The sequence below is a fragment of the Leclercia sp. LSNIH8 genome (genome assembly GCF_002920195.1).
GTDB lineage: Bacteria > Pseudomonadota > Gammaproteobacteria > Enterobacterales > Enterobacteriaceae > Enterobacter.
Window position 1 is genome coordinate 115344 of record NZ_PQJY01000009.1, and the last position, 57671, is coordinate 173014.

Consider the following 57671-nt stretch of genomic DNA (forward strand, 5'->3'; position numbering starts at 1 on the left):
CGGCGCGGCGCTGCCCTCCAGTTCGGTCAACACCCCCTGGCACGACCGCAAGGCGACGCAGACCTCGGAAAAGGAGCGTATCGCCCGTAAGGTCGCCAGTCAGATCCCCAACGGCGCGACGCTGTTTATCGACATCGGCACCACGCCGGAGGCGGTGGCACATGCCCTGCTCGGCCATGAAAATCTGCGTATCGTGACCAACAACCTCAACGTCGCCACCACCCTGATGCAGAAAGAGGACTTTCGCATCATTCTGGCGGGCGGCGAGCTGCGCAGCCGTGACGGCGGCATTATTGGCGAGGCGACCCTCGACTTCATCTCCCAGTTCCGCCTCGACTTTGGCATTCTCGGCATCAGCGGCATTGATACGGACGGTTCACTGCTGGAGTTTGACTACCACGAAGTGCGCACCAAGCGGGCGATCATTGAGAACTCGCGCCATGTGATGCTGGTGGTGGATCACTCCAAGTTTGGCCGTAACGCGATGGTGAACATGGGCAGCATCAGTATGGTGAATGCGGTTTACACCGACGTGATGCCGCCAGCGGGTGTGTTGAAGGTCATTAAAGATAATAACTTGCAGTTAGAGCTGTGCTGAATTCATGTCGGGTGGCGCTGCGCTTACCCGACCTACAAAACCGTAGGCCCGGCAAGCGTAGCGCCGCCGGGCAAATGTCGCCGGGTGGCGGCTTCGCCTTACCCGGCCTACAAAACTACAAAACCGTAGGCCCGCGCAAGCGCAGCGCCGCCGGGCAATGCCCTACACGCCGTACCCCATCATCTTCAACAGCTGCTGCGCATGCTGCACCGCGTCCTGACGATGCGCGACGCCCAGCTTCTGATACAGGTTCCGGATATGTGTTTTGATGGTGGTGGCCGCCACGGCCAGCTCACCGGCAATCTGCTCGTTGCTGTAGCCTGAGTAAATCAGCCCCAGAACCTGCCATTCGCGCTGGGTCAGCGGGCTGGTGCGGATCAGCTCCGGCACTTCCGGGTGATTCAGCAGACGCTCCACAAAGGTCTCGTCGAAGTGGGCAAACTTGTGGCGATGATGCTGGTTAATCTCACGCAGAATGCGCTGGGCACGGTGCTGATCCAGCTCCGGCAGCGTGTTCAGCTGAATAAGCTGGCGCAGCTGCTGCGCCATGGTCTCGCCTTCAATCACAAAGTGGCTGATAAAGCCGGTGCGGTTCGCCAGCTGCAATGCTTCCAGCAGCACACGCTGGGCGTCATTCTTACGGCCTGACTGCCAGTAAAGCTGGTTTTGCAACAGCAGGTTGCGGTTGAGATCGCTCATCAGACGCAGGCTGCGGGCATTTTCGTTCAGCTCTTCCAGCACCATCTCGGCCGGTTCAAATTCGCCTAACAGGATCTGCGCCCGGGCAATATTGCGCCACTGGCTCTGCAGGAAGTGGTTATTGGCGAACGCCGGCTTCGGCGTCTGGCGCAGCCAGTTGGCCGCCGATTTCTTGTCGCCGGTCATCTGCCAGTAAATCACCCGCACCTTATCGGCGTTGGATACCCAGTCGCTGTGGTACTGACCGTTGCCGAGCAGGTTTTCCAGGCGGTTGAGGTGGTTACGGGCGTTGTCGAGATCGCCGCGCGCCAGCGAGCACTGCACCAGCAGGCCCAGACACTGCAACTGCTGCTGCGGCTGATAGGTGGAGAGCACATTGACCCCGTGACGGGCGGTGCTTTCGGCTTCGTCCAGACGCGCCCACGCCCACAGAAGCTGGGCGCGAATGCGCAGCAGGAACTCGTGCATTGGCAGCTGTTCCAGATGCTGATCGCGGATCAGATTGAACGCTTTTTCCTGCGTCTCCCAGGCGGCCTGCAGGAAGCCCTGGGCAAACAAAATTTCGCTCTGCTGGATCAGGCTCCACAGCGCGTAGTGCCAGACATCGTGACGGCGTGCCATCTGTTCGGTCTGCTGCATCAGCGACAGGGAGCGGGTGAGATCGCCTTTACAGTGCAGCACTTCCCCATGCACCGAGGTGGCAACGATACGGCTGTAGAAGTTCGCCAGGGGCAGCTCTTCCAGCGCGACCATCGACAGGCGCTGAGCCTCTTCCTGGTCGCCGTCATTGATCGCCACCTGCGCGCGCAGGGCGTTAAACTCGCCGTGCAGGGCGGCATCCATCTCGCCCTTCATCTCCTGCTCGGCGCGGGCCAGCAGGGTGTTCACTTCGCTGTAGCGATGCTGGCTTTGCATCAGCCAGGCCTGGAGCAGCACCAGGCGTGGATTTTCCAGCAGGCTCTCCCACGGCAGGGCGCGCAGCGACTCTTCCAGCAGGGCCAGCTCGCTGTGATTAAACAGGCTCCAGGCGTGGTTGAGCAGGATATCGCGCAGCATATGGGCATCGCCCGCAGCCAGTGCGTGATGTATCGCCTCGCTCGGGAAGCCCTGCGCCATCCAGCTTTCTGCCGCGGCGCGGTGGATTTCCGGCAGTTCGGTTGCCAGCTCCCACTGACAGCGCTGGCGCAGGAAGCTGCCAAACAGCGGGTGGTAGCTGAACCACTCCCCGGAGTCGTCCATACGCTGCAGGAACAACCCCTGACGCTCAATCTCTTCCAGGCGCATCTGGCCGTTGTCTTCGCCGGTGACGCGCACAATCAGCGCATCGTTCATTGAGCGCAGCAGGGAGCTTTTCAGCAGGAACTGACGGGTGGATTGATCGACGCTGTTGAGCACCTCATCCACCAGGTAATCGGAGAGGTGGCTGGCATTGATCCCCGACAGGCGACGGGCGGACTGCTGCGTCGGGCTGTTATTATGCCGCGCCGACAGGGCAATCAGCTGCAGGGCGGTCGCCCAGCCAGCCACGTCGTCGCACAGGCGGCTGCTTTCCGCCACCTCGATAGGGGATTTCAGGCGGCAGTCAAAGAACTGCTTCGCCTCCTGATGGGTAAAGGAGAGCTGCTGGCTGCCGATTTCCAGCAGCTGATCGCGCACGCGCAGGTTGGCAATGCCCAGCTGCGGCAGGTTGCGCGACAGCACCACCAGGGTCAGGTTTTCCGGCTGATGACGCAGGAAAAAGCGCATCGACTCATGGATCACCGGGTTGGTGATCAGATGATAATCGTCAATGACCAGATAGAGCGGGCGATGCCATTCGGCCAGCTCGATAAAGAGTTGGGAAAACAGTGAAGAGAGGCTGGCGTACTGTCGCTTTTGCACCATGCTTTCGCTGGTTACGCAGTGTCCGTTGGTCGCCTGCTGAATGGCGGCGATAAGATAACTGGCGAAACGCTCCTGCTGGTTATCGCCCTCATCAAGGGAGTACCAGCCAAGATCGGTCTTGCCGGATGCCCACTGCGAAATGAGCGTGGTTTTGCCGTACCCGGCAGGGCTCGTTACCAGCGCCAGTCGAAAATTGTTCGCGCCGGAAAGTTTCGCCAGCAAGCGTTCGCGGACCACAGTATGGTCAAGACGAACCGGGCGACTTAATTTTGACGGAATCAACATAGTTTTCACTTCACTGTGTGGAAATCGAGATTTTTGATTTTTTTTGCGCTTCGTAATTAATGCATATAAGGTCGGTCAGAAACCTCTTTATTGCAAGTTATGTCCGGGTTTTATATCCCTTAATTTGCACTCGGTCACAAAAATATATGCTGGGGTGCGGGAACTTTTCCGATGGGCCTCGAAAGCGCATGGATATTGGTTTGGCGCGTATGCGGAACGTTAAGCATAAAAAGGAATATAGAATCGTAAAGGCTGTGAAAAGTTAATAAAGTCCTGGGATGGTTACCCTGGTAAAATAACCCTCTGCGATGCAGTAAAATCCTACAGTTATTATTTCAGGTAAGTAATTATTACTGCGCTCATATATTCCTTCTGAAAACCTGTTTCATTTTTTGACGCTCTTCCCGGTAATCTCGTCTGCAATGCCCCACACTCTGGCTGCGGAAAGTGGCCGCGATCACACTTTATCGCTCATCCCCGCTACTCCTCCCCGTCTAATCCCTGGCAGGAGGAGGAAGAGCCATAAGTAGCCAGGCACACTAGCGCCAACGTTTTATTTTCTCTCTACAGGATGCAGATTCCCTATGTCACAGCCTACTTTCAACAAAGCTCAATTCCAGGCTGCCCTGACGCGTCAGTGGCAGCGTTTTGGTTTACATGCCGCTGAAGAGATGACCTCCCGCCAGTGGTGGCAGGCCGTCAGTGGAGCGCTCGCCGAGTTACTGAGCGCCCAACCCGCAGTAGAACCGGCGAAAGATCAGCGCCACGTTAACTACATCTCAATGGAATTTCTGATTGGCCGTCTGACCGGCAACAATCTGCTTAACCTGGGCTGGTATCAGGAGGTGAGCGATGTGCTGAACGCGCACAACGTTAATCTGACCGACCTGCTGGAAGAGGAGATCGATCCGGCGCTCGGCAACGGCGGTCTGGGTCGCCTGGCGGCCTGTTTCCTGGACTCCATGGCGACGGTAGGCCAGTCAGCGATCGGCTATGGTCTGAACTATCAGTACGGCCTGTTCCGTCAGTCCTTTGCCGACGGCCAGCAGATGGAAGCCCCGGATGACTGGCATCGTGGCAGCTACCCGTGGTTCCGCCACAACGAAGCGCTGGATGTGCAGGTGGGCATTGGCGGTAAAGTGACGAAAGCGGGTCAGTGGGAGCCGGGCTTCACCATCACCGGCCAGGCCTGGGATCTGCCGGTGCTGGGCTACCGTAACGGCGTGGCGCAGCCGCTGCGTCTGTGGCAGGCGACCCATGCCCATCCGTTCAACCTGACCAAATTCAACGACGGTGATTTCCTGCGTGCTGAGCAGCAGGGGATCGACGCCGACAAGCTGACCAAGGTTCTCTACCCGAACGACAACCATCTGGCGGGCAAAAAGCTGCGCCTGATGCAGCAGTACTTCCAGTGCGCCTGCTCCGTGGCCGACATTCTGCGTCGTCATCACCTGGCGGGCCGCAAACTGGCGGAGCTGGCAGATTACGAAGTGATCCAACTGAACGACACCCACCCAACCATTGCTATTCCGGAACTGCTGCGCGTGCTGATCGACGAGCATCAGCTGAGCTGGGACGACGCCTGGGCGATTACCAGCAAGACCTTCGCCTACACCAACCACACCCTGATGCCAGAGGCGCTGGAGTGCTGGGACGAGAAGCTGATTAAAACTCTGCTGCCTCGCCATATGCAGATCATCAACGAAATCAACAACCGCTTCAAAAAGCAGGTCGATAAAACCTGGCCGGGCGATAAAGCAGTATGGGCGAAGCTGGCGGTGGTGTTCGACAAGCAGGTGCGCATGGCTAACCTCTGCGTGGTGAGCGGTTTTGCGGTAAACGGCGTGGCTGCGCTGCACTCCGACCTGGTGGTGAAAGATCTGTTCCCGGAATATCACCAGCTGTGGCCGAACAAGTTCCACAACGTGACCAACGGCATCACCCCGCGTCGCTGGATCAAGCAGTGCAACCCGGCACTCTCCGCGCTGCTGGATTCATCGCTGGATAAAGAGTGGGCCAACGATCTCGACCAGCTGATTAACCTCGAGAAGTATGCCGACGATGCGGCGTTCCGCGAGACTTACCGCACCATCAAGCAGGACAACAAAGTGCGCCTGGCGGCGTACGTCAAAGCCCGTACCGGGATTGAGATCAACCCGAACGCGCTGTTTGATATCCAGATTAAGCGTCTGCACGAGTACAAGCGTCAGCACCTGAACCTGCTGCACATTCTGGCGCTGTACAAAGAGATCCGTGAGAACCCGCAGGCCGACCGCGTGCCACGCGTGTTCCTGTTTGGCGCGAAAGCGGCGCCGGGCTACTACCTGGCAAAAAACATCATCTTCGCTATCAATAAAGTGGCCGACGCGGTGAACAACGATCCGAAAGTGGGCGACAAGCTGAAGGTGGTCTTCCTGCCGGATTACTGCGTCTCTGCGGCCGAGCTGTTAATCCCGGCGGCAGACGTTTCTGAGCAGATTTCTACCGCCGGTAAAGAGGCCTCCGGCACCGGCAACATGAAGCTGGCTCTGAACGGCGCGCTGACTGTGGGTACTCTGGACGGGGCGAACGTTGAGATTGCCGAGCAGGTGGGCGACGAGAACATCTTTATCTTCGGCCATACTGTGGAAGAGGTGAAAGCCATTAAAGCCAAAGGTTACGACCCGGTGAAATGGCGTAAAAAAGACAAGCTGCTGGATGCGGTACTGAAAGAGCTGGAGAGCGGCAAATACAGCGACGGCGACAAGCACGCGTTCGACCAGATGCTGCACAGCATTGGCAAAGAGGGCGGCGACCCGTATCTGCTGATGGCGGACTTTGCCGGCTACGTTGAGGCGCAGAAACAGGTCGATGTTCTGTATCGCGACCAGGAAGCCTGGACCCGGGCGTGCATTCTGAACACCGCGCGCTGTGGCATGTTCAGCTCTGACCGTTCAATCCGCGACTACCAGACCCGTATCTGGCAGGCAAAACGCTAAGGAAGCGCGATGGAAAGTAAACGTCTCGATAATGCCGCACTGGCGGCGGGCATCAGCCCCAGCTACATCAATGCTCATGGTAAACCGCAGTCTATTGGTGCTGAAACCAAGAGGCGTTTGCTGGATGCCATGCATAAAGCCAAACCCGTCGCGAAAGCGGCGGTCACCCCCGTCCCGAACGTGATGGTCTACACTGCCGGGAAAAAGATGCCGCTGACGATCGAAGGCAGCGGCGACTTTAGCTGGCTGCTGACCACCGAAGAGGGACATCAGCACAAGGGCCACGCCACGGGCGGCAAAAACCTCAACCTTCCGGCAAAACTGCCGGAGGGCTATCACACCCTGACGCTCACCCAGGACGGCCAACGCTGGCACTGCCGGGTGATTGTGGCGCCAAAACGCTGCTACGAGCCGCAGGCGCTGAAAGAGGGCAAAAAGCTGTGGGGTGCCTGTGTGCAGCTCTACACGCTGCGCTCGGAGAATAACTGGGGGATCGGCGATTTCGGCGATCTGAAAAAGATGCTGGCGGATGTCGGTAAGCGCGGCGGGGCCTTTATCGGCCTTAACCCGATCCATGCGCTCTATCCGGCTAACCCGGAGAGCGCCAGCCCGTACAGCCCGTCATCCCGCCGCTGGCTGAACGTGATTTATATCGACGTGAACGCTGTGGAGGATTTCCGCAACAGCGACGAGGCGCAGGCCTGGTGGACGATGGAGACTACCCGCCAGTCGCTGCAACGCGCCCGCGATGCCGAGTGGGTCGATTATGCTTCCGTCACCGCGCTGAAGATGGCCGCGCTGCGTATGGCGTGGAAAGGCTTTGCGCAGCGTGACGACGAACAGATGGCGGCCTTCCGGGCGTTTGTTGCCCGTGAAGGGGAGAGCCTCTACTGGCAGGCGGCGTTCGACGCGCTGCATGCGCATCAGGTGAAAGAGGATGAAATGCGCTGGGGCTGGCCGGTCTGGCCTGAGCAGTATCAGTCCGTCGACTCCCCGGCAGTGAAAGCGTTTTGCGACGAACATGCCGACGAGGTCGATTTTTACCTCTGGCTGCAGTGGCTGGCCTACAGCCAGTTCGCAGCCTGCTGGCAGGAGAGCCAGGGTTACGACATGCCGATTGGTCTCTACCGTGACCTGGCGGTGGGCGTGGCCGAAGGCGGGGCGGAGACCTGGTGCGATCGCGAGCTTTACTGCCTGAAAGCCTCGGTCGGTGCGCCACCGGATATTCTTGGCCCGCTGGGTCAGAACTGGGGCCTGCCGCCGATGGACCCGCATGTGATCGCGGCCCGCGCCTATGAGCCCTTTATCGAGCTGCTGCGCGCTAACATGCAGAACTGTGGCGCGCTGCGTATCGACCATGTAATGTCGGTGTTGCGTCTGTGGTGGATCCCCTACGGCGAAACCGCCGACCATGGCGCCTATGTTCATTATCCGGTGGACGATCTGCTCTCGATTCTTGCGCTGGAGAGTAAGCGCCATAACTGTATGGTAATCGGTGAAGATCTCGGTACCGTACCGGTAGAAATTGTCAGCAAGCTGCGTGACAGCGGCGTGTACTCCTACAAGGTGCTCTATTTTGAAAACGACCTTGAAAAGAACTTCCGCGCGCCGGAGGCGTATCCAGAACAATCAATGGCAGTCGCGACGACGCATGACCTTCCTACGCTTCGGGGCTGGTGGGACAGCGGCGACCTTACCCTGGGCAAGACGCTGGGCCTCTACCCTGACGAAGTGATGCTCCGCGGTCTTTATCAGGATCGCGAGCTGTCGAAGCAGGGGCTGCTGGATGCGTTGCATGAGCACGGCTGCCTGCCAAAACGCACCGGGCATAAGGCGTCGTTGATGTCGATGACCCCGACGCTCAACCGCGGGTTGCAGCGCTACATTGCCGACAGCAACAGTGCGCTGCTGGGGTTGCAGCCGGAAGACTGGCTGGGTATGGCGGAGCCGGTTAACATTCCGGGCACCAGCTACCAGTACAAGAACTGGCGTCGCAAGCTCTCCACCTCCCTTGAGGCGATGTTTGCTGACGAGGGGGTGAATAAGCTGATTAAGGATCTCGATAAGCGGCGAAAAGCGGCTGCGAAGAAGTGATAAAAAAAACCCGCCGGATGGCGGGTTTTTTATTGCCCGGTGACGCGTAGCGATCCGGGCCTACGGAATGTGCATGCTCTGGTTTTGTAGGCCGGGTAAGGCGCAGCCGCCACCCGGCGCTGTCACATCAAACAACCATACCCAGCAGCAGACACCCAATCAGGCCGCAGACGGAGATGATGGTTTCCAGCATTGACCAGGACTTGATGGTCTCACCGATGGTCAGGTTGAAGTACTCCTTGAACAGCCAGAAGCCCGGATCGTTGACGTGAGAGAAGATCACGCTACCGGAACCGACCGCGATAACCATCAGCTCAGGGCTGACGCCGGTGGTGGCAATCAGTGGCGCCACGATACCGCCCGCAGTGATAGCGGCCACGGTGGCAGAACCCAGCGCGATACGCAGGACTGCGGCGATAGACCAGGCCATCAGGATAGGGGAGATGTTGGTTTCATGCATCATAGAGGCGATGTATTTGTCCACGCCGCTATCCACCAGAACCTGTTTGAACGCACCGCCACCACCGATGATCAGCAGCATCATGGCGATGATTTTGATTGAGGAGCCCAGGGTATCGTTAATCTGATCCATAGAGCGGCCACGGTTCAGACCAAAGGTGAAAAGCGCAATCAGAACCGCGATCAGCGTCGCCATTACCGGGTCGCCCAAGAACTCAGCCACGCCGAGAACCGGATGGCCTTTCGGCAGCACCATTTCACAGACGGCGCGCATGGCCATCAGCACAACCGGTACCAGAGAGGTCCAGACGCTGACAGCAAAGCTTGGCATCTCGGCTTCAGTAAAGGTTTTGGCGTTGTAGAGCCCTTCCGGGATCGGCTTGTCGATACCTTTCAGGCAACGGGCAAATACCGGGCCTGCCAGGATAACGGTCGGGATCGCAAGGATGGTACCGAACAGCAGGGTTTTACCCATGTCCGCATGGAAAATAGTGGCGATAGCGGTCGGGCCCGGGTGTGGCGGCAGGAAGCCGTGTGTCACTGACAATGCAGCAGCCATCGGCACACCGACATAGAGCAGCGGGATGCTGGCAGAGGCGGCGATGGTGAACACCAGCGGCAGCATCAGCACGAAGCCCACTTCGTAGAACAGCGCGAAACCAACGGTAAAGCCGGTTAAGACCACCGCCCACTGAATGTTGTTTTTGCCGAATTTTGCAATCAGCGTGGTTGCGATGCGCTGTGCGCCACCGCAGTCAGCCAGCATTTTACCGAGCATGGCGCCGAAGCCCATGATCAGCGCGAGGCTACCGAGCGTACCGCCCACGCCAGCTTTAATGGAGCTGATAACTTTTACCAGCGGCATACCCTGCATCAGGCCGACAGCAAGTGCCACCAGAACAAGGGCGATAAAACCGTTCATTTTGAAACGGATCATCAAGAGCAGTAACAGGATTACACCGATAGCGACAATGACTAATGGCATGATTATCTGGCCTTAAAAATTGTTATGGGTAACGTCATCATTTCAACGACATACTAATGTTGCCCCAACTGGGAACGGCTAACTGATGGCACACAGAGAGGCTGCCTTCTAAATCTTTAGTTTAGTCGGTCGGCGTAAAGCTGTTTTAGTGCCCGTGAGAATGATACGGGTAACATGTGTGGCTTGAGAATGACCCCCGCGGTCAAAATGTGAATTCTGAGACGCAGGTCATGTTATGAGGCAAGAGAAAAGGGGATGTGTGTTTGTAGGCCCGGTAAGCGTAGCGCCACCGGGCAAGCAAACGGGCAATCAGTAGTAAGAGTGTTCGCCGCGCTGGTGTTCGGTAAGATCGCGCACGCCTTTCAGCTCCGGGAACTCGTTCAGCAGCTGCTTCTCGATCCCCTCTTTCAGGGTGACGTCGACCATGGAACAGCCGTTACAGCCGCCGCCAAACTGCAGAATCGCCAGACCGTCTTCGGTGATCTCCATCAGGGAGACGCGACCACCGTGACCCGCCAGCTGCGGGTTGATCTGGGACTGCAGCAGATACTCAACGCGCTCCATCAGCGGAGCATCATCGCCCACTTTACGCATTTTGGCGTTTGGTGCTTTCAGGGTTAACTGCGAGCCCAGCTGGTCGGTGACAAAATCAATTTCCGCATCTTCCAGATACGGGGCGCTCAGCTCATCGACATAGGCAGTGAGCTGCTCAAATTTCAGGGCGGTGTCAGTTGCTTCCACAGCATCCGGTGGGCAATAAGAGACGCCGCATTCTGCATTCGGGGTGCCCGGGTTGATCACGAATACGCGGATCTGGGTCCCTTCTTCCTGATTTGCCAGCAGTTTGGCAAAGTGCGCTTGTGCAGCATCGGAAATACGGATCATAGAATTGGCCTAATAGTTGACTAAATTACCTGGGTATAATACGCCCAACCTGAGGGCGCTACAAGGTTCGACACAGACACCATACCTGAACCGACGCCGCGCCGCTTCGCAAAAGCAGGCGGGAGAGCTCCGCGACGGTAGCGCCTGTTGTCACGACATCATCCACCAGAGCGATATGGCGTCCTGCCACCGGGAATTCAAGCGCAAAGGCGTGCTGCAGGTTGCGTTTACGCAGTCGTGCGCTGAGCCGATGCTGGGCCGGGGTCGCGCGGGTGCGGCGAAGGGCGTCGGGAACATAGCGGCAGTTTAACCAGCGGGCCAGCGGGCGACAGAGCAGGTCACTCTGGTTAAAACCGCGCCGCCAGTGCCGCCGGGACCAGAGCGGCACGCTGACCATCATATCGACACGCGGTAAACCGTGGCTGCGCCTGGCCCGCAACAGCGCCAACAGTAACAGCCTCGCCAGCGGCTGGGCCAGCTGGCTGCGGCGAGAAAATTTTAGCTGATGGACAAGCAGACTTACCGGCGGCCTGTAACCGCACACCGCCACCAGCGCCTGCCACGGCGGGGGTTTACGCAGGCAGCGCCCACAGGGCAGGTGAGGGTGGATGGCCGGCAAGCCGCACCGGGGGCAACGGCTCCCCCGCGGGGCAATTCCCCTTTCACATACGGAACAGACTCCCCAATGGCCGAGGGTCAGCGGCATCCGGCATAGCCAGCACAAGCCGGGCACTGTTAGCATAGACAACCTCCTTGTGAAAAAAGAGAACAGTAATCGATGAACAACCTTTGGTGGCAGACCGTCGGGACAGGAAATTGTCATCTTGTGCTGCTGCACGGATGGGGGCTGAATGCCGAAGTATGGCGTTGCGTCAGTGAGGAACTGGCCTCGCATTTTACGCTGCACCTGGTGGATCTGCCGGGCTTTGGCCGTAGCCGTGATTTTGGCGCGATGACGCTTGAGGAGATGGCGGAGCAGGTGCTGGCTCAGGCCCCGGATCGGGCGATCTGGCTCGGCTGGAGCCTGGGCGGACTGGTGGCGAGCCAGATTGCCCTGACGCACCCGGAGCGGGTGCAGGCCCTGGTCACCGTGGCGTCATCCCCTTGTTTTAGCGCCCAGGGAGAGTGGCCGGGGATCAAACCTGAAGTGCTGGCCGGTTTCCAGCAGCAGCTGAGCAATGATTTCCAGCGGACGGTAGAGCGTTTTCTTGCCCTGCAAACCATGGGCACAGAAACGGCGCGCCAGGATGCCCGCACGCTGAAAACCACGGTGCTGTCATTGCCGATGCCGGAGGTGGAGGTGCTGAATGGCGGGCTGGAGATCCTGAAAACGGCCGATCTGCGCGCGCCGCTGGCGTCGCTTTCGCTGCCGCACCTGCGTATTTATGGCTATCTGGACGGGCTGGTGCCGCGCAAGATCGTGCCGCTGCTGGATGAGCAATGGCCGCAGAGCGAAGCCCTGATCATCACCAAAGCCGCGCATGCGCCCTTTATCTCTCACTCCGACGAGTTTTGCGCGGCGCTGATGGCCTTAAGTCGCCGTTTAAACTGATTATTTTCTGTTACCGCTGGAAAAAGTGACGTACCGCAACAATACTCAATATATCGTTGCGGTTGTCCCGCCTTCGATAATCAAAATTACAATCATCTTTGGGAGTTATGGCTATGAAACTTGTCACAGGTATTGTTGCTTCTCTGGTTATTGGATCACTCTCTTTTGGCGTTATGGCGGCGGAAGAGATCCAGAAGGACAAAGTTAAAGAGATGAATTTGACGAAAGTTGGCGATATTTCTACGTCTGATACCACCGCGCCAATGGATGCGCGAAAAGAGCTTTCACAGAAAGCGGATGAGCTGGGCGGTAAATACTATGTCGTCACCAGCGCCAACAAAGATTCCAAAGACATCCGCGCGACCGCAGAAGTCTACAAATAAAAAAATGAAGCCGGGCACATTCGCCCGGCTTTATTCACGCTTAACGCAGCGCCCACCACTCCCTGAGGCAGGCTTTTCCTTCAGGACAGCTTTTGCAGCTGCCAGATAAGCAGCCGTCGGCATCTTCCTGAATCCGCTTCGCTTTGCCCATCGCCTCAAGACGTTGCAGCATGGCCTCGATCATCGCCTGCGGGGTATGCAGCATCTGGCTAAGCTGGGTGGCCTCCATTCTTCCCTGTAACGCCAGTAAATCACGTACTTCAATTAACGATGCCATGCCGCCTCCTAATGACAGTCGCTTACCGGACTTTCACAGCAGGCCGCCGCGGTTTTGCCTTTCGCCAGCAGATTAACGTCCACACGGCTGCGGGCCCGGCGTAACAGCCCGATTACCACCACGTTAAACAGCACCACTGCCAGGATGCATACCAGGCTGTACTGCGGATGCTGATTGAAATTGACCGTCTGGTAGTAGACTGTCGCCAGCGAGTAGGCGATGTTCAGCCCCCACAGCACCGAAAAGCCCATCCAGCCGCGGCTCGATTCACGGGCGATGGCTCCCATGACCGAGATGCACGGAATGTAGAGCAGAACGAAGATCAGGTAGCTGTAGGCCGCCGAGGCGCTGCCAAACTTCTCGCTCATCACGCCCATGGCGCCGCTCGCCATTTCGCCGTCGCCTTTGCTGGCTTCAATCGGGTTCGCCAGAACGCTCAGGCTGAAGGTCTCTTTCAGGCTCTGCCAGGTTTCATCCACGGCGCTGACCAGTTCGTCGCCGAGGTGGAAATCGGCCGGGTTAAATGCGGCTTCCTGAATATTTTCAGCGGTGTAGAGGGTGTTAAGCGTACCCACCACCACCTCTTTCGCCATTGCGCCAGTGAACAGCCCGACGGTAGCCTGCCAGTTGTCCTCGTGTACGCCAATCGGCTTGAACAGCGGGGTGATAACGCGGCTGACGGAGGCCAGGGCGGAGTCGTCAATGTTGTCTACCGCCTTGCCGTTCAGAGAGAAGCTGTTGAACGCGCTGAGGAAGATACTGACCACCACAATCACTTTACCCGCCCGCAGCACAAAGCCCTTCAGCCGCTGCCAGGTCTGGATCAGCAGGCTTTTCAGGTGCGGAACGTGGTAGACCGGCAGCTCCATCACGAACGGGGTCGCCTCACCACGCATGATGGTGTGCTTGAGCATCAGGCCGGTGAGGATCGCCATCACAATGCCCAGCACGTAGAGCGAGAAGACCGCCAGCGCCCCCTCCTGACCGAAGAAGGCGGCGGCAAACACCGCGAAGATCGCCAGACGTGCGCCGCAGGACATAAACGGCGCCATCATGATGGTCATCAGCCGTTCGCGAGGCGCATCCAGCGTGCGCGCCCCCATTACCGATGGCACGTTGCAGCCGAAGCCGACAATCAGCGGCACGAACGATTTGCCCGGCAGGCCGAGGGCCTGCATCAGACGATCCATCACGAAGGCCGCGCGGGCCATGTAGCCGGAGTCCTCCAGGAAAGATAGGAACAGATACATCATGCCGATCTGCGGCACCAGCGGCAGGACGGTGTTGATCCCGCCCCCCAGCCCCTGGGCGAGGAAGATAGTCAGCCATTCCGGCAGATGCAGCGTATAGCCCAGCCACTGAATGCCGTGAATAAAGATGGCGACGGAGCCGACGTCAAACAGCGGCTGCAGCGCGCCGCCAATGTTGATGGCCAGCAGGAACATCACGTACATCACCAGCAGGAAGACCGGCAGACCGAGGAAGCGGTTGAGGATCACCGTATCCATCGCCCGGGTAAAGCGGCTCGGCTCGGCGGTGAGGGCATTGCTGACCACGTCGCAAATGGCGGCAATGCTCTGATAGCGGGCATCGGCAATGTGCAGGGCAGGGTCGTCCAGCTCGTCATTCAACCGTGCCAGAGAGGCATCCAGCTGGTGGGCGGCATCACCGGCATAGGCGCGGCTGTAGATATCGCCTTCCAGCATTTGCAGGCCGAGCCAGTGGCGCAGCCTGAGCGGCATGCTGTGCGCCATTGCCTTTGCGAGGATCCCGGCTTCGCGCAGCAGGGGCTGGGCGTAGTGCACCAGCTCCACCTCAGCGTTACGGCTGTGGCGGTCAATGGCGATCTTCAGGGCGTCGATTCCGCGGGCACGGGTTGAGATCAGCGGCACCACCGGGCAACCCAGACGGGCGGAAAGCGCGTCGACAACGATACGGATCTGCTGTTTCTCCGCAATGTCGAGCATGTTCAGCGCCACCACGCAGGGGATGCCCAGCTCCAGCAGTTGCAGCGTCAGGTAGAGGTTTCGCTCGAGGTTCGAGGCGTCCACCACGTTGATCAGCAGGTCGGCGTCGCCGCTCAAAATATAGTGGCAGGCGATCTGCTCATCGAGCGAGGTTTGGGAGGAGATAGTGGTTAACGAGTAGGTGCCGGGCAGATCGACGAGGGTGACCTGATTGTCGATGGTCGTAAACTGACCCTCTTTACGCTCGACCGTGACGCCCGCCCAGTTACCGACGCGCTGACGAGCGCCGGTAAGCTGGTTAAATAACGTTGTCTTGCCGGAATTGGGATTGCCAATTAAGCCAATGGTTAATTTTTTCATTTTTTCAGACTCGCTACGAGAGCTGGCGTTTTATTGAGACAGAGCTTCAACTTCTATTAATGCGAGATCTTTCTTACGCAGAACCAGATTCACCCGTCGGGTTTCGATATGTACCGGATCGCCCAGCGGGGCCACGCGCACAACGTGGAATGCGGAGCCGGGAAGTAGCCCTAAAGAGAGCAGCTTCTGGCGATAGGCCGGGCTGATTTCGCGGGTGAAGCCGGTGATCTTCCACGCGCTGTCTGGAGTGAATTGCATAGTGCCTACTTAACGAGAGGTTAAATAATCAACAGGCACAATGGTAATGAGAATGGTTTCTATCATCAATATTAAATATGTGACGGAATGTAGCCAGGGATAATAATTTGCAGGCTGATTGACCTTGCTCAATATTTACGGCGGAGGCGGGTGGATTATTTGTTAATAAAGTGCTGATGAGGAGTTTTATATTTGCTGCTTAATGAAAATAAAAATAACAAATAATAAACCCTCTCCCCAAAGAGGAGAGGGCACAACAATTAACGCTTTTTACCCATCGCCGCCGCCAGCGCATCCATCATCGCGCTGTTGCCGGAGGGTTGTGCTTCACGCCCGCGTGGTTTCGCCGCCGGACGCTGCTGACGTGCCTCGCTGTTACCGCCGCCACGACGGGCGTTGGTTTCGCCAGGCTGCTCGTCCAGACGCATGGTGAGGGCGATACGTTTGCGCTGCAGATCCACCTCCAGCACTTTCACCTTCACGATGTCGCCAGCTTTCACCACGGTATGTGGATCTTCCACGAACTTGTCGGCCAGGGAGGAGATATGCACCAGGCCATCCTGATGCACGCCGATGTCCACAAACGCGCCAAAGTTGGTGACGTTAGTGACTGCGCCTTCCAGCACCATGCCCGGCAGCAGGTCGTTCATCGTCTCGACGCCTTCCGCAAACTGCGCGGTTTTGAACTCCGGACGCGGGTCGCGGCCAGGTTTTTCCAGCTCTTTGATGATGTCGGTCACGGTCGGCACACCGAATTTTTCATCGGTGAAGTCAACGGCTTTCAGGTTACGCAGCTCACTGCTGTTGCCCATCAGCGTCTTCAGCGCCTGCTGGGTAGCGGCCAGAATGCGCTCGACCACCGGGTAGGCTTCCGGGTGAACGGTGGAGGCATCCAGGGGGTTGTCGCCGTGGTTAATACGCAGGAAGCCCGCGCACTGCTCGAACGCTTTTGGCCCCAGACGACTCACCTTCAGCAGCTGCTGGCGGTTCTGGAACTGACCGTTCTCATCACGCCAGGCGACGATATTCTGCGCCATCATACGGGTTAAGCCCGCCACGCGGGTCAGCAGGGGAACGGAGGCGGTGTTAAGGTCAACGCCCACGGCGTTCACGCAGTCTTCCACCACCGCGTCCAGCTTACGCGCCAGCTGGGTCTGGCTGACATCATGCTGGTACTGGCCCACGCCGATAGATTTCGGATCGATCTTCACCAGCTCCGCCAGTGGATCCTGCAGGCGGCGGGCGATAGAGACCGCGCCACGCAGGGAAACATCGAGATCCGGGAACTCCTGTGCCGCCAGCTCGGAGGCCGAGTACACGGATGCACCCGCTTCGCTGACAATCACCTTCTGGGCGGTCACTTTCGGGAACTGCTTTTGCAGATCGAGGAAGAAACGCTCGGTTTCGCGGGAGGCGGTGCCGTTACCGATCGCCACCAGCTCGACGTTGTGCTTTTCGCACAGCGCCGCAACCGCGACCGCAGCTTTTGCCGCCTGACCGGTATGCGGATAAATGGTATCGGTGGCCACCAGCTTGCCGGTGCCATCCACCACGGCGACCTTCACGCCGGTACGCAGACCCGGATCGAGACCCATGGTGGCGCGCAGGCCAGCAGGGGCAGCCATCAGCAGGTCGTGCAGGTTACGGGCAAAGACGTTAATCGCCTCGTCTTCGGCGCGTTCGCGCACGGTGCCCATCAGTTCGGTTTCGAGATGCATCAGCACCTTGATACGCCAGGTCCAGCTCACCACCCCTTTGCGCCAGCTGTCTGCCGGGGCGTTATTCAGGCGCAGACCGAGATGATCGGTGATGATCTGCTCGCCGTGGCTCTCTTTCGGCGGCTCATCGAACTGCGGGTCGGCGTTCAGGGAGAGCTGCAAAATGCCCTCGTTGCGGCCGCGGAACATCGCCAGCGCGCGGTGAGAAGGCACGGTTGAAATCGGTTCATGGTGATCGAAGTAGTCGCGGAATTTCGCCCCTTCTTCCTCTTTGCCGCTGACCACGGTGGAGACGATATGGGCGTTCTTCCACAGGTAATCACGCACTTTTGCCAGCAGGGCAGCATCTTCGGCGAAGCGCTCCATCAGGATGTAGCGTGCGCCATCAAGGGCGGCTTTGGTGTCGGCCACGCCTTTATCGGCATCGATAAATTTCGCGGCTTCGGTTTCCGGGTCGTGCGAGGGCTCATTCCACAGCAGATCGGCCAGCGGCTCCAGGCCTGCTTCGATGGCAATCTGCCCGCGGGTACGGCGCTTAGGTTTATAGGGAAGATAGAGGTCTTCCAGCTCGGTTTTGCTCAGGGTGCCATTAATGGCTTTTTCCAGATCGCTGGTCAGCTTGCCCTGTTCGCCAATGGATTTCAGAATCGCCTGGCGCCTCTCTTCCAGCTCACGGAGATAGCCAAGGCGGGTCTCCAGGTTACGCAGCTGCGTATCATCCAGACCGCCGGTGACTTCCTTACGATAACGTGCAATAAACGGCACGGTGTTCCCTTCATCAAGCAGGCGAACGGCAGCTTCTACCTGTTCAGCCCTTGCCTGAAGTTCACCCGCAATAATGCGGCAGAGCGAATCTTTCATCATGGCTATTTCATCTTGTGGGTCAAAAATCAGGGGATAGTTATACGGACTGGCACAGCAAAATGCCAGTCGCGGAGGGCGCTCCAGGACTATTTTACGTACTCGATTTCATTTACATACCAGCTGGCTTCTCCCGCCGGGGTCTGGACGATAGCCAGATCGCCTACCTCTTTTTTCAGCAGCGCGCGGGCCATTGGAGAATCGATGGAGATGTAATCCTTACGACCAAAAATTTCATCGTAGCCGACGATACGAAAGCGCTTGAGATCGCCGTCGTCGTTTTCAATTTCCACCCACGCGCCGAAAAAGACCTTGCCCTCCTGCTGCGGGGAATAGTCGACGATTTTCAGGTTCTCGAGGCATTTGGTCAGATAACGCACCCGACGGTCGATTTCACGCAGCCGCTTTTTGTTGTACTGGTAGTCGGCATTCTCACTGCGGTCGCCGAGACTTGCCGCCCAGGTCACTTTTTTCGTCACCTCCGGGCGCTCTTCCCGCCACAGGGTGTCCAGCTCTTTCTTCAGATTTTCATATCCTTCGCGGGTGATCAGGGGCGTTTTCATTCTTTTGCCTTACGACGAGGTTGCTTACCTTGCGCACATTACGTATCACTTATCTTAACAGAGAGGATTAATAATGAGTTATGTGATGGAATGTACATATAAGCTGCTGTTAAATATGCTTTGTAACAATTTCGACTAGAATTTATACCAGAATTAGCTGGTCGTGGACGCGCACTTTTTTAGAATACGCTGTTCAAGATTATCCGAACCTTTGGGAGTACTGACAATGCAAGAGAATTATAAGATTCTGGTGGTGGATGACGACATGCGCCTGCGTGCGCTCCTTGAGCGTTATCTGACCGAGCAGGGCTTCCAGGTTCGTAGCGTGGCTAACGCCGAACAGATGGATCGCCTGCTGACCCGTGAATCCTTCCACCTGATGGTGCTGGATCTGATGCTGCCGGGCGAAGATGGCCTCTCTATCTGCCGTCGTCTGCGCAGCCAAAGCAACCCAATGCCGATCATTATGGTGACGGCGAAAGGGGAAGAGGTTGACCGTATCGTGGGTCTGGAAATTGGCGCCGACGACTACATTCCAAAACCGTTTAACCCGCGTGAGCTGCTGGCGCGTATCCGTGCCGTACTGCGCCGTCAGGCGAACGAACTGCCTGGCGCACCGTCGCAGGAAGAGGCGGTAATCGCCTTCGGTAAGTTCAAGCTGAATCTCGGCACCCGCGAGATGTTCCGCGAAGATGAGCCGATGCCGCTCACCAGCGGTGAGTTCGCGGTCCTGAAAGCGCTGGTCAGCCACCCGCGCGAGCCACTGTCGCGCGATAAGCTGATGAACCTGGCCCGTGGCCGTGAATACTCCGCGATGGAGCGTTCCATCGACGTACAGATCTCCCGCCTGCGCCGCATGGTGGAAGAGGATCCGGCGCATCCGCGCTATATCCAGACCGTCTGGGGTCTGGGCTACGTGTTTGTCCCGGACGGCTCTAAAGCATGAGGCGAATGCGTTTTTCGCCGCGAAGCTCGTTTGCCCGCACCCTGTTACTGATCGTCACCCTGCTGTTCGTCAGCCTGGTGACGACCTATCTGGTGGTGCTGAACTTTGCGATCCTACCGAGCCTCCAGCAGTTTAATAAGGTCCTGGCCTACGAAGTGCGTATGCTGATGACCGATAAACTGCAGCTGGAAGATGGCACGCAGCTGGTGGTTCCCCCTGCGTTTCGCCGTGAAATCTACCGTGAGCTGGGGATATCGCTCTACTCTAACGAAGCGGCGGAAGACGCAGGCCTGCGTTGGGCACAACACTATGAATTTTTAAGCCAGCAGATGGCGCAGCAGCTGGGCGGCCCAACGGAAGTGCGCGTTGAGGTCAACAAAAGCTCGCCGGTGGTCTGGCTGAAAACCTGGCTCTCACCCAATATCTGGGTGCGCGTGCCCCTCACCGAAATCCATCAGGGCGACTTCTCGCCGCTGTTCCGCTACACCCTGGCGATTATGCTGCTGGCGATAGGTGGGGCGTGGCTGTTTATTCGCATCCAGAACCGACCGCTGGTCGACCTGGAGCATGCGGCGCTCCAGGTCGGTAAAGGGATTATTCCGCCTCCGCTGCGCGAATATGGCGCGTCGGAAGTGCGTTCCGTTACCCGCGCGTTCAACCATATGGCGGCGGGGGTGAAACAACTGGCGGATGACCGTACCCTGCTGATGGCCGGCGTCAGCCATGACCTGCGCACCCCGTTAACGCGTATTCGTCTGGCGACCGAAATGATGGGCGAGGAAGATGGCTACCTGGCGGAGTCCATCAACAAGGACATCGAAGAGTGCAACGCCATTATCGAGCAGTTCATTGACTACCTGCGCACCGGGCAGGAGATGCCGATGGAGATGGCGGATCTGAACGCGGTGCTGGGTGAAGTGGTGGCGGCCGAAAGCGGCTACGAGCGTGAGATCGAAACCGATCTGCAGCCGGGTGATATCACCGTGCGGATGCACCCGCTCTCCATTAAGCGCGCCGTGGCGAATATGGTGGTGAATGCTGCCCGTTACGGCAATGGCTGGATCAAGGTCAGCAGCGGCTCCGAGCTGAGTCGCGCCTGGTTCCAGGTGGAAGATGACGGCCCGGGGATCAAACCGGAGCAGCGTAAACACCTGTTCCAGCCGTTTGTGCGCGGCGACAGCGCGCGCAGCACCAGCGGCACCGGTTTAGGCTTGGCGATTGTGCAGCGTATTGTGGATAACCATAACGGTCTGCTGGAGATTGGCACCAGCGAACGGGGTGGGTTGAGTATCCGCGCCTGGCTGCCGGTTCCGTTTCCGCGCGGGCAGGTGAAAGAGAGTTAAAAAAATGCCGGGTGGCGGCTTCGCCTTACCCGGCATGGATTATGGTAGGCCGGGTAAGCGAAGCGCCACCCGGCACAATTTTTACAGCTTCGGTCCCGCACTCACCAACGCCGCACCCGCTGGCGTATCGGTGTACTTCTCAAAGTTTTGCACAAACAGCTTCGCAAGCGTGGTGGCTTTTTCCTGCCACTGCTCCGGCGACGCGTAGGTGTTGCGTGGGTCGAGGATATGGCTGTCCACGCCCGGCAGTTCGGTCGGGATTGCCAGATCGAACATCGGCAGGGTGAAGGTTTCCGCATCATCCAGCGAACCATTCAGAATGGCGTCGATAATGGCGCGGGTATCTTTGATGGAGATACGTTTGCCAGTGCCGTTCCAGCCGGTGTTGACCAGATACGCCTGGGCACCCGAGGCCTGCATGCGTTTCACCAGCACTTCGGCGTACTGTGTTGGGTGCAGCGACAGGAAGGCTGCGCCAAAGCAGGCGGAGAAGGTTGGCGTCGGCTCAGTCACACCCCGTTCGGTACCGGCCAGCTTGGCGGTAAACCCGGAGAGGAAGTGATACTGCGTCTGGCTGGCGGTGAGGCGTGAAACCGGCGGCAGCACACCAAACGCGTCGGCGGTGAGGAAGATCACCTTGGTCGCGTGGCCCGCTTTTGAAACCGGCTTAACGATATTGTCGATGTGGTAGATCGGGTAGCTGACGCGGGTGTTTTCTGTTTTTGACGCATCGTCAAAATCGACCGTGCCGTCAGCACGTACCGTCACGTTCTCCAGCAACGCATCACGACGGATCGCCTGGAAGATATCCGGCTCCGCCTCAGCTGACAGACGAATGGTCTTGGCGTAGCAACCGCCTTCGAAGTTAAACACGCCGTCGTCATCCCAGCCGTGTTCGTCATCGCCAATCAGGCGGCGTTTCGGATCGGTGGAGAGGGTGGTTTTACCGGTGCCGGAGAGGCCAAAGAAGACCGCCACGTCGCCTTTCTCGCCCACGTTCGCCGAGCAGTGCATGGAGGCAATGCCTTTTAACGGCAGCAGGTAGTTCATCACCGAGAACATCCCTTTCTTCATTTCGCCGCCGTACCAGGTACCGCCGATAAGCTGGATACGCTCCGTCAGGTTAAAGGCGACAAAGTTTTCCGAGTTCAGTCCCTGCTCTTTCCACTGCGGGTTGGTGCATTTCGCACCGTTCATCACCACAAAGTCAGGCTCGAAGCTCTGTAACTCTTCTTCGGTCGGGCGAATGAACATGTTCTTCACGAAATGGGCCTGCCAGGCGACTTCAGTGATAAAACGAACGGAAAGACGGGTATCGGCGTTGGCACCGCAGTAAGCGTCGATGATGAACAGACGTTTACCGGAAAGTTGTCGGGTGACGAGGGATTTCAGATGCTGCCAGATTTCAGGGGAGATCGCTTTGTTGTCGTTCTTCCCTTTGCCGTGATCGGCCCACCACAGGGTATCGCGGGTGGTGTCGTCACGAACAATGTACTTATCTTTCGGCGAACGGCCGGTAAAAATACCGGTGTCGACAGCGATAGCGCCGGTCGTCGTCAATATACCGCGCTCGTATCCTTCGAGTGCTGGATTGAGCTCTTCCTGATAAAGCGTATCGTAATCAGGGTTATAGACGATGTCGCGAGCGTCGTTGATACCATAAGCCTTGAGATCTTGCGGGGTTAAACCATTAACACGCATATCACTGCTCCTTAGCCAATTTATACTGCCTGAAATTGTAGGGGTTTTCTTCGAATGTTAACCGCGACCGGGCTCATAGATTTGCGTATCTGGACAAAAACCCTTTATGACGGAAAACGCTGTGACTCCTGTCACTTTGCGGTGCAGATTATGGCAGGAATCACTTTTCGGTTGGGGAAAATGTTCCGAAAAGGTTAATGAGCGATAAATTAAACTGCGAGAATGTGAATGTAAGCGCATACATGAAAGAAAATTACGAAAGACTTACATTACTGATAACGATTCAGCAGATTGGGGTAAATAGTGAATGAAATTAATGAGTAGGGGAGGGGAAAAGGTTAACTGCCCCCTCAAGAGGGCAGTTAACGGCAGGACTTAGTGCAGCTGCGGATCGGCCGGGGAGGCGTTGTTGCGGATCTCGGCAATGTCCATTGCGTTAAAGACGTAGTGAGAACCGCAGTAGTCGCAGTTCATGTCGATTTCGCCATCTTCCGCCAGGATGCTGTCAATCTCTTCATCCGGCAGTGTTTTCAGGGCACCCGCGCAGCGTTCACGGGAACAGGTGCATTTGAACTCAACATCCTGCGGATCGTAGAGCGTCACCTCTTCTTCGTGATACAGACGCCACAGTACTTCGTTCGCCGGTAAGGTGAACAGCTCTTCGGCTTTGATGGTTTCGGTGAGGGTGGCCAGGTGATCGAAATCATCTGCCTGCGCGTTCTGGGCTGGCAGCACCTGCAGCAGCATCCCGCCGGCACACGGCTGGCCGTCGACTTCACCGGTACGGATGAACAGACGCGTCGGCAGCTGTTCGGAGCGCAGGAAGTAGTCTTCCAGGCAGGCTGCCAGCGTGTCGCCTTCCAGACCGACCACCCCCTGATAGCGCTCGCCCTCTTCCGGGGAGATGGTGATGACCAGGTAGCCATTGCCCACCAGCGTTTTCAGGTCTGCGTTTTCAGGGATCTCGCCCTGTACGCGCGCCACGCCGCGCATCTGCTGCTGGTTGTTGCCGTTGATTACCGCCAGGCTCATCGGGCCATCTCCCTGCAGCTGCACGGTGATGTCACCGGCAAATTTCAGGGTCGCGGTCAGCAGGCTGGTCGCGACCAGCAGCTCGCCCAGCACGGTTTTCACCGGCAGCGGGTAGTTGTGGTTTTCCAGGATCTGTTTCCAGGTTTCGGATACGGTAACCAGCTCGCCGCGAACGGCAAATTGTTCAAACAGATAGCGGTGTAATTGGTCGTGTTGGGCCATAGTCATCTCTCGTTCAGCAAGAATCACTCATTCTCGCCATTTTTAAATTTAATCAGATCGCGACGTTCTTTCTTGTCAGGGCGTCTGTCGGGATGCGGCATGGTCAGGGCATTCAGCTTTCGCGCCTGCGCCATCTTTTCGCGTTTCTCCACGCTTTCTGCCGTCTCTTCGTACAGGGTGCTGGCTTCCACTGCCGGGCGACGTTGTTCGGTGATGTTTTTCACGATCACCGTCCGTTCGTCGTTGCCCTGACGCAGGGTCAGGGTGGCGTTCAGCTCCACGAGCTTGCTCGGTTTGCTGCGCTGCCCGTTGTAATGCACTTTGCCGCCTTCAATCATTTCGCGGGCGAGGGCGCGCGTTTTGTAAAAGCGGGCAGCCCATAACCATTTATCCAGTCTTACTCCTTCGGAGGGTTTCTCTTTCATGGCTTCTCCTTCACGGTGAGTGAGGGGATCATCCGGCGGTAGTCGTTCAGCCCCGGATGTCGCAGATAGCTTTTTTCAGCCAGGCCAGAATCAGGATTGGTCACGCCAAGGCAATAACGTATGCCAAATTTTGCCGCCGCATCCAGAATGGGTTCGCTGTCATCAATAAACAACGTTCTTTCTGGCTGCAGGCCGGTCTCTTCTGCCACCGCCTGCCACAAACGCTGATCCTCTTTCGGATAACCAAATGTGTGGGTGGAAAGTAATAAATCAAGGTGTGAACCCAGTCCGGTATGTTCCAGCTTCACCGCCAGATTATGCGGGTGTGCGTTGGTCAGCAAAATGCGCCGCTTGCCGCTGGCTTTGAGCGCGTCCAGAAAGGGGACGGTATCTTCACGCAAAACGGCGCGCGGGCCCTGAGCGGTGGTCATGGCACAAATATCCAGACCAAGGCGTTCGCTCCAGTAGTCCAGACAGTACCAGTTTAGCGTATGTTGTACGGCGGTATATTGCTGGCGTATGAATTCCTGCGCCTCCAGCGGGGTGATCCCTTGCTGCTCGCCGTAGGTTTCCGGCACCAGTGTTTGCCAGAAGTAGTTATCAAACGCGAGGTCCAGCAGCGTGCCGTCCATATCCAGCAGGACGGTATCAACCTCCCGCCAGGCGATATCAAGATGCATGGGGAATACTCCAGCCAGAAAAAACGTGCGCGACAGAGTAGCATATCTGGTCGCGCACAGAGGTTATCCGATCAGGCTCTCAGGGGTAGGAACAAGCTTCGGATTGAGGCAATTTTCGTAGTACTGCTGGATCTCCGCCAGGCGGGTGCGCGAGCGCTGGTAGCGGCGTAACGCCATCACGCCGTTCCAGATAATGCACAGCACCATCGCCAGCATCAGCAGCGAGGTGGCAATGTAACGCCATAAAACGGCGCTATCCGGTATGCGGTGCAGCTCGATATGGCGGGTGCCATTGGCATCGGTAAAGATGCTCGTCACAATTCCTTCGGCGCTGAACGGCGTGTGCATCAGCATCTGCGCCAGTCGCTGAAACTCGCCCCACTGTTCCTGCGCCGGGTAGTCATACAGCGCCACCGGCGGGTAGGGCTGATCGACCAGATCGCTGCCTTCATCGCTGACGATCACAAAGCCGCCGGGCGCCGGGCTGTTAAGCGCCTGCGCGGCACGCGAGGTTTCGCGCATAACGAATGGCGCGGTAGAGGTGGCGACCAGGTTTTCCAGCGACTCGGCGCTCACCGGACGCAGCAGGACGTTAACACCATCAAGACGGCCAGTCGTGGCACGTTTCACCAGCGCTTCCCAGTCTTTGCTGTTGCCGAGGTTCACCAGCGCGTTCTTCAGCCTGACGCACTCATCCGCCTCCGCGCACAGCTCCTGGGTCTTCAGTACGATATCGCCAAAATCATCCAGCAGGATCATGCCCGATTTCTGAATGGCGGAGCGTAACGCCGGGCTGACGCGCGTAACATCTTCCGGTTGAGGATGGAGCTGGCGGCTCAGGGCCTGGGTCAGCGCCGTGGCTTTGTTAACAATGTCTGATTCCGGCAGCGGCAGCGGGGCTGCGTCATTCCAGATCAGCTGCGAGCAGTCAAAGGGGGCAAAAGGCGAGCTCTGACGGGCGTTCCAGTTGCCCGGCGCGTGGATATTACACATCCCCGTTCCCTTCAGATTCAGCGTATCGCCGACGCGCACCCCGGCGTTTTCAAGCTCCCCAACGCTGGTAGCCTCGATGGTCTGGGCGCCTTTGATCCACGACAGGGTAAATTTGATCGGCATATCCAGCGGTACGAGGAAAATCAGCATTGCCAGCACCAGCCCGGCGCCACCGGCAATCACCGTGCTGCGCAACCAGTGCTGCAGCGGGAAGTTTTTCACCTCGTCATGCAGGGATAAATAACGTCCCTGGCGCACCACATGCCTGTCCAGATAGATATCAACATCGGTCTTTTGCCCTAAATCCTGGGCCAGCCACGGCTGCCAGTGGCGCGGGTAGATCAGGTCAATAATGCCCATTGAGATGTTGTTGACGTGATCCTGATCGTTCTCGCCAAAGAGACCCCAGCGCTTTGGCGTCCCGCGCAGGCAGTGGATCTCACGCAGCGCGTTTTTCGCTGGCGGGGCAAATAATCCCCATAAACCCGCCGCCAGCAGCAGCACGCCGCCACCAGCAAGCCAGGGGACAAAAACATCCGGACTCAGCAGGCAGAAGAAGAACAGCAGGAAGGCGGCGACAATCAGCAGCGCTTCACGAATGCCATCCGGGCGGCTGAGGGCATACTCTTCGTGGGTCTCCTGACGAATGTTCAGCAGTTCGATCTGCTCTGTCTCTTCGCCACGAATTGACGCCTGGGTTGAGCTGACGTGTTCCAGCGCCAGATGCGGCGCTTCCTGGACATACTCGGCGATGGAGTGGCCGTTCAGGGTAATCACCAGCGGGATAGCGTCGGTGTGGATCAGCTCAACGCTGTTTTCGTCATTGATGTATTGCTCCCAGAACGGCGGCAGATGCACTTCGACGGAGTCAAGGTAGTAGCGCCATTTATTGGGATCATCTGTGGTAATGCCATAGCGGGTAATGGAGCGCGTCAGGCAGAGCACGGTATTGCTCTCGGCGTTCAGGCTTAACGAGACCGGAGCCGCGCTGGCGCCTGTTGCAGGCATTTGCTGGATGCGGTTAAACGACTCGAGATATTGCTCAATCGCGCTACGTTCTTCTGCGGTGAGTTTGCGTGTGCTCGCCCCGGTAAAGGCGTTGAGATAAGGCAGGCGATATCGACGCTGCGATCGACGTCTGAACCACCACCCTGCAATTAATGCGCAGGCCAGCATAGCAGCGATAATTATTAAAATGGTGCTCATGCTTTCCCCATCTTACTTTTCTTACAGGTGTAGTCAGTAGCACCTTTAACAGTGAATGCGTGTCTGTGGTTGGCTATCGGCATGTAAGGCGTTGAACTTGAGCAATTTGAAGCGCATCCCAGTGTTCGCTGATGATAGCAAAGGCAACCGTGGCGGAATATCAGCAAATTCCTGGAATAATTTCAACCTATTGACTTTTGTGTTGAAATGCGTAATGAATCTGATTAAGTTGCATAAATGTAAATAAACCGCGAAGGACATTGCCGAAACCGTGCGGCATATCGCACAATGAGGTCTGTTCACCCAGCAAAGACCCGTCAAAATGAGCAAACCCTTACAAAAGCCCACCATCCTGAATGTTGAGACTGTCGCCAAATCGCGGCTGTTTAACGTTGAGAGCGTGGATCTGGAGTTCAGTAACGGCGTGCGCCGCGTCTACGAGCGTATGCGTCCCTCCACACGCGAAGCCGTCATGATTGTGCCTATTGTCGACGAGCATCTGATCCTGATCCGTGAATACGCGGTGGGAACGGAATCTTACGAGCTGGGCTTCTCCAAGGGACTTATCGATCCCGGCGAGTCGGTTTATGAAGCCGCCAACCGTGAACTGAAAGAAGAGGTGGGCTTTGGTGCGAAGGAGCTTACTTTCCTGAAAAAGCTCAGCATGGCCCCCTCCTATTTCTCCAGCAAAATGAATATCGTGCTGGCGGAAGATCTCTACCCTGAATCGCTGGAAGGTGATGAACCTGAGCCGCTGCCGCAGGTACGCTGGCCGCTGGCGCATCTGATGGATCTGCTGGAAGAGCCCGATTTTAACGAAGCCCGGAACGTAAGCGCACTGTTTCTGGTGCGGGAGTGGCTGAAAGGGCAGGGAAGACTGTAGCGGAAAATCCCCCCTTCACCGGGAAGGGGGGAGACATATCAGAAGAGCTCTTGCGTTTCGCCGTTATCTATCAACGTTGTACCCACCTCATGCACCACCTGATGCGTTGGCTGCGTACCTTCGATGAAATACTCCTCACGACTGTTACCACCGTTAGCGAGTTGACCGCTGTAGCGATCGATATTGACCGTTACGATGCCCGGCGGTGGCGTAAGTGGTTCTTCCGGTACGCCATCAAGAACGATCTTCATAAAGGCATCCCACGCGGGCTGCGCGCTTTTGGCTCCGCCCTCGTAACCGGAGATCTGATCTTTAATCGCCCCGGAGGCCGTGGTACGCCCTAAATCACGACGGTGATCGTCAAAGCCGATCCACACCGAGGTGACCGCACCCGGGCCATAACCCGAGAACCAGGCATCTTTGGAGCTGTTGGTGGTGCCGGTTTTGCCGCCAATATCCTTGCGCTGCAAATCACGACCGGCACGCCAGCCTGTACCCTGCCAGCCCGGTTCACCAAAGATGTTGCTGTTCAGCGCGCTCTTGATCAGGAACGCCAGCGGAGTGTTAATCACGTGCGGGGCGTACTCCTGAGCGCCGGTCTGGGCGACCAGAGCCTGGTTCGCCTGCTGGAGCTGCGGCATCGGCACCGCCGCATTTTGCCGCTCCTGCGAGATCGCGACATCTTCCATGTCCTGGTTGTTCAGCGCGTCTGACTTAGGCGTATCGCCATAGATGACGGGAATATCACACTCGGCACAGGCGATCTTCGGCTTGGCCTCAAACAGTACGCCGCCCTGATCGTTCTCGATTTTGCTGATGAAGAACGGATCGACCAGGAAGCCGCCGTTGGCCATCACCGCATAACCGCGGGCCACCTGTAGCGGGGTAAACGACGCGGAGCCCAGCGCCAGCGACTCGGTATGTACGATATTCTGCGCCGGGAAGCCGAAGCGCTGCAGATACTCCGCCGCATAATCGACGCCCATGGCACGCATGGCGCGCACCATCACCACGTTCTTCGACTGCCCCAGTCCCTGACGCAGACGGATCGGACCGGCGTACTCTGCCGGTGAGTTTTTTGGCCGCCAGTCGGAACCGGCCCCGGCATCCCAGCGGGAGATCGGCACGTCATTGAGAATACTGGCGAGGGTCAGACCCTTGTCCATTGCCGCGGTGTAGAGGAACGGTTTGATATTGGAACCGACCTGACGCAGCGCCTGAGTGGCACGGTTAAACTTGCTCTGATTGAAGTCGAAGCCGCCCACCAGCGCCAGAACCGCACCGTTATGCGGGTCGATAGAGACCAGCGCCGAGTTAACGTCCGGGATCTGCCCCAGCCACCAGGCGTCATTAACCTGGCGCACCCAGATTTGCTGGCCCACCTGTACGACGTCGGTCACTTTGCGTGGCGTCGCGCCCTGCTGTGTATCAGAGCGATACGGACGTGCCCAGCGTACCCCTTCCATCCGCAGCGACACGGAGGTGCCGTCGGCGAGCATCGCCGTGGCTTCCTGCGGATTGGCCTGGGTCACCACCGCCGCCACGAAGGGCCCATAGCCCGGAAGCGGCTTCAGGGTGTCGGTGATTTTTTTACTGCTCCAGGCGGATTCACCTACCTTCCACAGCACGTTTGACGGGCCGCGGTAGCCGTGGCGCATATCGTAATCTATTACATTGTTACGCACCGCCTGCTGCGCGCCCTGCTGGATGTTGCGGCTGATGGTGGTGTAAACGCGGTAACCATCCTCGTAGGCCTGTTCGCCGTAGCGGGAGACCATCTCCTGGCGAACCATCTCGCTGAGATAAGGGGCGGAGAAGGCAATTTCCGGCGCGTGATAGTTGGCATCAATCACCTCACTGCGCGCCTGATCGTACTGCGTCTGGCTGATATAGCCCTCGCTCAGCATACGCGACAGCACCACATTGCGACGTGCTGTCGCGCGATCCAGCGAGTAGAGCGGGTTGAAGGTAGAAGGCGCCTTCGGCAGACCGGCGATGGTCGCCATTTCACTCAGGGTCAGCTGTTCGATGGATTTACCGAAATAGACCTGCGCCGCCGCACCCACGCCATAGGCACGGTAGCCGAGATAGATCTTGTTGAGGTAAAGCTCGAGGATCTCATCTTTATTCAGCAGCTGCTCAATGCGGATCGCCAGGAACACTTCCTTAATCTTACGCATCAGCGTTTTTTCAGGGCTCAGGAAGAAGTTACGCGCCAGCTGCTGGGTGATGGTACTCGCCCCCTGCGAAGCATGGCCGGAGAAGAGCGCCACGCTTGCGGCACGGAAAATCCCCACCGGGTCGACGCCGTGGTGCTCATAAAAGCGGCTATCTTCTGTGGCAATAAAGGCTTTCACCATTACTGGCGGAATTTGATTCAGCGTCAGCGGGATACGCCGCTTTTCGCCGTACTGGGCAATCAGCTCGCCATCGGCGCTATAAACCTGCATCGGGATCTGAAGGCGTACGTCACGAAGCGTAGCGACATCAGGCAGTTGCGGCTCAATATATTTGTACAAACCAAAAATCGAGCCTGCTCCAAGCAGAATGCAACAGACTGCAAGGATCAATAAATACTTTACGAACTTCACTGGAGATTTCCCATTTAGTTTGAACTGGGCAGTTTCTAAACAATCGCGCGGTAGTATAAAGGCAAGCCTGTAGCATTGATATAGCCGTTATCCCCCCGGACGATAAGGAGATCGTGAAACATGGTATTTAAAACATGGCGAACAGGCGTTCATATTCAACAGGATAAGGTGCTGGCCGTCGCGCTGGTACGCAGAAAGTCGGGCTGGGGGCTGCGCCGCTGGTGGCAGCTCCCCCTGGCGGAGGGCATTATCCGCGACGGGCAAATTCTTCAGCCCGAACAACTGGCTGCGGCGCTGCGCGAGTGGCGGCAATGGCTGCCTTACCAGCATCAGGTACTTCTTGCCTTTCCGGCCGCACGCACCCTGCAACGCACCTTTCCGCGCCCGGCGATAACCCTGCGCGACAGCGAGGAGACGGCCTGGATTGGCGCGGCCTTGAGCCGCGAGCTGGAGATGGCACCCGATGCCCTGCGTTTTGATTATGCGGAAGATACGTTCAGCCAGGGGTATCAGGTTACCGCGGCACAAAATAAAGAGATCGCCACGCTGCTGGAGTTGGCCCGGGTGTTGCGTCTGCGGCTGACTGCGATCACACCCGATGCCGGGGCGCTGGCCCATTTTCTGCCTTTTGTACACGCGCCTGCCCAGTGCGTTGCCTGGCGCGATCGGGATCAATGGCTATGGGCGATGCGTCACCAGTGGGGCAGGCGTGGGATGGCGGAGGCGCCCGATGTTGAAAGCCTTGCAGCCCTGCTGGCGCTAGGGGTGGAGGAGATCGCCTGCTGCGATATGCGCAGTTTCGACCCCTGGAACGTGTTGTCCCACCGGCAACCGCCGCTGCCTGAAAATGGCGCGGATTTTAGCGTCGCACTGGCGTTAGCGCTGGCGACGGAAGGCTATGCGCGATGAGCGTGGCCAACCTGCTGCCGTGGCGTCAGCAACAAAAACGCCACTGCCTGCGCTTCTGGGGCTTGCTGTTCACCGGCTCGCTGCTGGTAACGCTGGGGCTCTGGACCGCCCGGCGGGCCGACGCCCCGCTGCAAGCGCAGGTTTTCGCGCAGCGACAGGCTAGCGATGGGGCGCTGAGGCAGGCGCTGGCGCAGCGGCAAAAGCAGTGGACGGCGCGTATTGCTCAGCGCCAGCAACGGCAGATTTGGGCGCAAAAAAAAGCGCAGACGGAGGCCTGGCAGACGATCCTCATCGCCCTGGCCCGCGCCCTGCCGGAGCAGGCATGGCTGGCGCAGCTTCGTTTCCAGCACTCTACGCTCTCCCTGAGTGGATACGCCGCCACGTTACCGGCGCTTGCGGCGCTGGAGAGGGCGCTACGCCAGCTGCCGGGGTTTACCCCTACCACGCCCGGCGAGATGCGCCAGGACGCACAGGGGCGCTGGCAATTTAGCTGGGCGCTGACCCGCAAGGAGGAGGCTGATGCGGATCCCTCCTGACCTCTGGTACGCGTTGTCCCCGCGCTGGCGCTGGCTGTGCTGGGGCCTCAGCTCAGGGCTGATGCTGCTCTGTGTACTCGGGGGGCAGCTACGCATGCAGCAGCAACAGCTCGCCACGCACCAGGCTCAGCACGCGCGTGACGCGGCGATCAACGGCCGCTTATGGACCGCGGTGCGTAAGCTCTCGCCCGTTGAGGATGCGCCATCGTCCGTGGCGCTGCGCCCCTTTTCACCGCTGGAGTTCGATACCGGTGAGCTACACATGGTGCGCTGGCAACCCGTCAATGCGGGAGGCGAACTGGTGGTCGAGGCGGTATGGGAGCAGATACCCGGGCTGTTTGCCACTCTCGCCCAACGCGACGTGGCGGTGGCGCGTTTTACGCTCCAGCCAGAACAGCAAAAGCTGCGCCTCACCCTGCAACTGGAGCGCCAGAATGCGGGTTAGCCGTGGCGTACTGCTTCTACTGCCGCTTCTTCTCGGTATGCGCGATCCGTTTCAGGCTCCGGTGTCACGCTGCCCCAACGCAGCCCTGAGCCAGTGGCGTTATGCCGGGCTGGTATCCGGCGCGGTGCCGGTAGGCATCGTCAGGGATGAAAAGTCCCGCTGGTTGCGGGTGCGTCGCGGCGACACGCTGCCCCAGGGCTGGCAGGTAACGGTGCTGAATGAAAAGGAGTTGGTCATCGACACGTCTGAGGCGTGTGAACCGCCGTTATGGCGATGGCAACGACAAGGAACGAAACAGGATGAAAAGAGGGATGTTGGCATTACTGCTGATCGGCGGCCAGACGCTGGCAGCGGAACCGTTGGCCGTGAATCTGGTCGTGGATGATGTGCCGGTCGCCCAGCTTCTGCAGGCCCTGGCGGAGCAGGAGAACCGCAATATGATTATCGCACCGGACGTGAGCGGCAATGTCTCTCTGCGTCTGCAAAAGGTGCCCTGGTTACAGGCGATACAGACGGTGGTGACCAGCGCCGGGCTGGTGATGCGCCAGCAGGAGGGCATCTTTTATATCCACAGCGCCGCCTGGCAACAGCAACAGCAGGCCAGAAAAGAGGCGGAGCGCGCTAAGCGTCAGCTCAGTGTGCCGCTGGAGGCGCGCAGTTTTTCTCTCTCCTATGCGGATGCGGGCGATCTCAGGCAGGCTGCCGAAAAGCTCCTCAGCCCAAAAGGCAGCCTTGCGGTGGACAAACGCACTAACCGTCTGCTGGTGCGCGACAGCCGGGCTGCGCTGGATGCGTTACAGCACTGGGTGGAGCAGATGGATCTGCCGGTAGCCCAGGTCGAGTTGGCGGCACACATTGTCAGCATGAGTGAAAAAAGCCTGCGGGAGCTGGGCGTGAAGTGGAGCCTGGCGCAGGCGCAGCAGCCTGGTAAGCCCGGAGAGCTGACGATACTCAACAGCGATCTTGCGGTGACCACCGCCACTACGCAGGTGGGTTTCACTATCGGCCGGATTAATGGCCGGTTGCTGGACATTGAGCTCTCCGCCCTGGAACAAAAACAGCAGGTGGATATTATCGCCAGCCCGCGTCTGCTGGCGTCGCATATGCAGCCTGCCAGCATTAAACAGGGCAGTGAAATTCCCTACCAGGTCTCCAGCGGAGAGAGCGGCGCGACGTCGGTGGAATTTAAAGAGGCGGTGCTGGGCATGGAGGTGACTCCGGTGGTGCTGGCCAATGGACGTGTACGCCTGAAGCTGCGCATCAGCGAGAACAGCCCGGGCCAGGTGCTAAAGCAGGCCGACAGTGAAACCATGACGATAGACAAACAGGAGATCGAAACCCAGGTAGAGGTCAAAAGTGGTGAAACGCTGGCCTTAGGCGGAATTTTTTCTCAGAGACATAAAAGCGGGAGTGAAAATGTGCCAGGCTTGAGCCGTATCCCCATCCTGGGGCAGTTTTTCCGTCATCAGGGTAAAGACAACGAGCGCCGGGAATTAGTAGTTTTTATCACCCCTCGTCTGGTTACGACCCCCTGATATACGGCAACGCCCCACGTGATTTTGCATTCTGTTTGTTGCAGATGTTTGACGTGGGGCATTAATTAGCATACAAGGAGTACCGATTTGAGAATCAGCCTACTCAATCTCACACCTTAACAACTTAAGCGGCAAGCAGGGTGATTTATTCTGTTGCCAAACAAGCTGGAGTATTGAGATAATTTTTAGTCTGACTCTCGCTCTATCGCATATGAGGTTTCAGTTCATGTCCTGTTACGCCAGGTGTCGGCGAAGCGGGTTTACCATTAACGAATAGTCTTAGTAGTACCGAAAAAATGGCAGAGAAACGCAATATCTTTCTGGTTGGGCCTATGGGTGCCGGCAAAAGCACTATTGGGCGCCAGTTAGCTCAACAACTCAATATGGAATTTTACGATTCTGATCAAGAGATTGAGAAACGAACCGGAGCTGATGTGGGCTGGGTCTTCGATGTAGAAGGCGAAGAGGGTTTCCGTGACCGAGAAGAAAAAGTTATCAATGAACTTACGGAAAAACAGGGCATTGTGCTGGCTACCGGCGGCGGCTCTGTAAAATCTCGCGAAACTCGCAACCGTCTCTCCGCCCGCGGTGTCGTGGTCTATCTCGAAACGACCATCGAAAAACAACTGGCGCGTACGCAGCGTGATAAAAAACGCCCGTTGCTGCAGGTTGAGACGCCTCCACGTGAAGTTCTGGAAGCGCTGGCTGATGAACGCAATCCCCTGTATGAAGAGATTGCTGACGTTACCATTCGCACAGACGATCAGAGCGCTAAAGTGGTCGCAAACCAGATTATTCATATGCTGGAAAGCAACTGATTCTGGCTTTATATATACTCGCCTACGGGTAAAAAGTATTTAAGGTGGATGTCGCGCTATGGAGAGGATTACAGTCACTCTCGGTGAACGGAGTTACCCTATCACTATCGCGGCTGGTTTGTTTAACGACCCAGCTTCCTTCTTACCACTGAAAGCGGGTGATCAGGCAATGCTGGTCACCAATGAGACGCTGGCTCCGCTTTATCTCGACCGCGTACGTCAGCTGCTTGAACAGGCTGGCGTGAAGGTCGACAGTGTGATTCTGCCTGATGGCGAGCAGTATAAAAGCCTGACGGTACTTGATACCGTCTTCACCGCATTACTGCAAAAACCACACGGTCGCGACACAACACTGCTGGCATTAGGCGGCGGTGTTGTTGGCGATCTGACGGGGTTTGCGGCGGCAAGCTATCAGCGTGGCGTTCGTTTTATTCAGATCCCGACCACGCTGTTGTCGCAGGTTGACTCTTCTGTTGGCGGCAAAACCGCCGTAAACCATCCGCTTGGCAAAAACATGATTGGCGCGTTCTATCAGCCCGCGTCGGTGGTGGTGGATCTCGACTGCCTGCAAACGCTGCCGAAGCGCGAGCTGGCATCTGGCCTGGCGGAAGTGATCAAGTACGGCATTATTCTCGATGGCGAGTTCTTTAGCTGGCTTGAAGAGAATATGGACGCCTTATTGCGCCTGGATGGTCAGGCGATGGCGTACTGTATTCGCCGTTGTTGTGAGCTGAAAGCAGAAGTGGTTGCCGCAGACGAGCGCGAAACAGGCTTACGTGCTTTACTGAATCTGGGGCACACCTATGGCCATGCTATCGAAGCCGAAATGGGCTACGGTAACTGGCTGCATGGCGAGGCCGTGGCGGCGGGGATGGTGATGGCCGCTCGCACCTCGGAGCGTCTGGGTCAGTTCAGCAAGGCGGATACACAACGCATTATCACGTTGCTTGAGCGTGCCGGGTTACCGGTGACGGGGCCGCGCGAAATGTCAGCCCAGGCCTATTTGCCGCACATGATGCGTGATAAAAAAGTATTAGCAGGCGAGATGCGTCTGGTACTCCCGCTTGCAATCGGAAAGAGTGAAGTTCGTGGCGGTGTGCCGCACGATGTCGTTCTTGGCGCTATTGCTGATTGCCAGCAAGCGTAACTATTAGAAAGGTCCGGCTGCGGTAATACGTAGCCATTTTGCTTCAGGTGATGTGCAAAGTCGTAGGCATAAGCCTTTTAGTGGGGTGTTAAATGGATGAATTCAAACCAGAAGACGAGCTGAAACCCGATCCCAGCGATCGTCGTACTGGTCGTACTCGCCAATCTTCAGAACGTGATAACGAGCCGCAAATCAACTTTGATGAGGTCGATCTGGACAATGACGATCCTCGTCCTTCGCGTGGCCGCGCCGCCCGCGACGAGCGTGAAGAAGAGGATTATGAGTCCGAAGATGATTCAATGGACGAAGCGCCCGTACAGCGTCGCCCGCGCAAGCGTAAGGCCGCTGCGGCGAAGCCCGCTTCCCGCCAGTATATTATGATGGGCCTGGGTGTGCTGGTCCTGCTGCTGCTGATTATCGGCGTCGGCTCCGCACTGAAAGCCCCGTCCACCTCGCCTGCTGAACAAACTGCTTCCGGCGAGAAGAGTATCGATCTTTCCGGCAGCGCTGCTGACCAGGCAAATGGCTCGCAGCCAGCGCCAGGCGCCACCTCCGCGGAGAATACGCAGCAGGAGATCTCTCTGCCGCCTGTTGCCTCCACGCCGACTCAGGGCCAGTCTCCGGCTACGCCTGAAGGCCAGCAGCGCGTTGAGGTTCAGGGCGATCTGAATAACGCCCTGACGCAGCCGCAGAGCGAGCAGCAGGTTAACAACGTGGTGGTAAACTCCACCCTGCCGACCGAGCCTGCGACCGTGGCGCCAATCCGTGGTGCTAACGGGCAACAGCAGACGGCGGCCGCAGAATCTGCGCCACGTCAGACTAAACCTGCGCAGCATCAGGAGCGTAAGCAGGCGGTGATTGAGCCGAAGCGTGAAGCGAAGCCGCAGCCTGTTGCGAAAGCAGAAGCGCCAAAAGCAGCCGCGCAGCCGAAGCACACTGAAACGGCAACCAGCGCCCCGGCGAAAGCGCCTGCAACAACCGCGACGGCACCGAAAGCAACGCCAGCGCCGACCGCAACAGCATCGACGCCAGCGGCGAGCGCCCCGGCGGCTTCTGCCAGCACCGGTAAATCGACAGGGAACGTGAGTTCTCTGAAGTCTGCGCCGTCCACCAACTACACGTTGCAGCTGAGCAGCTCTTCCAGCTATGACAACCTCAACGGCTGGGCGAAAAAATCGAACCTGAAAAACTTTGTTGTCTACGAAACCACCCGTAACGGTCAGCCATGGTATGTGCTGGTAAGCGGTGTGTACTCATCGAAAGACGAAGCAAAACGCGCGGTTGCCACACTGCCAGCCGACGTTCAGGCGAAAAATCCGTGGGCGAAGCCGATCCGTCAGGTTCAGTCCGATTTGAAGTAATCTGTGAAGCGCAGGATGCTGTCGGAGCTTTCTCCACAGCCGGAGAAGGTGTAATCAGTTAGTCAGCATGAAAAAAAATCGCGCTTTTTTGAAATGGGCAGGGGGGAAATACCCCCTGCTCGATGATATTCAAAAACACCTGCCAGACGGCGAGTGTCTTGTCGAACCCTTTGTTGGTGCGGGCTCGGTATTTCTCAATACCAACTACACCCGCTACATCCTTGCGGATATCAACAGCGACCTGATCAGTCTTTACGAAATCGTAAAAGAGCGTACCGATGAGTACGTCGATGAGGCGCGCAAGCTCTTTACGCCAGAGAACAACACCCCGGACGTTTACTATCAGCATCGCACTGAGTTTAATCAGTGCCAGGATAAGTTCCGCCGTGCGCTGCTGTTCCTCTATCTTAATCGCCACGGTTACAACGGCCTGTGCCGGTATAACCTGCGTGGTGAATTTAACGTGCCGTTTGGACGCTACAAGCGCCCCTATTTCCCTCAGGCTGAGCTGTATCACTTTGCTGAAAAAGCGCAGAATGCGGAGTTCCATTGCCTCTCGTATGAAGAGTGCATGAACCTTGCTGACGCCAATTCGGTGGTTTACTGTGATCCACCGTATGCACCTCTGTCTGCTACGGCGAACTTTACCGCTTATCACACCAACAGCTTTAGTCCTGCCGAGCAGGCGCATCTGGCGGGGATGGCGGAAAAGCTGGTCAGCAAAAGTATCCCGGTGTTAATTTCGAATCACGATACGCCCGATACGCGCGAATGGTACAAGGCCGCGAAGCATTTTCAGGTCAAAGTCCGGCGCAGCATCAGCAGCAACGGCGGCACACGTAAAAAGGTGGACGAACTGCTGGCTCTCTATCTGCCCTGAGCCGTTTCGCCCGCCGTTAAACAAAGTTCAAGGAGATGCGGATGAAACAGTATTTGATTGCACCCTCAATTCTTTCGGCTGATTTTGCCCGGCTGGGCGAAGATACCGCGAAAGCACTGGCTGCCGGTGCGGATGTCGTTCATTTCGACGTTATGGATAACCACTACGTGCCTAACCTGACCATCGGCCCGATGGTCCTGAAGGCGCTGCGCAATTATGGCGTGACCGCACCCATTGACGTGCACCTGATGGTAAAACCGGTCGATCGCATCGTGCCGGATTTTGCCGCCGCAGGAGCCAGCATCATCACCTTCCATCCTGAAGCCTCCGAACACGTTGACCGTACGCTACAGCTGATCAAAGAGCACGGCTGTAAGGCGGGCCTGGTCTTCAATCCGGCCACGCCGCTGAGCTACCTGGATTACGTCATGGACAAGCTGGACGTGATCCTGCTGATGTCCGTTAACCCGGGCTTTGGCGGGCAGTCTTTCATTCCGCATACGCTGGATAAACTGCGGGAAGTACGTCGCCGTATCGACGAGTCTGGCTTTGATATCCGCCTCGAAGTGGATGGCGGCGTGAAGGTGAGCAATATCGGCGAAATCGCGGCGGCGGGGGCAGATATGTTTGTCGCGGGTTCGGCTATTTTCGATCAGCCGGACTACAAAAAAGTCATTGATGAAATGCGCAGTGAACTGGCGAAGGTAAGTCATGGATAATTTGCAGGCAATTCGAGGTGTTGCATTTGACCTCGACGGTACGCTGGTGGACAGCGCACCGGGTTTAACCGCGGCGGTCGATCAGGCGCTGTACGCGCTGGAACTGCCGGTGGCGGGCGAAGAACGTGTGGTAACGTGGATCGGTAACGGGGCCGACGTGCTGATGGAGCGCGCGCTGACCTGGGCGCGTCAGGAGCGTGCTGTTCAACGTGCGGCGCAGGGCAAACCGAGTGTCGATGATGCAGACATCCCCCAGGAAGAGCAGGTGCGTATCCTGCGTAAGCTGTTTAACCGTTTTTATGAAGAGACGGTGGAAGAGGGCAGCTTCCTGTTCCCGGATGTGGCCGCTACGCTGAGCGCGCTGCATGCTCAGGGTTTGCCGCTGGCGCTGGTGACCAACAAGCCGACGGCGTTCGTCGCCCCCCTGCTGGAAGCGCTGGATATCGCTCGCTATTTCTCGGTTATTGTCGGTGGCGACGATGTGCAGAACAAGAAGCCGCATCCCGAACCGCTGCTGCTGGTGGCAGGAAAATTATCCTTAACGCCTGAAGCGCTACTCTTTGTGGGGGATTCGCGTAATGATATTCTGGCTGCCAGGGCCGCAGGCTGCCCTTCCGTTGGCCTGACCTATGGTTATAACTATGGTGAATCCATTACGCTGAGTGAGCCGGATTTTGTCTTCGACCACTTCAAAGATTTGTTGCCCGTTCTCGGGCTTTCGCACAGTGAAAATCAGGAATTGAAAAATGACTAAGCCCATCGTATTTAGTGGCGCACAGCCCTCAGGTGAACTGACCATTGGCAACTATATGGGTGCGCTGCGTCAGTGGGTTGGCATGCAGGATGATTACCACTGCATTTATTGCATCGTGGATCTGCACGCTATCACCGCGCGTCAGGATCCTGAGAAACTGCGTAAGGCCACGCTGGATACGCTGGCGCTCTATCTGGCCTGCGGTATCGACCCGCAGAAAAGCACCATTTTCGTTCAGTCTCACGTGCCGGAGCATGCGCAGCTGGGCTGGGCCCTGAACTGCTACACCTACTTTGGCGAACTGAGCCGCATGACCCAGTTCAAGGACAAATCGGCCCGCTATTCTGAAAACATCAACGCCGGTCTGTTTGATTACCCGGTGCTGATGGCCGCTGACATTCTGCTGTACCAGACCAACCAGGTGCCGGTGGGTGAAGATCAGAAGCAGCATCTGGAGCTGAGTCGTGATATCGCCCAGCGCTTTAACGCGCTGTATGGTGATGTCTTCAAAGTGCCGGAGCCGTTTATTCCGAAGTCCGGTGCCCGCGTGATGTCCCTGCTGGAGCCGACTAAAAAGATGTCCAAGTCGGACGATAACCGCAATAACGTTATCGGTCTGCTGGAAGATCCGAAATCGGTGGTTAAAAAGCTCAAACGTGCGGTTACTGACTCAGATGAGCCGCCTGTGGTGCGTTATGACGTGCAGAACAAAGCGGGTGTCTCTAACCTACTGGATATCCTCTCTGGCGTAACGGGCCGCACCATTCCGGAGCTGGAGCAGCACTTCGAAGGCAAAATGTACGGCCATCTGAAAGGCGAAGTGGCGGATGCGGTCTCTGGCATGCTGACCGAACTGCAGACGCGCTATCACCAGTTCCGCAATGACGAAGCTTTCCTGCAGAAGGTGATGAAAGAGGGTGCCGAGAAAGCCAGCGCACGTGCCTCTGAAACGCTGAAAGCGGTCTACGAAGCGATTGGGTTTGTGGCGAAGCCTTAAGCTTGTTTGCCGGGTGGCGGCTTCGCCTTACCCGGCCTACGGGAAATAAAAAAACCGGGAATCTCCCGGTTTTTTTATTGCCTGCGAAACGATTACTGATTTGCTGCCGGGCCGCAGCCACCGATGATCTTGGAAATAGAGATCGCCGGGTGGAGCAGGTAATCGTAGCTGCAGTTATTTTTGGTGTTTTGCACGTGGCCAGTGCACGCCGTCAGGGTTGTTAAGATGCCTGCAACCAGGGCAATCTTTGCCAGTTTGAACATAACGCTTCCTTGTCTGTAACTTGAGGGAATATATAGAAAATGTGCTTTCGCGGAAGGTATGTTATCGGCAGCGTCAGGAGAGGAGTAGTCCATTACAGGACTACTCATTTAGCGGGGAATATGTTCAGCCTGGCTTAGTGGTTCGAAAACCAGTTGAGTTTGTCACGCAGCGCCACCACGCGACCCACCACGATCAGCGCCGGGCTTTCAACCTGCTGCGCCAGCTCGCCCAGCTGGGTTAACACGCCGCTGACCACGCGCTGTTTAATCGATGTGCCGTTTTCCACCAGCGCAACCGGCATTTCCGCATCCATGCCATGTTCCAGCAGTTTCGCCTGTATCGTCGCCGCCTGGTTCAGCCCCATATAGAAGACCAGAGTTTGTTTCTCTGCGGCCAGGTTGTGCCAGTCCAGTTCACTGCCGGTTTTCAGGTGGCCGGTCACCAGACGCACGCTCTGGGCGTAATCGCGATGAGTCAGCGGAATGCCGGAATAGGCGGAGCAACCGGAAGCAGCGGTGATACCCGGCACCACCGAGAAGGGAATGCCCGCTTCGCACAGCGTTTCCAGCTCCTCGCCGCCGCGCCCGAAGATAAAGGGATCGCCGCCTTTCAGCCGCACCACGCGTTTACCCTTTTGCGCTTCACGCAGCAGGATCTGGTTAATCTCTTCCTGCGGAACGCAGTGATAACCGGCGCGCTTGCCGACAAACACCCGATCGGCATCCCGGCGCACCAGGTTCATAATGTCGTCAGAGACCAGGCGGTCATAGACCACGATATCCGCCTGCTGGATCTGCTGTAGCCCTTTCAGGGTTAACAGGCCGGCATCGCCCGGACCGGCGCCCACCAGTACCACTTCGCCCCGGTGATCGAGCGGGGCATTGATCAGTTGCTCGGTGGTTTCATCCACGGCCTTGTGATCCTGATTCGCCAGCGACTGCGCCAGCCGATCGTTCACAAAGAATTTTTCCCAGAAGCGGCGACGTTCGCCTACGGTGGCAAACTGCTTTTTCACACGGCTTCGCAGCTGCCCCGCATAGTGGGCCACCTGGCCTAAATGCTGCGGCAGAATGGCTTCCAGCTTTTCGCGTAGCAGGCGCGCCAGTACCGGCGAGGTGCCGCCGGAGGAGACGGCGACCATCAGCGGCGAGCGGTCGATAATCGACGGCATGATAAAACTCGCCTCTTTCGGCGCATCCACCACGTTGCAGAAGATTCGGCGAACTTCACAGGCGTCGCTGACGCGCTGGTTAACCGCATCATCGTCGGTGGCGGCGATGGTCAGCCAGCAGGTATCGAGCAGCGTTTCGTTGAACTCACCCTCAACGAGGGTGAGCATCCCTTCCTGCGCCCACACGGTGAATTGCGGGGCAAAGTCGAGGGCATTGACGGTAAGTCGGGCACCTGCGTCTAACAGCAGGCGGGCTTTGCGTTCAGCCACATCGCCACCACCTACAAGCAGGCAGTCACGATTGCGTAATTGACAGAATATTGGCAGGTGATCCACGACATTACCTCTTACTGGTTGGCTTTCGCCTGAACGGTTGCGATGGTTGCAGGAGTCGGACGCTCCGCTTTAGGGGTAGCATACCAGTAACCCCAACCCATAAATACAACCCCGGAAAGGGTATTGCCAAGCGTTACCCACAACAGGTTATGGCCGATACCTGACAGGGTGTACGCTTCGCTGTGGTGACCGAACCAGGAGAGGGCAAACAGCGTCATGTTGGCGATGGAGTGTTCGTAGCCAGAGGCGATAAAGGCCAGCAGACACCACCAGATCGCGATGAACTTCGCGGCGCCGTCAGTACGGATTGCCATCCAGATAGCCAGGCAAACCAGCCAGTTACAGAGTGCGCCTTTAAAGAAGAGCACCATCGCCGGGGCGGTAGTTTTTGCCAACGCGACGGTGTGCACGAGGCTGGTGTCGACCGGCAGCAGGCTTCCGCCGCCCCAGCTATACAGCAGCGCGACAAACACCGAGCCCACCAGGTTACCGAGCCAGGTCTGCGGCAGAATGCCCCACATCTGGCCCTGAGTGATGGTGCCCGCTTTTACGCCGAGCGTCAGGAACATGGTGTGACCGGTGAACAGCTCAGAGCCAGCGATGATGACCAGCGTCAGAGCGATCCCGAAGGTGGCGCCCATCACCAGCGGACGCACAGACGGATCGACGAGGTTACCAAGAGTGAAAATTAAAATGATCCCCAGGCCGACATAGGCGCCCGCCATGGCGGAGCTGATCCAGAAACCGAGGGGACTATTTTTACTGAGGCGTGCGATGCGCGCAGCATTAGCCGCACACTTATTGATAGTGTCTGTAAACATTTGATTATCCAAAATAATGAAAGAAAGAATAAGTAAGTTGTAGGCCGGATAAGGAGCTTGCTCCGCCATCCGGCAACTGCCCGGCGGCGCTGTGCTTGCCGGGCCTACAAAATCAAAATCAAAACAAATAGCGGGGGCGTTGCACCCCCGTATCAATCAGCCTCGCAGCTGCACCTTGCCGTCCTTCACGCGAACATCATAGTGCTTCACGGAGCGGGTTTCGTCTTCCATACAGTGGCCGTCGCTCAGGCGGAAACGCTGCTTTTTCAGCGGGCTGGCAACCCACAGCTCACCCTGATGCTCAGCGATGATCCCGCGGGAGAGCACGCTGGCCTCGAAGAACGGGTCGATATTGCTGATGGCAAAAACCTGTTCGTCGTGGCGCGGACGGAAAATGGCAACCTGCTCATGACCTAACAGCGCGCACACGCCGGTGGCAGGCAGGATCTCGTCGATGTTGCAGATGTTGACCCACTGGCTCATACGTTTTCCTCCACCAGCATGACCGGAATACGTTCATATGGCGTTGCCGGGCGATGTTGCTCACGCTCAGGCACGACCTGCACGCTCGGATCGCGCTGGTTGCTGTTGATAAAGTGTTTGAAGCGAACCTGCGCCGACGGGGTGTTGACGGTTTCAGTCCATTCGCAAATCACGGCGTCGCGCAGGCGAGCCATCTCTTCTTCCAGCGTCGCGTTCAGGCCGAGCTTGTCGTCGATGATGACGGACTTCAGGTAGTCGATGCCGCCTTCCAGATTATCCAGCCACGGCGCGGTACGGGTCAGTTTGTCCGCGGTACGGATGTAGAACATCATGAAGCGGTCGAGGTATTTGATCAGCGTTTCACGGTCGATATCCGCCGCCAGCAGATCTGCATGGCGTGGTTTCATCCCGCCGTTACCGCAGACGTACAGGTTCCAGCCTTTCTCAGTGGCGATGATACCCACATCTTTACCCTGCGCTTCGGCACATTCACGGGTACAGCCGGAGACACCGAACTTCATTTTGTGCGGGGTGCGAATGCCTTTGTAGCGGTTTTCCAGCTCGACGCCGAAGCCGACGCTGTCGCCCACGCCGTAACGGCACCAGGTGCTGCCGACGCAGGTTTTCGCCATACGCAGCGCTTTGGCATAGGCATGACCGGTTTCGAAGCCCGCTTCAATCAGCTGACGCCAGATTTCCGGCAGATCATCTTTCTGCGCACCGAACAGACCGATACGCTGGGAGCCGGTGATTTTGGTGTAGAGGTTAAATTCGCGGGCGATGCGGCCCACCGCCACCAGCCCTTCCGGGGTGATTTCGCCACCGGCAGAACGTGGGATCACCGAGTAGGTGCCGTCTTTCTGGATGTTCGCCAGGAAGTTGTCGTTAGTGTCCTGCAGCGGCGTGTGCTGTGGTTTGAGCACATACTCATTCCAGCAGGAGGCCAGCAGAGAACCGACGGTCGGTTTACACACTTCACAGCCGTAACCCTGGCCATGTTTTTGCAGCAGCTCGTCGAAGGATTTGATGCCTTCAACGCGGATCAGATGGTACAGCTCCTGGCGAGAGTAAGCGAAGTGCTCGCACAGGTTGTTGTTCACTTCGATACCCTGTTTCGCCAGCTCGGCGTTGAGCACCTGGGTCACCAGTGGGATACAGCCGCCGCAGCCGGTACCGGCTTTGGTTTCCGCTTTCAGCGCCGCCACGGTGTGGCAGCCTTTGTTGATGGCAGAAATCAGCATGCCTTTGGTGACATCGAAGCAGGAGCAAATCTGCGCGCTGTCGGGCAGCTTATCGACACCGATAGAAGGTTTGCCGCTGGCCGCATGAGCAGGCAGGATCAGCGCATCCGGGTTCTCCGGCAGTTCGATAGCGTTCAGCACCAGCTGCAGCAGGTTGCCGAAATCGCTGGTGTCGCCTACCAGCACCGCGCCGAGCAGGGTCTTGTTATCTTCGCTGACGATAAGACGTTTATAGACCTCTTTGCTTTCGTCGAGATAGACGTAGCTGCGGGAGTTTGGCGTACGGCCATGCGCATCGCCGATACCGCCCACGTCCACGCCCAGCAGTTTCAGCTTGGCGCTCATGTCCGCGCCTTCGAAGGCGTTTTCATTGCCGAGGATATGGTCAACGGCGACCTGCGCCATTTTGTAGCCAGGGGCGACCAGACCGTAGACGTGGTTTTCCCAGCTGGCGCACTCGCCGATGGCGTAGATATCCGGATCGGAGGTCTGGCAGGTAGAGTTGATCATGATGCCGCCACGCTGGGCAACCGCCAGGCCGCACTGGGTAGCCAGCTTGTCGCGCGGGCGAATACCGGTGGAGAAGACGATAAAGTCGACTTCCAGCTCGCTGCCGTCGGCGAAGCGCATGGTTTTACGCGCCTCGATACCTTCCTGCACGATCTCTTTGGTATTTTTGCTGGTGTGAACTTTCACACCCATGCTCTCAATTTTGCGTTTGAGCTGCTCGCCACCCATGTGGTCAAGCTGCTCTGCCATCAGCATCGGGGCAAATTCGATGACGTGGGTTTCAACGCCTAAGTTCTTCAGTGCGCCAGCGGCTTCGAGGCCGAGCAGGCCGCCGCCGACCACCGCGCCGCGTTTACTGCGACGGGCGCAGGATTCGATGGCGTTGAGATCTTCAATGGTGCGATAGACGAAGCAGTCCTGGGTTTCCGAGCCTTTGATCGGCGGGATCCACGGATAGGAGCCAGTCGCCATGATCAGCTTGTCGTAAAAAACCGTGCGTCCCGCACTGGAATGAATCACTTTTTCCTGACGGTTGATGGTGATAGCGCGCTCGCCCACCAGCACCTTCACGCCATGTTTCTCGTAAAAACCTTCGCGCACCAGAGAGAGCTCCTCGGCGGTGTGGTGAGAGAAATAGGAGGAGAGGTGCACGCGGTCGTACGCCTTACGGGGTTCTTCACAGAACACGGTAATGTCGAACTGGGCGGCATCGGCTTTATCGAGAAGATCCTCAATAAAGCGGTGACCGACCATGCCGTTACCGATAATAGCGAGTCTGACTTTGCTCATTTTTGCCTCGATTTCTTTTCTATTACTGCCTACCTTAACGATTCAGCAACGGCGCTTATTGATGCAAATCAAATACGCCTTCAACTACTCCTTATAGGGTAGATAACTGATTTGTCAGGTTTTTTATAAGTCGTGGAAATCGCAGGCTTTTCATAATCGATGATTATGTGTACAAATCAGGAGGCTAATTTTTAATTTCAGCTACTCCTGAATTTCAGCCCCCATCTTAGGGAGAATATGATGTCTACAGCACCGCTTTGGCTTATTCAGAACATTCGTTTACCGGGCCGTGACGGCTTTTGGCAGCTGGCTATTGAGAACGGTCGTTTTGGCGAAATCACCCCGACGGGCGAAAAGCAGGTTGAGAGCGATGAAGTGTTGAATGCCCGCGGAGGGTTAGCCATTCCGCCTTTTATCGAACCGCATATCCACCTGGATACCACCCAGACCGCAGGTGAGCCGAACTGGAACCAGTCCGGGACGCTGTTTGAGGGCATAGAGCGTTGGGCAGAGCGCAAAGCGCTGCTCAGCCATGAGGATGTTAAAGCCCGGGCCTGGAAAACCCTGAAGTGGCAGATCGCCAACGGCATCCAGTTTGTGCGCACCCATGTGGATGTCTCCGACCCGACGCTGACCGCCCTGAAAGCGATGCTGGAAGTGAAGCAGGAGGTCGCCCCGTGGGTGACGCTGCAGATTGTGGCCTTCCCGCAGGAAGGGATTCTCTCTTACCCGAATGGCGCGGCGCTGCTGGAAGAGGCCTTAAAGCTGGGGGCGGATGTGGTGGGCGCCATCCCGCACTTCGAATTCACCCGGGAGTATGGCGTCCAGTCCCTGCATATCGCCTTTGAACTGGCGAAGAAGTACGACCGGCCGCTGGATATTCACTGCGATGAAATCGACGACGAACAGTCTCGGTTTGTCGAAACGGTGGCGACACTGGCGTATGAGGCCGGGATCGGCTCGCGCGTCACTGCCAGCCACACCACCGCCATGCACTCTTACAACGGGGCTTACACTTCGCGGCTGTTTCGTCTGCTGAAGCTCTCCGGGATTAACTTTGTGGCCAATCCGCTGGTGAATATCCACCTGCAGGGGCGCTTTGATGATTATCCGAAGCGGCGCGGCATTACCCGCGTGAAGGAGCTGCTTGAGGCGGACGTCAACGTCTGCTTCGGTCATGACGACGTGTTTGATCCGTGGTATCCGCTGGGCACCGGCAATATGTTGCAGGTGCTGCATATGGGGCTGCATGTCTGTCAGATGATGGGGTATCAGCAAATTGATAGCGGACTTAACCTGATCACCCATAACAGCGCCAGAACGTTTGGGCTGAGCGATTACGGTATTGCGACGGGGAATCCGGCGAATCTGGTGATTCTGCCCGCGGAAAGTGGCTTTGAGGCGGTGCGTTGTCAGGTGCCGGTGCGCTGGTCGATTCGTCAGGGCAGGGTCATTGCCGCCACGCAGTTAGCCCAGACCTGGGTGCAGATGGACAGCGGTGGAGAAGAGGTATGCTTTACCAAAAACAGCCCCTTCACTGAGCGCAAAGGGGCGTAAGGATTAGTGCGACACTGCCGCCGCGTTATGCTGGCGGTGGCGGGTGACGAAGCCCAGCACCAGGCACATCACAAATACCACGGCATAAAGACCATTGGCGGTGTGTAACGCTGCCAGCGGGCCCTTGTGCGCCACAATCGGGCCGGTCACCACGAAGGTCAGCATGGTGCCGATGGTGCCGCAGGTCAGCACGAAGTTAACCAGCTTCGGCGAGGCCACTTTGGTCTGCAGGGAGCCCAGAGTGATGATCGAGGTGTAAATGGCGCTGGAAAAGAAGCCGAGCGTCAAAATGAACCACGGCATCTGCTCCGGGGAGCCGTTAATAAAGAGGTACATCAGCACGGTGGCGACACCCGCCAGCACGGTGAGGATCCGCTGCAGATCGAAGAAGCGCAGGATAAAGCTGAACGCCCACATGCCGAACATGTACGACATCCAGAAGTCACTCACCAGCTTACCGGCATCGTTCAGGCTCATCCCCAGACCTTTGGCATACTCCGGTACCCAGGAGATAAAGCCCAACTGGCCCAGGATGTAGCAGAGGGCGGCGACGGAGAGGAACAGGACGCCAATCCCCCATTTTTCTTTCACCACCGGCTCGCTGGTGGTCTGCGCTTTTTTGCCCAGAACCGGAAAGTCACAGCCGAAGGTCAGAATAAAGATCGCCACGTAGACCAGACCAATGCAGGCGTAGACCCAGTACCACTCAATGCTGCGGGCCAGCAGCGCGGCGGCCACAATCGGGAAGATCATCCCTGCCATGCTGAAGAAGGAGTCGGTGAAGAGCAGTCGCGCGCCGCGCTGGCGGCCTTCATACATGTGGGTGATGAGGAATGTCCCGATGGACATGGTGATGCCGCTGACCAGACCCAGCACAAACATGGCGGCGGAGAACAGGGCGATGCTGTGGCTGAACATCAGACCCGCCACGGCAAGGACCATCAATACAAAGCCAAAACGCAGCTGAGTTTTCAGCGGGACGATTTCCATCAGCCAGGCATTGAGAAAAATGGAGATCAGGATCCCGGCGTTAAGAAAGGTGAAGGTGTTACTCATGCTGGAAACGGGCAGGTTGAAATAGTCTGCGATATTTCCCATCACCATCCCGGTGACAATTACCAACGCACCGGTGAGGGCGTAGGAGAAGAAGCTGATCCATGTGAGCTTGATACGATTGCTGTTAGTCATGACTGGCCTGTGAATAGAAGTGTAAAGCGCGTTGACTGCGCTGCGAGCGGCCAGATTTTAATCGTGAATGTGATCTAATTAAATCTTTTAGGACAAATTAATCATTCATTGCATAAAAAAGGGTGATATTAATCACGTTAAGGTCGCTGGCATGACTTTGCCGGACGGTTACATCTGTTTCAAATAGGTAAAATTAGGTAAAGGGCTGGCCTACGTTCATACTGCTCTTTAGAATCAAGCCATTCGCTTTCTTTACTGCGCTTTGTTAAGGAATTCTCATGCTCAAATCAACCCTGGCGGCTGTCGCGGCTGTACTCGCTCTTTCAGCCCTCTCTCCTGCTGCGCTGGCAGCGAAAGGAGACCCGCACGTTCTGTTGACCACCTCTGCCGGCAACATTGAGCTGGAACTGAACAGCCAGAAAGCTCCCGTTTCTGTGAAAAACTTCCTCGATTATGTCAACAGCGGTTTTTATAACGGCACCACGTTCCACCGTGTGATCCCAGGCTTTATGGTGCAGGGCGGCGGCTTCAACGAGCAGATGCAGCAGAAGCAGCCAAACCCGCCAATCAAGAACGAAGCGGATAACGGCCTGCGTAACACCCGCGGCACCATCTCCATGGCCCGTACCGCCGATAAAGACAGCGCAACCAGTCAGTTCTTCCTCAACGTGGCGGATAACGCCTTCCTCGACCATGGCCAGCGTGATTTTGGCTATGCGGTGTTTGGTAAAGTTGTGAAAGGCATGGATGTGGCCGATAAAATTTCTCAGGTACAGACGCACGACGTCGGTCCTTACCAGAATGTGCCGTCAAAACCGATAGTTATCCTCTCTGCGAAAGTCCTGCCTTAATGCGTAATGGCGCGGGCAAGTTTTGCCCGCGTTACCTTTACCTCCCTGCGAAACCGCAGTTTGCTGCTTATACTTGTGGCAACACGGGCACAAGCAGGGAGGAAAAAGGTGAAAAAACTCACTGATAAGCAAAAATCCCGTCTTTGGGAACAACAACGAAACGCGAATTTTCAGGCCAGTCGCCGACTTGAAGGCGTCGATAGTCCATTAGTCACGCTCAATGCCGACGAGGCAGAACTGCGTCTTGAGGAGCTCAGGAGGCAGTATGAGCGATAAATACGGCAACGATCGCGATCCCTATCTCTATCCCGGGCTGAATGTCATGCGTAACCGGCTGGGCATCCGCCAGGCGGAGCGTCTGGCGCAGGCGGCGTATGAATTCACCGCGCTGCGAGCGGCAACCCTGGGGCTAGGGCCACTGCTGCGCGGCCTCCCACATCTGTGCGCCATTCATCAGCATATCTATCAGGATATCTTCGACTGGGCGGGTGATATTCGTGAGATGGATATTTATCAGGGCGATACTCGCTTCTGCCACTTCGCCTACATCGAAAAAGAGGGCAATGCCCTGATGCAGGATCTGGAGGAGGAGGGATATCTCGTCGGGCTGGAGAGAGAGGACTTCATTAACCGCCTCAGCCACTATTATTGCGAGATCAACGTCCTGCATCCGTTCCGCATCGGCAATGGTATTGTTCAGCGCATCTTCTTTGAGCAGCTGGCGATCCATGCGGGCTATCAGCTTGACTGGCGCGGTATCGACCCGGAAGAGTGGGCGCAGGCCAACCAGAGCGGTGCGATGGGGGATCTGAGCGCGTTGAACGCAATCTTCCGTAAAGTGGTAAGCGAAGCCGGGGAAACTGAGTAGAATAGGGCGGCCATTTTTTCAGGAGCCGCCATGATTCTGCTGATTGATAACTACGATTCCTTCACCTGGAACCTGTACCAGTATTTTTGCGAGCTGGGGACGGAGGTGGTGGTCCGGCGCAACGACGCACTCTCGCTGGAGGATGTCGCCGCGCTCAATCCGCAAAAAATCGTTATCTCTCCTGGCCCCTGCACGCCGGATGAGTCCGGCATCTCGCTGGCGGTGATCCAGCATTATGCCGGTAAATTACCGATCCTCGGCGTCTGCCTCGGGCATCAGGCCATCGCCCAGGTCTTTGGTGCGACCATTGTGCGGGCCGCGAAAGTGATGCACGGCAAAACCTCCCCGGTGACGCACAACGGCGCCGGGGTGTTCTGCGGTCTTAATAACCCCCTTACCGTCACCCGCTATCACTCCCTCATTATCGATCCGCCCACCTTACCCGACTGCTTTGAGGTGACCGCCTGGAGCGAAACGCAGGAGATCATGGGTATCCGTCACCGTGAATGGGATCTGGAAGGGGTGCAGTTCCATCCCGAAAGCATTCTCAGCGAACAGGGCCACCAGCTGCTGGCTAATTTCCTCAATCGTTGATTTTTAGTTGCCATGAAGTGATTTTTTAAGCATATTTCGTGATTATATTTTCACTTCTGCTTTTTGCTTAAAAAAAGGGTGGGGTTACATGGCAACTGAACAATCTGCAATTACGCGCGCAACATTCGATGAAGTAATACTGCCAATTTATGCACCGGCTGAGTTTATCCCGGTGAAGGGGAAAGGCAGTCGCGTCTGGGATCAACAGGGCAAAGAGTACATTGATTTTGCGGGTGGCATTGCGGTAACGGCGTTAGGTCACTGCCACCCGGCGCTGGTCGAGGCGCTCAAAACCCAGGGCGAAACCCTGTGGCACACCAGCAACGTTTTCACCAACGAACCGGCGCTGCGCCTGGGCCGCAAAATCATTGACGCCACCTTTGCCGAGCGTGTGCTGTTTATGAACTCCGGCACCGAAGCCAACGAAACCGCTTTTAAGCTGGCCCGTTATTACGCCTCCACCCGCCACAGCCCGTTTAAAACCAAAATCATCGCCTTCCACAATGCGTTTCATGGCCGTTCGTTGTTTACCGTGACCGTGGGCGGTCAGCCAAAATATTCCGATGGCTTTGGCCCGAAACCGGCTGACATCATTCATGTGCCGTTTAACGATCTGCATGCGGTAAAAGCGGTGATGGACGATCACACCTGCGCGGTGGTGGTTGAGCCGATCCAGGGTGAAGGCGGCGTGATGGCGGCAACGCCAGAATTCCTGCAGGGGCTGCGCGATCTGTGCGATCAACACCAGGCCCTGCTGGTCTTTGACGAAGTGCAGAGCGGCATGGGGCGCACCGGGGATCTGTTTGCTTATATGCACTACGGCGTGACGCCGGACATCCTGACCAGCGCCAAAGCGCTCGGGGGGGGCTTCCCGGTGAGCGCCGTGCTCACCACGCAGGATATCGCGTCGGCATTCCATGTGGGCTCTCACGGCTCGACCTACGGCGGCAACCCGCTGGCGTGCGCGGTTGCCGGAGCGGCATTCGACATCATCAATACCCCGGACGTGCTGAGCGGCGTCAATACAAAGCGCGAGCAGTTTGTGAAGCATCTTCAGCAGATCGATGCGCAGTACGATGTCTTCAGCGATATCCGTGGCATGGGGCTGTTGATTGGCGCCGAACTGAAGCCGCAATACAAAGGCCGGGCGCGCGATTTCCTCTACGCCGCCGCCAGTGAAGGGGCGATGGTGCTCAACGCCGGGCCGGACGTGATGCGCTTTGCGCCGTCGCTGCTGGTGGAGAGCCAGGATATCGAAGAGGGGATGACCCGCTTTGCGCAGGCGGTGAAGCGGGTGGTTCAGCAGTAGCTGTGTAGCCCGGCGGCGCTACGCTTGCACGGGCCTACAAGACCGTAGGCCGGGTAAGCGCAGCGCCACCCGCCATTTAATACGGTGTGCGTTTCAGCCGCCGTATCAACCAGATGCCATGATGCGGGCGCTGGCGCCACGCCACCGATGAAATGGTGTGCATGGTGTTCAGATGCCCCAGGGTGCGCTGCAGATGTTGTTCCAGCGTACTCATAGGGCCTTGCGTCAGGGTCTCTGGCGCTTCCAGAATATTGCTGTCCCCACTCTCACCCGGCTCGTCATACTCCAGACGCTGCTGACAGCGCTGAAGGGCGATTTCACACGACTGCAAATAACGCTGCGCCAGGTCTGGCGTCAGCATCGTATGCTCCCGCGCCAGGGTCGTCATTGCGTTGATATGCTCGACGATAAACTGGCTGTGCGTCACCCAGAGTTTCATATCCGCCAGATACGCCGAATTGAAGCCCGGCTCCTGCATCGCCTGGTTTAGGGAGTTAAATAGTGCGTTGTGCGCCTGGTTGACCTTCATGCGCTGCCATGCCAGCGGCGTGGGTTGCGGATCGTCGCTGAGGATCAGGCGGATGGCTTCCTGATCGGCCTCCAGCGCGTCGTGAGCGTTCTGCCGCAGCAATCCGCTCTGCCACTGCGGCCACAGCCAGACCATGCCGCCAAAGGCAATCAGGCAGCCAATCAGCGTATCGGCCAGCCGGGCGATAATAAACTGCTCACCATTGAGCGTAATCAGTTGCAGGCTGTATACCGCGGTCAGCGTAAAGCCCACCGTCGCCCAGCCGTAGCTCTTGCGAATAATCAGGTAGCTTACCAGCGTCACCAGCAGCATCCCCGCCAGGGTATAGCCTTCCGGGACGTGTAAGTGCAGGGTGATCCCGGCAATAATCAGCCCCGCCATCGTGCCGCCCGCCCGGTGAAGGATGCGCACCCGCGTGGCGCTGTAGCCGTTTTGCGTCACCAGCAGCACGGTCATTAAGATCCAGTAAGGCTTAGGCAGATGCAGCGCCATCCCCATCAGGCTGGCGATACTCAGCATCACGCTGATGCGGGCCGCATTGCGCAGGGCGGCAGACTTCAGCGACAGATAGCTTCTCAGGGCGGGGATCAACGGCAGGCGTTTCTGCTTATCCGCCATCAGGTCGCGGGGGTAGAGCGGGCGCTGGGTGCGCAGCACACGGGCAATACGGCTGAAGTGCCAGGCGCAGAACTGGCCCACCGGGTTATCCGGATGCTGACGGGCGATCTTCTCCAGCGCGCCGAGCTGCTTGTCCATGGTGAAACGGGTGGGGTAGCGATGATAGAGAATGTCATCAGCCAGCACCCGTAGCCGGGCGGCGACGGTCTGTGCGTTCCAGCGGATCACCGCTTCGGCGTGACTGCGCTCCACCAGCTTTTGCACCTCTTGCGGATGATGCAGGCTGACGGAGATATGCTCCTGCAGATCCAGCCCCACCTGGAAGGTACGCAGCAGGCGTTTGTATTCATGATTCCTGTTCGCCGCCAGCATATGCAACTGCTGGTAGCACTGACTAATCAGGTCCACCACCTTCTGCTGACGGGCCAGCAGCGGCGGCAGCGATTTTTCCGGGTCGGTATGCTGGGTCAGCAGGGTGTATTTCGCTTCGCAGTAATCGGCCAGCTGGCGGTAGAGCACGCTCAGGGATTCACGCAGCGGCTGCTCCCGCCACAGCCAGAACCAAAACCAGTTAAACAGACCGTACCAGAGTGTCCCCAGGGCGTAGATCAGCAGCGGCGCCCAGATCGGCATATTCCCCGCCAGACTGAGGGTAAAGATGGCCGCAATCAGCGAGGCGGGCAGCAGGCGGGCGTGCAGGGCGCTGATCTCCGCCGTGACCCCCAGCGTCATCGCCAGGGCGGTCAGAATGAGGGGCAGCGGAATATCACGCGCCAGCAGCAGCTGCACGGCAAGGCTACAGCCGGCAAACAGGCAGCCGCCAATCATCAGGCGTTTAAAAAAGCGTTTATGGGGCGTGTCGAGACCCGCAATGTTGCAGCAGGCGGGAACGAGAGAAAACAGAAGGCCGTATTGCAGGTAACCGAGAACTAAACCCACAGCCACAGGGAGACACAGCACCAGGGTTTGCCGCAGTGCGTAGTTAACTTCCGGGTGGTAAATGAGCCTGCGCCACATGGGTGAGAGAGACAAAAACGGCGTGTCATCGTGCGATGCCACGCCGTTTGAGCGGAATTAACGTGTTCCGTAAACCACGATGGTTTTACCGTGGGCGGAAATCAGGTTCTGATCTTCCAGCATTTTCAAAATACGGCCCACTGTCTCACGGGAACAACCGACGATCTGACCAATTTCCTGACGGGTGATTTTAATTTGCATACCGTCCGGGTGGGTCATGGCGTCTGGCTGTTTCGCCAGGTTCAGCAGCGTCTGAGCGATACGGCCCGTTACGTCCAGGAAGGCGAGGTTGCCCACTTTCTCGGAAGTAACCTGCAGACGGCGAGCCATCTGCGAAGAGAGGCGCATCAGGATATCCGGGTTAACCTGGATCAGCTGGCGAAACTTTTTATAAGAGATCTCAGCCACTTCACACGCGGTTTTCGCACGGACCCAGGCGCTACGCTCCTGACCTTCTTCAAACAGGCCCAGTTCACCGATAAAGTCTCCCTGATTCAGGTAAGAGAGGATCATCTCTTTGCCTTCTTCATCTTTGATCAGCACTGCCACTGAGCCTTTGACGATGTAATACAACGTTTCCGCTTTTTCACCCTGGTGAATCAGCGTGCTCTTCGATGGGTACTTATGAATGTGGCAATGAGACAAGAACCATTCGAGAGTCGGGTCTGTTTGCGGTTTGCCAAGCACCATGCGCTGTTATCCTCTGTTATAAGCTGGCTCCAGAGTCCGGCTCTGTACCTGTACTCTGGGGTTGCAATCGTATTCTTTCCCCTGCCTGGGGTCTGGCTGTCACAATGATTAGCAGCCTGTAATGTGTGATGTCCTCTGCATACATGTGCAACGTCAATGTATTACTGTAGCATCTCGACTGTTTTAGCATAGCTTTTGCCGCGTGTCTCCTGGTGTCTCGCTTCAGCTTGATGCAGGTCGACTTCCGTTGCCAGAATTGTTACTAGCGCGTAATCTGACAAGAAAAATGCAATCCTGGAGTGAGTTAAAATGCAAGCACGTGTGAAATGGGTTGAAGGTTTAACGTTTCTCGGTGAGTCCGCGTCGGGGCACCAGATTCTGATGGATGGCAACTCCGGTGATAAAGCACCCAGCCCGATGGAAGTGGTTCTGATGGCTGCGGGCGGATGCAGCGCTATCGACGTGGTATCGATTCTGCAAAAAGGGCGTCACGATGTGACCGACTGCGAAGTGAAACTGACCTCAGAGCGTCGGGATGAGGCACCGCGTCTCTTCACCCATATCAACCTGCATTTCGTGGTGACCGGCAAAGCGTTGAAAGATGCTGCGGTATCCCGCGCGGTAGACCTCTCAGCAGAGAAGTACTGCTCCGTGGCGCTGATGCTGGAGAAAGCGGTCAATATTACCCATTCGTATGAAGTGATCGAGGCGTAAGGCCTGGATCAAACGCCGGGCGGCACTTCGTTTGCCCGGCCTACAGAACCTTGTAAGCCCGGTAAGCGTAGCGCCACCGGGCAACACGCCTCAATCGATCTTCTTCCCTTCCATTAACCGCTGCACCAGCGGCGTCATGATTAACTCCATTGCCAGCCCCATCTTCCCGCCCGGCACCACCAGCGTATTGATGTGTGAAATAAACGAACCCTGCAGCATCGCCAGCAGCCAAGGGTAATCGATATTGTCCAGATTGCGGAAATGGATCACCACAAAGCTCTCATCCAGCGACGGGATGCCTTTAGCGGCAAAGGGGTTAGAGGTGTCCACGGTCGGGACGCGCTGGAAGTTAATATGGGTGCGGGAAAACTGCGGCGTCAGGAAGTTGATGTAATCCTCCATGGAGCGAACCACCGAATCCATCACTGCCTCGCGGGAATGGCCGCGCTCGCTGGTATCCCGCGTCAGCTTCTGGATCCACTCCAGGTTGACGATAGGCACTACCCCCACCAGCAGATCGACATGGCGCGCCACGTCATGGTGCGGCGTAACGACCCCGCCGTGCAGACCTTCATAAAACAGCACGTCCGTGGGCTCTGGCAGCGGCTGCCAGGGAGTGAAAGTGCCCGGAACCTGGTTCCAGGGTACCGCTTCATCATAGGTATGCAGGTATTTGCGCGACTGGCCGGTGCCGCTTCGACCGTACTCTGCAAAGGTCTGCTCCAGCAGGCCAAAGTCGTTAGCATCGGGGCCAAAGTAGCTGATATGTTTGCCTAAATCACGGGCCTTGCGGATGGCCATATCCATCTCAGGGCGGGTGTAGCGGTGAAAGCTGTCGCCTTCCACTTCCGCGGCACGCAGATGCAGTTGCGAGAAGATCTTACGAAAGGCGAGGCTGGTGGTGGTGGTACCCGCACCACTCGATCCTGTGACGGCGATAACCGGATGTCTGGCGGACATAGCAACTCCCTGAGTGGAAAGATGTCGCGGTTAACCGCGAAATTGATTGCGAGGCATGATGTTGACGGTTTCGTGCAGCTCGGACCATACGACCAGCACCTCACCGCTTTGCAGCTGGCGCCTGACGTCAGCGACCTTCTGCTCAAGCGAACGTTCCTCTTCACCATAATCGGTGCCTTCGCGTAACACAAAACTTTCAATCAGATTATCCAGCGTTTCGGGAGCCAGATCT

The 57671-nt window shown here is 57.3% G+C and carries 52 protein-coding genes (2 of these 52 cut by a window edge); 27 read left to right on the forward strand and 25 right to left on the reverse strand.

The annotated features are described in order from the left end of the window. On the forward strand, positions 1–598 hold the 3' portion of the coding sequence (locus tag C3406_RS21025) for a DeoR/GlpR family transcriptional regulator (protein ID WP_103824792.1). It extends 161 nt beyond the left edge of the window; the window shows 598 of its 759 coding nt (coding positions 162–759); its start codon lies off the left edge, out of view; the stop codon is at positions 596–598. 162 nt (positions 599–760) lie between these two features. Here the strand turns inward: C3406_RS21025 and malT are convergent, their stop codons facing one another. Next, on the reverse strand, positions 761–3466 hold the full coding sequence (gene malT, locus C3406_RS21030) for an HTH-type transcriptional regulator MalT (protein ID WP_103824793.1): 2706 nt from the start codon (positions 3464–3466) through the stop codon (positions 761–763). Positions 3467–4050: 584 nt separating this feature from the next. Between malT and malP the strand changes: the two genes are divergently transcribed. Both malP and malQ read left to right on the forward strand, forming a co-directional pair. After that, positions 4051–6444: a maltodextrin phosphorylase gene (gene malP, locus C3406_RS21035; protein WP_103824794.1), complete on the forward strand. Its 2394-nt coding sequence runs from the start codon at positions 4051–4053 to the stop codon at positions 6442–6444. Positions 6445–6453: 9 nt separating this feature from the next. Continuing rightward, a complete protein-coding gene (gene malQ, locus C3406_RS21040) occupies positions 6454–8538 on the forward strand; it encodes a 4-alpha-glucanotransferase (RefSeq protein WP_103824795.1) in 2085 nt (694 codons plus the stop codon). A gap of 127 nt (positions 8539–8665) precedes the next feature. On the opposite strand, the gene gntT is transcribed toward malQ, so the two are convergent. The 3 genes from gntT to gntX form a co-directional block, all read right to left on the reverse strand. Next, positions 8666–9982, reverse strand: coding sequence for a gluconate transporter (gene gntT / locus C3406_RS21045; RefSeq protein ID WP_103824796.1), 1317 nt, complete (start codon positions 9980–9982; stop codon positions 8666–8668). A 309-nt stretch (positions 9983–10291) separates the two neighbouring features. Then, on the reverse strand, positions 10292–10867 hold the full coding sequence (gene nfuA, locus C3406_RS21050; protein ID WP_103824797.1) for a Fe-S biogenesis protein NfuA: 576 nt from the start codon (positions 10865–10867) through the stop codon (positions 10292–10294). A 58-nt stretch (positions 10868–10925) separates the two neighbouring features. After that, positions 10926–11609 (reverse strand): DNA utilization protein GntX, encoded by a 684-nt coding sequence (gntX, locus tag C3406_RS21055; protein ID WP_103824798.1) that lies wholly within the window; start codon positions 11607–11609, stop codon positions 10926–10928. 36 nt (positions 11610–11645) lie between these two features. Here gntX and bioH point away from each other — a divergent pair, with 36 nt between their 5' ends. Together bioH and C3406_RS21065 are read left to right on the forward strand one after the other, a co-directional pair. Next, on the forward strand, positions 11646–12419 hold the full coding sequence (gene bioH, locus C3406_RS21060) for a pimeloyl-ACP methyl ester esterase BioH (RefSeq protein ID WP_103824799.1): 774 nt from the start codon (positions 11646–11648) through the stop codon (positions 12417–12419). Positions 12420–12532: 113 nt separating this feature from the next. Further along, positions 12533–12802, forward strand: coding sequence for a YdgH/BhsA/McbA-like domain containing protein (locus C3406_RS21065; protein ID WP_103824800.1), 270 nt, complete (start codon positions 12533–12535; stop codon positions 12800–12802). Positions 12803–12842: 40 nt separating this feature from the next. On the opposite strand, the gene feoC is transcribed toward C3406_RS21065, so the two are convergent. The 5 genes from feoC to greB form a co-directional block, all read right to left on the reverse strand. Further along, positions 12843–13079 carry a [Fe-S]-dependent transcriptional repressor FeoC gene (feoC, locus tag C3406_RS21070; RefSeq protein ID WP_103824801.1) on the reverse strand — a complete coding sequence of 79 codons (237 nt, stop codon included), beginning with the start codon at positions 13077–13079 and terminating at the stop codon, positions 12843–12845. A gap of 8 nt (positions 13080–13087) precedes the next feature. After that, complete coding sequence (gene feoB, locus C3406_RS21075) at positions 13088–15406, reverse strand: Fe(2+) transporter permease subunit FeoB (protein WP_103824802.1); 2319 nt, start codon at positions 15404–15406, stop codon at positions 13088–13090. A gap of 30 nt (positions 15407–15436) precedes the next feature. Beyond that, a complete protein-coding gene (gene feoA / locus C3406_RS21080; RefSeq protein ID WP_103824803.1) occupies positions 15437–15664 on the reverse strand; it encodes a ferrous iron transporter A in 228 nt (75 codons plus the stop codon). Between the two features lie 260 nt (positions 15665–15924). Beyond that, entirely contained in the window at positions 15925–18246 is a 2322-nt protein-coding gene (locus C3406_RS21085) for a Tex family protein (protein ID WP_103824804.1), read from the reverse strand. Positions 18247–18332: 86 nt separating this feature from the next. Then, positions 18333–18806 (reverse strand): transcription elongation factor GreB, encoded by a 474-nt coding sequence (gene greB, locus C3406_RS21090; protein ID WP_103177315.1) that lies wholly within the window; start codon positions 18804–18806, stop codon positions 18333–18335. Positions 18807–19032: 226 nt separating this feature from the next. Between greB and ompR the strand changes: the two genes are divergently transcribed. After that, positions 19033–19752, forward strand: a complete 720-nt coding sequence (gene ompR / locus C3406_RS21095) for an osmolarity response regulator transcription factor OmpR (protein ID WP_001157751.1) — start codon at positions 19033–19035, stop codon at positions 19750–19752. Beyond that, positions 19749–21095 carry a two-component system sensor histidine kinase EnvZ gene (gene envZ / locus C3406_RS21100; RefSeq protein WP_103824805.1) on the forward strand — a complete coding sequence of 449 codons (1347 nt, stop codon included), beginning with the start codon at positions 19749–19751 and terminating at the stop codon, positions 21093–21095. The genes ompR and envZ overlap by 4 nt, the downstream gene beginning before the upstream one ends. An 81-nt stretch (positions 21096–21176) precedes the next feature. Here the strand turns inward: envZ and pckA are convergent, their stop codons facing one another. The 5 genes from pckA to C3406_RS21125 form a co-directional block, all read right to left on the reverse strand. Beyond that, a complete protein-coding gene (gene pckA / locus C3406_RS21105; RefSeq protein WP_103824806.1) occupies positions 21177–22796 on the reverse strand; it encodes a phosphoenolpyruvate carboxykinase (ATP) in 1620 nt (539 codons plus the stop codon). A 375-nt stretch (positions 22797–23171) separates the two neighbouring features. After that, positions 23172–24050, reverse strand: a complete 879-nt coding sequence (gene hslO / locus C3406_RS21110) for an Hsp33 family molecular chaperone HslO (RefSeq protein WP_103824807.1) — start codon at positions 24048–24050, stop codon at positions 23172–23174. A gap of 23 nt (positions 24051–24073) precedes the next feature. Then, entirely contained in the window at positions 24074–24475 is a 402-nt protein-coding gene (gene hslR, locus C3406_RS21115; RefSeq protein ID WP_103824808.1) for a ribosome-associated heat shock protein Hsp15, read from the reverse strand. After that, a complete protein-coding gene (gene yrfG / locus C3406_RS21120) occupies positions 24472–25155 on the reverse strand; it encodes a GMP/IMP nucleotidase (RefSeq protein WP_103824809.1) in 684 nt (227 codons plus the stop codon). The genes hslR and yrfG overlap by 4 nt, the downstream gene beginning before the upstream one ends. A 63-nt stretch (positions 25156–25218) precedes the next feature. After that, positions 25219–27354 carry an intracellular growth attenuator family protein gene (locus C3406_RS21125; RefSeq protein WP_103824810.1) on the reverse strand — a complete coding sequence of 712 codons (2136 nt, stop codon included), beginning with the start codon at positions 27352–27354 and terminating at the stop codon, positions 25219–25221. 322 nt (positions 27355–27676) lie between these two features. On the opposite strand from C3406_RS21125, the gene nudE reads away from it, so the two are divergent. Then, positions 27677–28237: an ADP compounds hydrolase NudE gene (nudE, locus tag C3406_RS21135; protein WP_039031517.1), complete on the forward strand. Its 561-nt coding sequence runs from the start codon at positions 27677–27679 to the stop codon at positions 28235–28237. Between the two features lie 38 nt (positions 28238–28275). Here nudE and mrcA read toward each other — a convergent pair whose 3' ends face one another. Further along, complete coding sequence (gene mrcA / locus C3406_RS21140; RefSeq protein ID WP_103824811.1) at positions 28276–30828, reverse strand: peptidoglycan glycosyltransferase/peptidoglycan DD-transpeptidase MrcA; 2553 nt, start codon at positions 30826–30828, stop codon at positions 28276–28278. A 120-nt stretch (positions 30829–30948) separates the two neighbouring features. Here mrcA and C3406_RS21145 point away from each other — a divergent pair, with 120 nt between their 5' ends. From C3406_RS21145 to trpS, 12 genes are all read left to right on the forward strand, one after another. Continuing rightward, positions 30949–31737 (forward strand): type IV pilus biogenesis protein PilM, encoded by a 789-nt coding sequence (locus C3406_RS21145; protein ID WP_103824812.1) that lies wholly within the window; start codon positions 30949–30951, stop codon positions 31735–31737. Further along, positions 31734–32273, forward strand: a complete 540-nt coding sequence (locus C3406_RS21150) for a PilN domain-containing protein (protein WP_103824813.1) — start codon at positions 31734–31736, stop codon at positions 32271–32273. The genes C3406_RS21145 and C3406_RS21150 overlap by 4 nt, the downstream gene beginning before the upstream one ends. Beyond that, complete coding sequence (locus tag C3406_RS21155; RefSeq protein ID WP_103824814.1) at positions 32257–32718, forward strand: HofO family protein; 462 nt, start codon at positions 32257–32259, stop codon at positions 32716–32718. Before C3406_RS21150 ends, C3406_RS21155 begins: the two co-directional genes overlap by 17 nt. Continuing rightward, on the forward strand, positions 32708–33103 hold the full coding sequence (locus C3406_RS21160) for a HofP DNA utilization family protein (protein ID WP_103824815.1): 396 nt from the start codon (positions 32708–32710) through the stop codon (positions 33101–33103). The genes C3406_RS21155 and C3406_RS21160 overlap by 11 nt, the downstream gene beginning before the upstream one ends. Next, positions 33030–34253 carry a DNA uptake porin HofQ gene (gene hofQ / locus C3406_RS21165; protein WP_476629946.1) on the forward strand — a complete coding sequence of 408 codons (1224 nt, stop codon included), beginning with the start codon at positions 33030–33032 and terminating at the stop codon, positions 34251–34253. The genes C3406_RS21160 and hofQ overlap by 74 nt, the downstream gene beginning before the upstream one ends. A gap of 296 nt (positions 34254–34549) precedes the next feature. Then, positions 34550–35071 (forward strand): shikimate kinase AroK, encoded by a 522-nt coding sequence (gene aroK, locus C3406_RS21175; RefSeq protein WP_003861630.1) that lies wholly within the window; start codon positions 34550–34552, stop codon positions 35069–35071. Between the two features lie 58 nt (positions 35072–35129). Further along, positions 35130–36218, forward strand: coding sequence for a 3-dehydroquinate synthase (gene aroB / locus C3406_RS21180; protein ID WP_103177302.1), 1089 nt, complete (start codon positions 35130–35132; stop codon positions 36216–36218). A 92-nt stretch (positions 36219–36310) separates the two neighbouring features. Further along, on the forward strand, positions 36311–37579 hold the full coding sequence (gene damX, locus C3406_RS21185; protein ID WP_103824817.1) for a cell division protein DamX: 1269 nt from the start codon (positions 36311–36313) through the stop codon (positions 37577–37579). Positions 37580–37646: 67 nt separating this feature from the next. After that, the gene (gene dam, locus C3406_RS21190; RefSeq protein ID WP_103824818.1) at positions 37647–38459 is read left to right on the forward strand and encodes an adenine-specific DNA-methyltransferase; all 813 of its coding nucleotides are present in this window, start codon (positions 37647–37649) and stop codon (positions 38457–38459) included. 41 nt (positions 38460–38500) lie between these two features. Beyond that, positions 38501–39178 carry a ribulose-phosphate 3-epimerase gene (gene rpe / locus C3406_RS21195; protein ID WP_103824819.1) on the forward strand — a complete coding sequence of 226 codons (678 nt, stop codon included), beginning with the start codon at positions 38501–38503 and terminating at the stop codon, positions 39176–39178. Continuing rightward, the gene (gene gph / locus C3406_RS21200) at positions 39171–39932 is read left to right on the forward strand and encodes a phosphoglycolate phosphatase (protein WP_103824820.1); all 762 of its coding nucleotides are present in this window, start codon (positions 39171–39173) and stop codon (positions 39930–39932) included. Before rpe ends, gph begins: the two co-directional genes overlap by 8 nt. Beyond that, positions 39925–40929 (forward strand): tryptophan--tRNA ligase, encoded by a 1005-nt coding sequence (gene trpS / locus C3406_RS21205; protein WP_103824821.1) that lies wholly within the window; start codon positions 39925–39927, stop codon positions 40927–40929. The genes gph and trpS overlap by 8 nt, the downstream gene beginning before the upstream one ends. 92 nt (positions 40930–41021) lie before the next feature. On the opposite strand, the gene C3406_RS21210 is transcribed toward trpS, so the two are convergent. The 5 genes from C3406_RS21210 to nirB all read right to left on the reverse strand — a co-directional run bounded on the left by C3406_RS21210 (position 41022) and on the right by nirB (position 46544). Beyond that, complete coding sequence (locus tag C3406_RS21210) at positions 41022–41192, reverse strand: YhfL family protein (protein WP_032614785.1); 171 nt, start codon at positions 41190–41192, stop codon at positions 41022–41024. A 134-nt stretch (positions 41193–41326) separates the two neighbouring features. After that, entirely contained in the window at positions 41327–42700 is a 1374-nt protein-coding gene (gene cysG, locus C3406_RS21215; protein WP_103824822.1) for a siroheme synthase CysG, read from the reverse strand. Positions 42701–42711: 11 nt separating this feature from the next. Next, positions 42712–43521 (reverse strand): nitrite transporter NirC, encoded by an 810-nt coding sequence (nirC, locus tag C3406_RS21220; protein WP_103177295.1) that lies wholly within the window; start codon positions 43519–43521, stop codon positions 42712–42714. A gap of 156 nt (positions 43522–43677) precedes the next feature. Further along, the gene (gene nirD, locus C3406_RS21225) at positions 43678–44004 is read right to left on the reverse strand and encodes a nitrite reductase small subunit NirD (protein ID WP_103177294.1); all 327 of its coding nucleotides are present in this window, start codon (positions 44002–44004) and stop codon (positions 43678–43680) included. Beyond that, the gene (gene nirB, locus C3406_RS21230) at positions 44001–46544 is read right to left on the reverse strand and encodes a nitrite reductase large subunit NirB (protein WP_103824823.1); all 2544 of its coding nucleotides are present in this window, start codon (positions 46542–46544) and stop codon (positions 44001–44003) included. Before nirB ends, nirD begins: the two co-directional genes overlap by 4 nt. Positions 46545–46784: 240 nt before the next feature. Here nirB and C3406_RS21235 point away from each other — a divergent pair, with 240 nt between their 5' ends. After that, positions 46785–48101: a cytosine deaminase gene (locus C3406_RS21235; protein ID WP_103824824.1), complete on the forward strand. Its 1317-nt coding sequence runs from the start codon at positions 46785–46787 to the stop codon at positions 48099–48101. A 3-nt stretch (positions 48102–48104) separates the two neighbouring features. On the opposite strand, the gene tsgA is transcribed toward C3406_RS21235, so the two are convergent. After that, entirely contained in the window at positions 48105–49289 is a 1185-nt protein-coding gene (tsgA, locus tag C3406_RS21240) for an MFS transporter TsgA (RefSeq protein WP_103824825.1), read from the reverse strand. 278 nt (positions 49290–49567) lie between these two features. Between tsgA and ppiA the strand changes: the two genes are divergently transcribed. The 5 genes from ppiA to argD all read left to right on the forward strand — a co-directional run bounded on the left by ppiA (position 49568) and on the right by argD (position 52911). Continuing rightward, complete coding sequence (gene ppiA, locus C3406_RS21245; protein ID WP_103824826.1) at positions 49568–50140, forward strand: peptidylprolyl isomerase A; 573 nt, start codon at positions 49568–49570, stop codon at positions 50138–50140. 108 nt (positions 50141–50248) lie between these two features. Next, positions 50249–50416, forward strand: a complete 168-nt coding sequence (locus C3406_RS21250) for a YhfG family protein (protein WP_103177289.1) — start codon at positions 50249–50251, stop codon at positions 50414–50416. Then, complete coding sequence (locus tag C3406_RS21255) at positions 50406–51008, forward strand: putative adenosine monophosphate-protein transferase Fic (protein ID WP_103824827.1); 603 nt, start codon at positions 50406–50408, stop codon at positions 51006–51008. The genes C3406_RS21250 and C3406_RS21255 overlap by 11 nt, the downstream gene beginning before the upstream one ends. A 30-nt stretch (positions 51009–51038) precedes the next feature. After that, positions 51039–51602, forward strand: a complete 564-nt coding sequence (gene pabA / locus C3406_RS21260) for an aminodeoxychorismate synthase component 2 (protein ID WP_103824828.1) — start codon at positions 51039–51041, stop codon at positions 51600–51602. A gap of 88 nt (positions 51603–51690) precedes the next feature. Continuing rightward, on the forward strand, positions 51691–52911 hold the full coding sequence (gene argD / locus C3406_RS21265; RefSeq protein ID WP_103824829.1) for a bifunctional acetylornithine/succinyldiaminopimelate transaminase: 1221 nt from the start codon (positions 51691–51693) through the stop codon (positions 52909–52911). Positions 52912–52987: 76 nt separating this feature from the next. On the opposite strand, the gene C3406_RS21270 is transcribed toward argD, so the two are convergent. Both C3406_RS21270 and crp read right to left on the reverse strand, forming a co-directional pair. After that, on the reverse strand, positions 52988–55075 hold the full coding sequence (locus C3406_RS21270; protein WP_103824830.1) for a YccS/YhfK family putative transporter: 2088 nt from the start codon (positions 55073–55075) through the stop codon (positions 52988–52990). A 57-nt stretch (positions 55076–55132) separates the two neighbouring features. Then, complete coding sequence (gene crp, locus C3406_RS21275; RefSeq protein WP_000242758.1) at positions 55133–55765, reverse strand: cAMP-activated global transcriptional regulator CRP; 633 nt, start codon at positions 55763–55765, stop codon at positions 55133–55135. Positions 55766–56074: 309 nt separating this feature from the next. Between crp and C3406_RS21280 the strand changes: the two genes are divergently transcribed. Continuing rightward, positions 56075–56479: an OsmC family protein gene (locus tag C3406_RS21280; protein WP_103824831.1), complete on the forward strand. Its 405-nt coding sequence runs from the start codon at positions 56075–56077 to the stop codon at positions 56477–56479. Positions 56480–56569: 90 nt separating this feature from the next. Here C3406_RS21280 and C3406_RS21285 read toward each other — a convergent pair whose 3' ends face one another. After that, positions 56570–57439 (reverse strand): phosphoribulokinase, encoded by an 870-nt coding sequence (locus C3406_RS21285; RefSeq protein ID WP_103824832.1) that lies wholly within the window; start codon positions 57437–57439, stop codon positions 56570–56572. Positions 57440–57469: 30 nt separating this feature from the next. Next, positions 57470–57671: the 3' portion of a YheU family protein gene (locus C3406_RS21290; protein WP_103824833.1), read on the reverse strand. Its footprint extends 17 nt past the window's final position; only the last 202 of its 219 coding nucleotides appear in the window; the start codon falls outside the window, past its right edge; its stop codon occupies positions 57470–57472.

What these genes read in the sequence shown, in the direction of transcription:
- bioH (WP_103824799.1), top strand. Translation starts at nt 11,646, where the DNA reads ATGAACAACCTTTGGTGGCAGACCGTCGGGACAGGAAATTGTCATCTT.
- C3406_RS21150 (WP_103824813.1), top strand. Translation starts at nt 31,734, where the DNA reads ATGAGCGTGGCCAACCTGCTGCCGTGGCGTCAGCAACAAAAACGCCAC.
- C3406_RS21280 (WP_103824831.1), top strand. Translation starts at nt 56,075, where the DNA reads ATGCAAGCACGTGTGAAATGGGTTGAAGGTTTAACGTTTCTCGGTGAG.
- gph (WP_103824820.1), top strand. Translation starts at nt 39,171, where the DNA reads ATGGATAATTTGCAGGCAATTCGAGGTGTTGCATTTGACCTCGACGGT.
- argD (WP_103824829.1), top strand. Translation starts at nt 51,691, where the DNA reads ATGGCAACTGAACAATCTGCAATTACGCGCGCAACATTCGATGAAGTA.
- hslO (WP_103824807.1), bottom strand. Translation starts at nt 24,050, where the DNA reads ATGGCCCAACACGACCAATTACACCGCTATCTGTTTGAACAATTTGCC.
- nirB (WP_103824823.1), bottom strand. Translation starts at nt 46,544, where the DNA reads ATGAGCAAAGTCAGACTCGCTATTATCGGTAACGGCATGGTCGGTCAC.
- C3406_RS21160 (WP_103824815.1), top strand. Translation starts at nt 32,708, where the DNA reads ATGCGGGTTAGCCGTGGCGTACTGCTTCTACTGCCGCTTCTTCTCGGT.
- tsgA (WP_103824825.1), bottom strand. Translation starts at nt 49,289, where the DNA reads ATGACTAACAGCAATCGTATCAAGCTCACATGGATCAGCTTCTTCTCC.
- trpS (WP_103824821.1), top strand. Translation starts at nt 39,925, where the DNA reads ATGACTAAGCCCATCGTATTTAGTGGCGCACAGCCCTCAGGTGAACTG.
- ppiA (WP_103824826.1), top strand. Translation starts at nt 49,568, where the DNA reads ATGCTCAAATCAACCCTGGCGGCTGTCGCGGCTGTACTCGCTCTTTCA.
- hslR (WP_103824808.1), bottom strand. Translation starts at nt 24,475, where the DNA reads ATGAAAGAGAAACCCTCCGAAGGAGTAAGACTGGATAAATGGTTATGG.
- nirD (WP_103177294.1), bottom strand. Translation starts at nt 44,004, where the DNA reads ATGAGCCAGTGGGTCAACATCTGCAACATCGACGAGATCCTGCCTGCC.
- nfuA (WP_103824797.1), bottom strand. Translation starts at nt 10,867, where the DNA reads ATGATCCGTATTTCCGATGCTGCACAAGCGCACTTTGCCAAACTGCTG.
- C3406_RS21065 (WP_103824800.1), top strand. Translation starts at nt 12,533, where the DNA reads ATGAAACTTGTCACAGGTATTGTTGCTTCTCTGGTTATTGGATCACTC.
- gntT (WP_103824796.1), bottom strand. Translation starts at nt 9,982, where the DNA reads ATGCCATTAGTCATTGTCGCTATCGGTGTAATCCTGTTACTGCTCTTG.
- dam (WP_103824818.1), top strand. Translation starts at nt 37,647, where the DNA reads ATGAAAAAAAATCGCGCTTTTTTGAAATGGGCAGGGGGGAAATACCCC.
- C3406_RS21125 (WP_103824810.1), bottom strand. Translation starts at nt 27,354, where the DNA reads ATGAGCACCATTTTAATAATTATCGCTGCTATGCTGGCCTGCGCATTA.
- aroK (WP_003861630.1), top strand. Translation starts at nt 34,550, where the DNA reads ATGGCAGAGAAACGCAATATCTTTCTGGTTGGGCCTATGGGTGCCGGC.
- yrfG (WP_103824809.1), bottom strand. Translation starts at nt 25,155, where the DNA reads ATGCATCTTGATATCGCCTGGCGGGAGGTTGATACCGTCCTGCTGGAT.
- nirC (WP_103177295.1), bottom strand. Translation starts at nt 43,521, where the DNA reads ATGTTTACAGACACTATCAATAAGTGTGCGGCTAATGCTGCGCGCATC.
- C3406_RS21270 (WP_103824830.1), bottom strand. Translation starts at nt 55,075, where the DNA reads ATGTGGCGCAGGCTCATTTACCACCCGGAAGTTAACTACGCACTGCGG.
- malQ (WP_103824795.1), top strand. Translation starts at nt 6,454, where the DNA reads ATGGAAAGTAAACGTCTCGATAATGCCGCACTGGCGGCGGGCATCAGC.
- feoA (WP_103824803.1), bottom strand. Translation starts at nt 15,664, where the DNA reads ATGCAATTCACTCCAGACAGCGCGTGGAAGATCACCGGCTTCACCCGC.
- feoB (WP_103824802.1), bottom strand. Translation starts at nt 15,406, where the DNA reads ATGAAAAAATTAACCATTGGCTTAATTGGCAATCCCAATTCCGGCAAG.
- envZ (WP_103824805.1), top strand. Translation starts at nt 19,749, where the DNA reads ATGAGGCGAATGCGTTTTTCGCCGCGAAGCTCGTTTGCCCGCACCCTG.
- C3406_RS21085 (WP_103824804.1), bottom strand. Translation starts at nt 18,246, where the DNA reads ATGATGAAAGATTCGCTCTGCCGCATTATTGCGGGTGAACTTCAGGCA.
- C3406_RS21145 (WP_103824812.1), top strand. Translation starts at nt 30,949, where the DNA reads ATGGTATTTAAAACATGGCGAACAGGCGTTCATATTCAACAGGATAAG.
- pabA (WP_103824828.1), top strand. Translation starts at nt 51,039, where the DNA reads ATGATTCTGCTGATTGATAACTACGATTCCTTCACCTGGAACCTGTAC.
- C3406_RS21255 (WP_103824827.1), top strand. Translation starts at nt 50,406, where the DNA reads ATGAGCGATAAATACGGCAACGATCGCGATCCCTATCTCTATCCCGGG.
- aroB (WP_103177302.1), top strand. Translation starts at nt 35,130, where the DNA reads ATGGAGAGGATTACAGTCACTCTCGGTGAACGGAGTTACCCTATCACT.
- rpe (WP_103824819.1), top strand. Translation starts at nt 38,501, where the DNA reads ATGAAACAGTATTTGATTGCACCCTCAATTCTTTCGGCTGATTTTGCC.
- malT (WP_103824793.1), bottom strand. Translation starts at nt 3,466, where the DNA reads ATGTTGATTCCGTCAAAATTAAGTCGCCCGGTTCGTCTTGACCATACT.
- hofQ (WP_476629946.1), top strand. Translation starts at nt 33,030, where the DNA reads ATGTTGGCATTACTGCTGATCGGCGGCCAGACGCTGGCAGCGGAACCG.
- C3406_RS21235 (WP_103824824.1), top strand. Translation starts at nt 46,785, where the DNA reads ATGTCTACAGCACCGCTTTGGCTTATTCAGAACATTCGTTTACCGGGC.
- damX (WP_103824817.1), top strand. Translation starts at nt 36,311, where the DNA reads ATGGATGAATTCAAACCAGAAGACGAGCTGAAACCCGATCCCAGCGAT.
- C3406_RS21155 (WP_103824814.1), top strand. Translation starts at nt 32,257, where the DNA reads ATGCGGATCCCTCCTGACCTCTGGTACGCGTTGTCCCCGCGCTGGCGC.
- greB (WP_103177315.1), bottom strand. Translation starts at nt 18,806, where the DNA reads ATGAAAACGCCCCTGATCACCCGCGAAGGATATGAAAATCTGAAGAAA.
- malP (WP_103824794.1), top strand. Translation starts at nt 4,051, where the DNA reads ATGTCACAGCCTACTTTCAACAAAGCTCAATTCCAGGCTGCCCTGACG.
- crp (WP_000242758.1), bottom strand. Translation starts at nt 55,765, where the DNA reads ATGGTGCTTGGCAAACCGCAAACAGACCCGACTCTCGAATGGTTCTTG.
- C3406_RS21285 (WP_103824832.1), bottom strand. Translation starts at nt 57,439, where the DNA reads ATGTCCGCCAGACATCCGGTTATCGCCGTCACAGGATCGAGTGGTGCG.
- gntX (WP_103824798.1), bottom strand. Translation starts at nt 11,609, where the DNA reads ATGCTAACAGTGCCCGGCTTGTGCTGGCTATGCCGGATGCCGCTGACC.
- pckA (WP_103824806.1), bottom strand. Translation starts at nt 22,796, where the DNA reads ATGCGTGTTAATGGTTTAACCCCGCAAGATCTCAAGGCTTATGGTATC.
- feoC (WP_103824801.1), bottom strand. Translation starts at nt 13,079, where the DNA reads ATGGCATCGTTAATTGAAGTACGTGATTTACTGGCGTTACAGGGAAGA.
- C3406_RS21210 (WP_032614785.1), bottom strand. Translation starts at nt 41,192, where the DNA reads ATGTTCAAACTGGCAAAGATTGCCCTGGTTGCAGGCATCTTAACAACC.
- ompR (WP_001157751.1), top strand. Translation starts at nt 19,033, where the DNA reads ATGCAAGAGAATTATAAGATTCTGGTGGTGGATGACGACATGCGCCTG.
- nudE (WP_039031517.1), top strand. Translation starts at nt 27,677, where the DNA reads ATGAGCAAACCCTTACAAAAGCCCACCATCCTGAATGTTGAGACTGTC.